We start from the raw sequence: 55,122 nt of genomic DNA, 5'->3' as shown, positions 1-55,122 counted from the left end.
CCGATGCGGGCCAGCCCGATCTGGGGCGGGGTGTCGATGAGCACGGTCAGGTGCGGTACGAGGCCGCCGGTCGCCCAGGCGTTGATCTTGGAGACGTCCTCGGGGTCGAGCGCCCGGCCGGCCCCCTGGTAGGCGAGCGAGGAGTCGACGTAGCGGTCGCACACCACGATGGCGCCCCGCTGGAGCGCGGGCCGGATCACCTTCTCGACGTGCTCGGCCCGGTCGGCGGCGTAGAGCAGCGCCTCGGACCGCGCCGACAGGCCGCGCTCGGCCGCGTCGAGCAGGATGGCGCGGAGCCGCATGCCGATCTTGGTGGCGCCGGGCTCGCGGGTCTGTACGACGTCGTACCCCTGGTCGCGCAGCCAGATGGCGAGCATCCTGGCCTGGGTGGTCTTGCCGGAGCCCTCGCCGCCCTCGAACGCCACGAACAGCCCCGGCATCGGCTCGGGGGGCTCGCTCCGGTAGCTCTCGCCGCGCACGGCCGCGATCAGGTCGGACAGGATCGGCACGCCCTCGCGGTCGTCCATGTGGCGCAGGCCGAGCACCCCGACGACGGCCGCCAGCACGCCGCCGAGCAGCAGCACCAGGTTGGTGCCGTTGAACTGGTAGCTCAGCGTGCCCAGCTCGACGCCGCGCTGGCCGAACAGCGCCGCGATCGGGTTGGCCGCCGAGACCACCAGCAGCAGCGTCACCCGGGCGGTGGACTGCAGGAACGAGAACGTCCGCCCGCGCAGGCCGTCTTCGACCTCCAGGCCGATGAGCGTGTAGCCGATGATCCAGGCGATGCCGGCGCACGCCCCGAGCGCCACGGTCAGGATGACCACGATCACCAGGTTGTGGACCAGGGCGATGGCGGTCAGCACGGCCCCGGCCACGACCAGCGACAGCCCGAACAGCCGCCGCCGCGACAGGCCGCTGAGCAGCCGCAGCCCGAAGAACATGCCCAGCGCCATGCCGACGAAGACCGCGCCGAACACCACGCCGTAGGCGGCGTCGCCCCCGCCCAGTTCCTCCACGTAGAGCTTGGCCACGCCGATGACCGCGCCGCCCGCCGCGAACGCGCCGAGCATGCCGATGATCAGCCCGCGGACCAGGCGGTTGCCGCCGACGAACCGCCACCCGTCGACGATCTGCTTCAGCACCGACGGCGTGGAGATCGCCCCGTCGCGCTTGGGGATGTCACGGAGCGTGAAGATCAGGGAAGCGGAGACGAGGTACGCGCCCGCGTTGACGATCAGCGGCAGGGCCGTCGGGTCCAGCCCGGACAGCAGCGGCGTCACGCTCCGGCCGACGTCGGCCACCACCGACAGCATCGCGAACACGGCCGCCGCGATCGGCGCGCTCCCGTACGTGACGAGCAGGTTGAGCTGGTTGGCCGACTCGAGCTGCTGCTTGGGCACCAGGTTGGGGACGGTGGCGTCCTTGGCCGGCACCCAGAACAGGTTGACGCACTCCACCAGGACCGTCGCGATGATCACCCACTGGTAGCTGTTGACCAGCGGGATCGACAGCACCACGGCGAACCGGGCCACGTCGGAGAGCACCATCGTCAGCCGCCGGTCGAAGCGGTCGGCGAACGCCCCCGCCAGCGGCCCGAGCAGCACGGCGGGGAGCATCTTGGCGACGAACACGCCGCCGATGGCGAGCGACTGCGTGGTGAAGTCACCCTGGGTGAGGTTGCCCGCCAGCGCGGTGAGCGCGAGGAGGTTGAGCCAGTCGCCCAGGCTGCAGACAGACATGGCCGCCCACAACCGGCGGAAGGGGGCGTTAGCCAGCACGTGAGCCTGACGGCTTCGGCCAAGGGCGGTCATGATGTCAGCGTATCCAGGTGCTCAGCGGGACTGGGAGATCAGCGACGAGTCTGGAAATACCGGACCGGTCGTCGCTGAGGGTAGTACGTCAAGGGCCCGGTACGCATGGCACACCAGGCGAATGGGCCCCACGAAGAACATCGCCGGGGGCCCGCCGCCGTTTCACACGCGCGCCCTGGCCCGCTCGACGACCGGGGCCCAGCGCGACCGCACCCCCGCGGGCAGGTCGAGCTCGTCCCACAGGTCGGCCAGCAGCACCTCGTCGACATGCGCGAGCAACTGCTCGGAGTCGCCCTCGCGGAGCAGCTCCGAATAGGCCTGGCGGCGCTGCTCGCGCACCGACAGGTCGTAGACCCGCTCGCGCACCCGCACCCGGCCGAGCGCCTGACCGGCCGGCAGCCGCGGCAGCCGGTTGGGGACGCCGCCCGAGAACTCCACCTTCGGCTCCAGCGCCAGCCGGAACCCGGCCGCGTCGAGGATGCGCCCCGCGGTCTCCAGCGTGGGCGACTTGCGGGCGTGCTCGTAGGCCGAGAGCGTGGTGCGGGACGTGCCGCACACCCCCGCCAGCTGCTGCTGGCGCATGCTTGCCTCATGACGCGCCTGTTTCAGCAGCAGCGCGCCGCGCGCGGCCCAGAAATTGACGTCGGGCAGCCCTCCACCGGGGGAAGACATGAGTGACCACCTCCGAAGTATCCGCCGGGATACTACAGCATGTAGCCACTCCATCGCAGCTAGTTAGCGAATCTCCAGCAGCGTGATCTCGGGCGGCGCCCCCACCCGCACCGGCGGGCCCCAGAACCCGGCCCCGCGCGTCACGTACACCTGCGTCCCGTCCACGGCGCCCAGCCCCGACACCACCGGCTGCTGCAACGTCACGAACAGGTTGAACGGCGCCATCTGCCCGCCGTGCGTGTGACCGGAGAGCTGCAGGTCGACGCCGTACCGCGCGGCCTCGGCCGCCTGCACGGGCTGGTGCGCCAGCAGCACCACCGACCGGCTCTCGTCCCGGCCGCCCAGCGCCTTGGCGTAGTCGGGGCCGTCGCCGCCGCTCTCGCCGGTGAGGTCGTTCACCCCGGCCAGGTCCAGCACCGCACCCTGGTGGCGGATCTCCACCCGCTCGTTGCGGAGCGAGCGCAGCCCCAGGCCGTTCAGCTCCTCCACCCACTCGTCCGGCCCGTTCGCCGTGTAGTACTCGTGGTTGCCCGTCACGAAGTACGACCCGTACCGCGACTCCAGATGGCGCAGCGGCCTGGCCAGCGGGCCGAGGGCCTCGACCGTACCGTCCACCAGGTCGCCCACGATCGCCACCACGTCCGCTTCCAGCCCGTTGATCATGCGGACGATCCGCTCGGTGTGCGCCCGGCCCGTGAGCGGCCCCAGATGGATGTCACTCACCACCGCGAACCGCAGCCCGCTCAGCCGCGAGTCGAGCCCCGGCAGCGTCACCGGAACCCGCTCGATCACCGGGTCCCCGAGCGCCTGCGTCGCCCCGTACCCGACCGTGCCCAGCGCCCCCACCCCGGCCGCCAGCGCGGTCGCCCGCCCGATGAACAGCCGCCTCCCCGGATCCTCAGGCAGGTCGGGCGCCGCCACCGGCTCCCTGGCCCGCATCACGACCCCCGCCACCGCCCGCGGCACCTCCAGCGCCAGCAGGATCCAGAACAGGTAGAACATGATCGCGACCCAGAAGAACCCCGGCCACGCCAGCCACGACACCCCCGGCGTCCGCTGCCCCAGGAACGTGACCACCACGAGCACGAACAGCCCGGCCACCCCGGCCGTCAGCCGCCGCCGCACCGCCCCCGCCCGCGTCGTCCCCCGCACCAGCCGGTACCACAAATAGAGATGCACCAAGGCAAGCACACCGAAGACCACGAACAGGAACGCCACGCCGTCATGCTACGAGCGCCCACGACCCCCGTGCCCGCCCCTGAGACCCCTCTCAGGAACCCGGACAGCCACGTCGGCGCCCTGCCGTCCAGCGCGCGGCGAGAGGCCCGCCACGGCGGCGACCCTTGCCGGACACGCCCGCCCGGAGACGGCGCCGTCCCGGGTGCTCAGGACTTGGCGGCGGACTTCTTCGCGGCCGGCTTCTTCGCCGCCGTCTTCCTCGTGGCGGTCTTCTTCTTCGGGGCGGGCGCGCGGTCACGGCGCTCGGCCAGCAGCTCCGCCGCCCGCTCGATGGTGATGTCCTCCACCGTGTCGCCCTTGCGGAGCGAGGCGTTGGTCTCGCCATCGGTGACGTACGGCCCGAACCGGCCTTCCTTGACCACCACCGGCTTCTTCGAGTTCGGGTCCTCGCCCAGCTCACGCAGCGGCGGCGCGGCCGCCGCACGGCCCCGCCCGCGCTGCTTGGGCTGCGCGAACAGCTCCTTGGCCTGCTCGATCGTGACCGTCAGCAGCTCCTCCTCGGACCCGAGCGACCGCGAGTCGGAGCCCTTCTTCAGGTACGGGCCGAACTTGCCGTTGTGGGCCACCACCTGCTCCCCGTCGAGCTCGCCCACCACGCGCGGGATGGACAGCAGCTTGAGCGCGTCCTCCAGCGTGATCGTGTCGAGCGACATCGACTTGAACAGCGAGCTGGTGCGCGGCTTGGGCGCGTCGGCCTTCTTGGTGCGCTTCTTCTTCTCGCCCTCGGCGGGCGGCGCCTCCTCCGGCAGCACCTCCGTGACGTACGGCCCGAACCGCCCGTCCTTGGCCACGATCAGGTGACCGGTCTCCGGGTCGTGCCCCAGCTCGCGGTCGCCGGTCGGGCGCGAGATCAGCTCCTCGGCCTTCTCCGCCGTCAGCTCGTCGGGGGTCATGTCCTCGGGGACGTTCACGCGGGTGCCGTCGCGGTCGAGGTACGGGCCGTACCGGCCGACCCGCAGCACGATGTCCGTGCCCTTGATCGGGAAGGAGCTGATCTCCTTGGCGTCGATGTCGCCCAGGTCGGTGACCATCTCCTTGAGGCCCTCGTCGCCGTCGGACCCGTAGTAGAAGCGCTGCAGCTCAGGCACCCGCTCCGCCCGGTCGTTGGCGATGTCGTCGAGCACCTTCTCCATCTCGGCCGTGAAGTCGTAGTCGACCAGGTTGCCGAAGTGCTGCTCCAGCAGGTTGACCACCGCGAAGGCGAGGAACGACGGCACCAGCGCCGTGCCCTTCTTGAACACGTAGCCCCGGTCGAGGATCGTGCCGATGATCGACGCGTACGTCGACGGCCGGCCGATCTCGCGGTCCTCCAGCTCCTTGACCAGCGACGCCTCGGTGTAGCGGGCCGGCGGCTTGGTCGAGTGGGCGGCCACGTCCAGCCGCGAGACGGTGAGCGCGTCGCCCTCCGCCAGGTTGGGCAGCCGCTTCTCGGAGTCGTCGCGGGCGGTGGACGGGTCGTCGTGGCCCTCCACGTACGCCTTGAGGAACCCGTGGAAGGTGATCGTCCGGCCGGAGGCGCTGAACTCGACGTCCTCGCCCGCCGCCGACCGGCCGCCGACCTTGACCTGGATCGACTCGCCGACCGCGTCCTTCATCTGCGACGACACGGTCCGCTGCCAGATCAGCTCGTACAGCCGGTAGCGGTCGCCGGTCAGCCCGGTCTCGCCCGGCGTGCGGAACTCCTCGCCGGACGGCCGGATCGCCTCGTGCGCCTCCTGCGCGCTCTTGACCTTGCTGCTGTACAGCCGGGGCTTGTCGGGAACGTACTCCTTCCCGTACAGCTTGATCGCCTGTGAGCGCGCGGCCTGCACGGCCGTCTCCGACAGCGTGATGCTGTCGGTACGCATGTACGTGATGTAGCCCTCTTCGTAGAGGCGCTGCGCCACCTGCATCGTGTACTTGGCGGAGAAGCCCAGCTTCCGGCTGGCCTCCTGCTGCAGCGTGGTCGTCCGGAACGGCGCGTACGGCTTGCGGGTGTACGGCTTGCGCTCGACGGACTTGACCGCGAACGACGCGTCGGCGAGCCGGGCGGCCAGCTCACCGGCGGCCTGCTCCGACAGGTGGAGCACGTCGTTGTTCTTCAGCGTGCCGGTGCTCGTGAAGTCGCGGCCCTGCGCCACCCGCTTGCCGTCGACCCCGGTCAGCGTCGCGGTGAAGTCGCGCGGCCGCTCCTCGGGCTTGCCGCTGTCGAACAGCGCCTGAAGGTCCCAGTAGTGGGCGGCGGTGAACGCCATCCGCTCACGCTCGCGCTCCACGACCAGCCGCGTCGCCACCGACTGGACCCGGCCCGCCGACAGCCGCGGCTTGACCTTCTTCCACAGGACCGGGCTGACCTCGTAGCCGTAGAGGCGGTCGAGGATGCGGCGGGTCTCCTGGGCGTCGACCAGGCGCAGGTTGAGCGTGCGGGGGTTGGCGACGGCCTCGCGGATGGCCTGCGGGGTGATCTCGTGGAACACCATCCGGTGGACGGGCACCTTCGGCTTGAGCACCTCGCGCAGATGCCAGGCGATCGCCTCGCCCTCGCGGTCCTCGTCAGTCGCCAGGTAGAGCTCGTCGGCCTCCTTCAGCAGCTGTTTGAGCTTGCTGACCTGGGACTTCTTGTCGGGGTTGACCACGTACAGCGGCTCGAAGTCGTGCTCTACGTTCACGCCGAGACGGGCCCACGACTTCCCCTTGTACTTCTCGGGAATGTCGTCGGCCCTCTCCGGCAGATCCCGGATGTGGCCGATGCTCGACTCGACGATGTAGCCGGCGCCGAGGTACTTCTCGATCGTCTTCGCCTTGGCGGGCGACTCCACGATCACCAGACGTCTACCGCCGGCGCTGCCGTTGTTGGCTGGCACGCTGCTTCCTACCTCGCTGTTCGCTTGCAGTCCCCCTGCCGGACCTCCGGCATAGATCTGAAAGGTAACCCCTCGCTCGGAAATTTCCTTCCCCCGGGCTACCCACTAGCTTCCGGGTCCATCCACGAGCACGCAGAATAGGGCCCATCGAGCGGCATGGCGCCCTGACTCACCCTGGAGACTAATCGTTGTGCTCGACTACTCCTACATGGATATCTTCATCCCGCGCGACCTCTCACGAGAAGCCGCACGTCAGCTGCTGACCGAGCACGCAGAGTACGGCAAGTGGGAACTCGCCCGCGTACGCAAGCACGCGGACGGCAGCCGTCACGTACGCCTCCGACGAAAGATCGTACGGGTGCGCAGCACTTTGACGCGCCCGCCCGGCTGATTATTCCGGGCATGGCTTTGCCCGCCCCGGGCCGCGCCCCCGGAACGGGCAAAGCGTTCTGCGCACGCTGCCCCTGGAAGGGGTCCAGGGGCAGCGGCCGTCAGGCGGTCACCTACTTACCGCTGGGACGGAACCGGCGGGTGACGGAGAACACAGAGGCGGTCACCGCGAACAGCCCGCCCAGGACCAGGGCCAGCAGCGAGGCGTTGGACATCCCGGTGACGCCGGCGGGCTGGGCGGCGCTCATCAGCCCGATCGGCAGGCTGCTGGTGGCCGACTTCACCGCGCCGCCGAGCGGGGTGGTGGCGACCAGGTCGGCGGCCGGGTTCGCGGCGGCGGCGGTGTGCTTCTTGGCCGGCTTGGCGTGCTTGCCCTTGCTCGACTTGGCGGGCTTGGCAGGCTTGGCGGGCTTGCTGGGCTTGGCGGCGGTCGCCGGCAGGCCCGGCAGGCCGGGCACCTGCGCCAGCCCGAGCTGACCCGCGACGTCGCCGACGATCGGGAGGCCGCCGCTCATCTGGTGGGCGTCGCTGTGCCTGGGCCGCGGCGGGATCGTGCTGGAGCCGCTCGCGTGGGCCCTACGGGACTGGTGGGCGTGGCCGTAACCCTTCTTCGGGCCCGGCCGGCCCAGGTGAGCGCCGCCGAGGCACCCGCCCGCGGCGTCGCCCAGGGCGGCCGCGGCGTTGCCGCACGCGTTGACGGGAGCGGTGATCGGCGCGAACACCTGGTTGCCGCCGCCCACGCCGGAGTGACCGGAGGTCCGGTTGCCGCCCGGGGCCTGGCCGCGGTTCTTCACCGAGAGCCCACCGGCGCACCCGGCGAACGCCCTGCCCGCCGCGCCGATCGTGTTGCCGCACACGTTGACCGGCGCGGTGATCGGCGCGAGCACCTGGTTGCCGCCCGCCACGCTGGACCGCCCGGACGTCCGGTTGCCGCCGGCGTCGGAGCCGCCCTTGGTGTGCGCGCTCGAACCGCCCTTGCACCCGGCCGTGGCGTTGCCGACCGCGTTGCCGCAGAGGTTGACCGGGGCGACGATCGGGGCCACGACCTGGTTGCCGCTGCCCGCGCCGAACCGGCCGTCGGTGTCGTGACCGGTCGAGCCGCGGTGGAGGCTGCGGCTCTTGCGCGGCCCGCTGTCACGGGTGGCCTTCGCGCCGCCCGCGCATCCGGAGAACGCGTCGCCGAGCAGCGCCACCGAGTTGCCGCAGATGTTGGCCGGAGCGGTGATCGGCGCGTCGGCCTGGGTGCCGCCCAGCACCGAGCCGCGGCCCGACGTGGTCTTGCCGCCGCCGCCGCGGGAGCCGGTGCTCCGCGCCTCGGTGCCGCCCTTGCAGCCCGCGGTCGCGTCTCCGAACACCGAGATCGCGTTGCCGCAGGCGTTGATCGGCGCCGAGATCGGCGCGTCGGCCTGCGTGCCGCCGAGGATGCTCCGGCTGCCCGACGTCCGCTTGTCCCCGCCTGAACCGTCCCTGGTGCGCGCGGTCGCGCCGCCGTTGCACCCGCTGTCGGAGTTGCCGAACACCGAGATCGCGTTGCCGCAGGCGTTGATCGGGGCGGTGATCGGCGCGTCGGCCTGCGTGCCGCCCAGGACGCTCGACCTGCCGGACGTCCGGTTGCCGTTGCCGTTGCCGCCACGGCCCTGGTCGGCGACGGACGAGCCGCCCTTCGAGGACGCGCTGGAGTCGCCGACCACGCCGACGGCGTTGCCGCTGATGTCGATCGGCAGGGTGATCGGCAGGTCGGCCTGGTTGCCGCCGCCGATGGAGTGCTCGCCGTCCGTGTCGGCCAGAGCCGTGCCGCCGAACGACATGACCGCCACCGCGAGGAGAGCGGCCGGAGTGGAAGCCTTCGCCCATGTACGCATGAGAATGCTCCTGCTGATTTCTTGGGGGGAATTACCTGACAAGCCCGCGGCCCGGCCAGAGCCATGCGTGAGCACAGCGGAGGCCCCGGGGGCGCGAACGCGTTGCTGAATTGATCGACGTGTCACCCGCTGGCGGAGGGGAACTCGGCCACGCTCCGCCGCCGGCCAAGAAAGGGCCGGAAACCAGTGGCGGGGATTAGTCAGGTGAGAAAGAAGGGTCGTCCGCCGCTGCGCGGACGACCGGGGACTGCACGTAGGCGGGAGTGACGAGCCTCACGTCGATACGCGGGTCGAACCCGTACCGTGCGACATCCCCCATGCCAGGCCCGAACGGGCCGTTCGCACCACCGGTGGGCACCAGACCGTCGGTGTCGAGAATCTGGCCGGTGGGGCCCGGCGAAGGCAGGCCGTGATCGGACCGGCTCGTGAGCCCGTCGACCGTCAGCCCTGCCATGGCCTCGGCGTTGTCGGACGCCGTAGCCGAGAGAGGGGCGCCGGCTCCTGTCGCCGCGGTGGAATCCGCGGCCGCCGGAGCAGCGGTGAACATCTGGAAAACCACGGCGAGCAGACAGCCGGCGGCCAGAAGACCGCCGACCGTAACCGCTCGCACCAGGACCCGACGGGCGACGGCCGCGAACCGCGCCATCCGGTCAGCCCGGCGGGCGCCGGTGGGCACGCTCCGCACAGCGAGGGACCGCTCCCTCTGCCGCTGCGCGGTCATGCGTGCCACGTGACCTCCCTGAAATCGCGGCCGGCGCGTTGAGCGCCGGCCGCACGCAACCCCTCAACGGTCCGTAACCGTACCAGCACTCAAGGTTGTCGCAAGCACTTTTCACCGGAGATCCAGCAACCGGTCAAGCCCGCCCGCCCGAATCACCCCAAACCACCCCTGCACCCCATGTTTTCTTCACCGATCACCCACCCGCGCCCCACGCCCGGCCTCTCCCCGGCTCACTGGTATGACGCACCCCGAAAGGTTTGCTAACCTTACGGAGCCGACGCGAGATGACGGTCCCGCGTGCAGGCACCACGTCCGGGTGGCGGAATAGGCAGACGCGCTAGCTTGAGGTGCTAGTGCCCTTTGCGGGGCATGGGGGTTCAAGTCCCCCCTCGGACACAGAGATTCATACATGATCGCCCAGGCTGAGCTTGGGCGATCACTGCGTTATGGGCCACTTCATAGGTCAAGCACAGGCCTATCGGGCTGTACACCTCAGCCTTGTCCTGCGGATTCGCGCTCTCAAGTGCTCTGCGCATATCTCCGATCGCGACGACCTCCTCCTCGGTGAGTCGACCAGGCAATCCCACTGCAATGACGGTTCCTGGCCCGGTCGCAGGCGGAGGGACACAGGATGCCGTCGCGAGTCAGCCCTTCCGCGATGGCCAGGAGCCCTATGGCTGACTACGCCGATGTGCAGCAAGGGATCATGGTGGGCAATCTGGTGATCACGACTTCGGTCAAGGTGGCCTACGCAAACCCGCTGCCGACCTTCGATGGCCACGGAGCCTGCGATGCCGACGAATGGATCAATGCGATCGTCGGCCACGACCGGGTACGCCATCGCCGTGCAGAACACGCTGAAAACCATCGGGCACAAGGGCTCATAGAGGTAACGTCCGGCCTATGGAGGACCCTCGGACACAGATTGCTACTGCGTCACGCGAGCCAGCCTGGGGTCGTCCCCAGTCTGGCAGGCGCTGACGGCTAGGACTACGGCGGCGGGTAAGCCGAAGTGCGGAGACGCGGGATAGTGGACGTGCGGAAAACGGTGCTAGACCACGTCGAACTCGTTTCCCTCGGGATCCATCAGTGCCACCGCATAGTGATCAATCCCAGGCTGCGACAGCACTCGCACAACGGACGCCCCCGCCTGGACAAGCCGCTCCACCTCGGCATCCACCCGCGCTTTCCGGGTTTCGAGCGGGACGTCCTCCCGCTTGCCGCCCACCTTCACGTCCAGGTGGAACCGGTTCTTGACCACCTTGTCCTCAGGCACCTGCTGAAACCAGATCCTCGGCCCGTGCCCCTCGGGATCGACGATGCTGTCGCTGCAGTCCCCCTCGCCCAGCTCGTCCTCCGGCACTCCGATACTGCGCCAGTAATCCCGCCACGTGTCGAATCCACCTGGCGGCGGCTCCACCGTGTATCGCAGCGCGCCCGCCCAGAACCGGGCCATCCGCTCGGGTGCCGCACAGTCGATGACCAGCTGATAGGAAACCATGGCAGCCATCCTGCCGGGCCCATCCGACATTTCGTCGGCTCTCGGTCGGGACGGGTCACGGCGGACGGCTCCTGGGCCGCCGGCGCGGGTTAGTCCAGCACCCGTCCGAGGAAGCCGCGCATGTAGCCCGCGACCACGTCCAGGTGGCTCTCCAGCAGGAAGTGGCCGCCGTTGATCAAGTGCACCTCCGCGTCCGTGGCGTCGCGGGCGAAGGCCTGCGCGCCCGCTGGGCCGAAGATCTCGTCGTTGCGGCCCCACACGGCGAGCACCGGAACCTCACTGTTGCGCAGGAATTCGTGCAGCAGCGGGTAGAGCGGGCGGTTGTTCTGGTAGTCGCGGAACAGCGCGAGCTGGATCTGATCGTTGCCCTGGCGGGAGATGAGGGCGTGGTCGTGTTCCCAGGTGTCCGGGCTGACCAGGCTCGGGTCGGGCACGCCGTGCACGTACTGCCAGCGGATGGCGTCGGCGCTCAGCGCGGCGCGGACGGCGGGTTCGGTGTCGGGGCCGGGGTTGGCGCCGTAGGCCCACAGGCCGGCCCAGAACGACTCGACGAAGCCGTCCTCGTAGCCGTTGCCGTTCTGGGTGACGAGGGCGGAGATCCGTTCGGGGTGCTTGAGTGCGAGGCGCCAGCCGATGGGGGCGCCGTAGTCGTGGACGTAGAGGGCGTAGCGGTCCAGGCCCAGGTGGTCGAGGAGGCCGGAGGTGAGGTCGGTGAGGGCGTCGAAGGTGTACGTGAACTCGTCCGCGGAGGGGGCGGCGGAGCGGCCGAAGCCGAGGTGGTCCGGGGCGATGACGTGGTAGCGGTCGGCCAGCAGCGGGATGAGGTGGCGGAACATGAACGAGCTGGTCGGGTAGCCGTGCAGCAGGACGATCGCGGGCGCGTCGGCGGGGCCGGCCTCCCGGTAGAAGATCTCGTGGCCGTCGACTGTGGTGGTCCGGTGGTGCACCGAGCTCATATCTAACCCCTTTGAGGCTTTGATACGGTTAGTTATCTGGCATGGAACCACGGGCGTACCTAACCTGTCAAGCGATTCAATCTGGTTAGAAGAGGGTGGCACTCGATGGACGCGCTGCTTGACCTGCTCAACAGCAGGCCACTGGTCAACGGTGAAGAACAGGACGCGCTCGGCGACCCGGACGAAGGCAGGCGCTGGGCGCAGGAGCACGGCGGCGAAGGCAGCCTCGAGGAACTGGCGCTGCTGCGCGAGGCGAGGGACATCCTGCAGGACATAGTGCGCGGAGAAAGGCCGCCCACCGCATTGAGCCCGCTGCTCGAAGGGGTCCACCAGATCCCCGAGATCACTTCGGATGGTCTCAAGTGGACGGTCAGGACTCCTCCGCACGCCCGGCTGGCCGTCGAGATGGTTCTCGCCTGGGCCGACACCGAGAGACAACTGCCCGGCCGGCTACGCCCCTGCGCCAACGAGGAGTGCCGGCTTTTCCTGCTCGACCGCAGCCGCGCCAACCGCGCCCGCTGGTGCTCGATGGCGGTCTGCGGCAACCGGGAGAAAGCGCGCCGTCACTACAGACGCACCCGCTGACCCATCCCACGGGTCCGTCCAGCGATCGTGGTCATTACGGGTGCCGCCGAAATACGGGTCCCGGGCTTGATGATGGGATCTCGCAGGTACCAGTCGCGCAGTTCATTGCCGATCATCGTGATTCTCCCGTGTTCCGAGCGGCCTCGCGGCAGCGAGGTTGGCCGCCAGCTGGTCGCGGGTCTGGTGGGCGTGAGCGTTCCAGGCGGGCTGGCCGGGGCCGCTGCGCCAGGATGCGCTCAGCGGGCTGTTGTCGACCGTGTCGAACCCGAGCTGGTCGTAGAGCCGGGTGACCAGCTCGACGGCTTCGGGGAAGTCGCTGGAGACCGAGAGCGCGTGGCGGCCGGGCGTGCCGGCCGGGCTCGCGGAGAGGAAGAGGCGCGGCGCCTGGATGTGCGTGAAGGCTTTGGCCACCTTCGACGCCGGCAGTTGCTCCTGACGGATCTCGTGGACCGTCTTCTCTCCCGAGTCCACGACCTCGTAGTGTCCGTCGCGCCAGGGCATGTAGTTGTTGGTGTCGAGCACGATCTTTCCCGCGAGCTGCGGGGTGGGCATGTCGTTGTCGAGCTTGAGCGGAACCGCGATGATGACGAAGTCGCCCGCCGCCGCGGCGTCGGCAGCGGTCGCGGCGCGCGCTGCGGGGCCCAGTTCGGCGACGAGACGCGTCAGGGTCTCGGGTCCCCGTGAATTGGCGATGACGACCTGATAGCCGTTCCTGATGACCGCGCGCGCCAGCTGGCCGCCGACCTCTCCGGCGCCGATGATGCCGATCGTCGTCACCACGGCAGCGGTCCGTAGCGGTCGATGACGCGGCCGGTTCCCGCGCTCGCGTCCTCTGTCGCGAGCGTGACGATCGCGTCGGTGCCTTCGGTCACGGTCTGGGGGCCGGTGTGTCCGTTGAGGTCGGTCGCGGTGTAGCCCGGGTCGACGGCGTTGAAGCGCATGTCGGTCAGCGCCTTGGCGTACTGCGTCGTCAGCATGGTGACCGCGGCTTTCGACGCGGCATACAGCGGGGCGATCAACTGTGACTCGGCGCGGGTCTCGTCGTGGGTGAGGGCGGCGGACCCCACACCGCTGGTGACGTTCACGACGACGGGCGCGTCGCCTCTGCGCAGCAGCGGCAGGAACGCGGAGGTGACCCGGACGATGCTGATCGTGTTCGTGTTGAACACCAGGGTGGCGTCCTCACCGGTCAGCTCGTCGGCCGCAGCCATGGTGCCGGCGATGCCGGCGTTGTTGATCAGGACATCGATGTGGCCCTCATGTGCGGCGACGTCGGCCGCCGCGTTCGCGGTCGACTCGTCGTCTGCGACGTCGATGGGCACGAAGCGCGCCCGGAGTCTCGCGGCGGCCGCCAAGCCCTGGTCACGGTCGCGGGCGCCGACCAGCACGGTGTGGCCGAGGTCGGTCAGGCGGCGGGCGCTCTCGAATCCGAGGCCTCGGTTGGCTCCGGTGATGAAGATGGTCTTCGACATGCCTTCGAGTCTGCGGAGGTGCTCACCGACCGGCCAGGGAGGGCTTTTCGTAGGACCAGCAGTACCACCGCGCGAACTGCGGCATCGGGCACAATGGCAGTGTGCCTGTCTTCGCCAACCACCTCGGGATGACGTTGCGTGCCTGGCGGGACCGGCTCTCACCCGAAGCGGCCGGGCTGCCGGAGCGTGGGCGGCGGCGCTCCTCGGGCCTGCGGCGCGAGGACGTGGCGGAACTCGCCGGTATTTCGGTCGACTACGTGGTCAGGCTGGAGCAAGGCCGCGCGACCACGCCTTCCGAGCAAGTGGTGCGGGCACTGGCCTGTGCTCTGCGGCTGAGCGCCGAGGAGCGCGACCACCTGTACCGGCTCGCGGGGCTGCAGGCGCCGCAGCACAGCCTGGTCATCGATCAGATCCCGGCGGGAACACGACGGCTGCTGACCAGGCTGGCCGATATTCCGGTCGCCGTCTTCGCCGCCGACTGGAGCCTGGTGTGGTGGAACCAGCACTGGGCCGCGCTCTTCGGCGATCCTTCCCGGGTCGCGCCCGAGGCACGCAACCTGGTCCGGCTGAGGTTCCCGGTGGCGGAGGATCGTGGCAAGCTGACGAGCTGGCCGGTCATACCCACCAACGCCGAGGCGGCCGACCGCGCGCTCGTCGCGGATCTGCGCCGAGCCTCCGCACGCTACCCCGACGACCCACGACTGGCGGCGCTGGTCGCCCGTACACTCGCCGGCAACGCCCGCTTCGCTCAGTTCTGGGCCGATGGCACGGTCGGCCGCCACAACGGGAACCAGAAGACGATCCGGCATCCCGAGCTCGGCGACATCGTCGTCGACTGCGACGTCCTCACCGATGCCGACACCGAGCTCAAGCTGCTCGCCTACACCGCCGCCCCCGGCAGCGACGACGAGACCAAGCTCAAGCAAGCCGGCACCGCCGCCATGACCTGACGACGTCGTCCACCTGTGCGAAGCCGAGATCCTCGGCAAGGTCGACGAGTGGCGTGCGATCGCGGGGAACGCTTTTTCGACTGAGCAGCCGTACGAATCGTTCAAAGCGGAGAGTGTGGCTCTAGGCGGACGCTCCCAGGAGGATGCCGCGCAGGGTCCGGGTCAGATGGCGGACGAGGCGTTCGGCGCTCATGTCGGCCAGGGGACCGACGCCGATGACGTAGCGGCTGAAGGTGACGCCGATGAGGTGGGCGCCGAGGAGGGCGATGCGTTCGTCGGCGTCCGGCCCGGTCACGACCGTCCGGTAGGACTCGATGCTGCGCTGCTGCATCGCGGCGTAGAGGCGGGTCGCGGTCTGTTCGTCGGAGGCGGCGCTGCGGATGAGCGCGATGAACGGGTCGTTGCCGTCGGCGCTCTCCATGCGGTCGACGTAGGCCTGGGCGATGCGTTCGGGGAGGGCGTCGGGCGTGCCCGGCATCAGGTCGTCGAGGTCGCTCGCGCCGGGCATCGCGGCGATGAACAGCTGTTCTTTGGACGGGAAGTGCCGCATGACCAGCCCGTGGGTGACGCCGGCGCGCTGGGCGATCTCCCGGATGGTCGCGCGGGCGTAGCCGCGTTCGGCGAACGCGCTGCGGGCGGCCTGGAGGATGGCGGCCTTGCTGGCCTCGGGGTCTCGTCTGCGCCTGCCGGTTCGCGGGGTGGTGCTCACACGCTAAGTGTACGCGTGGTCATTAGTGGTGCTACGGTCTTAATGACCATATGTTCATTAGCGCTTGGGAGAGACCATGACGCCCGACCCCCTGACCCCGGAGAACACCACGATCGTGCTGGTGGACCACGCCGTCGGGTTCGCCAACGTACTGCGCTCGCACGACACCGCCCAGCACCTCAACAACGTGGTGGGGCTGGCGAAGACGGCCCTGTTATACGGCAGCGGCCTGGTGGTGACCAACGGCCTGCCCGACAAGCCGTCCGGCCCGCTCTACCCCCAGCTGCTGGAGGTGCTCGGCGACCACCCGGTGATCGAACGGGGCGGCAACTTCAACAGTTTCCTCGATGAGAACTTCGCGCGCGCCGTGCGCGAGACCGGACGCCGCAAGCTCGCGATCGCAGGCGTGTCCACCGAGGGCTGCGTGCTGCAGACCGTGCTCGGCGCGCTGCGGGAGGACTACGAGGTCCACCTGGTGGTGGACGCCTCCGCCAGTGTGACGGCCGAGACTCACGCCACCGCGGTCCAGCGCATGGTGCAGGCGGGCGCCGTCCCGGTCACCTGGTTCTCCCTGGCCGGGGAGTTCACCGTCGACCACCGTTCCGCGACCGCGCCGCATTTCCAGCGGCTGATGCGCGAGCACGTCCCCACCATGGCCGCGGGCGTCCAGCACTACCTGGCCGCCGTCCAGCCCTAGCGATCCCGGCGGGCCCGGCGGAGGCGCATCAGTTCGACGGGCCCCACGCGGCCGCCATGCTGGTGCACGCCCCACCCATCGGCAGCACCGTACGCATCGAAACCTATTCCTGGTGGCGCTCCTGAAGCGATCCGCTTGTCCCGGTCGTTCCGTCGGGTACCCGAGTGTCAGATCCGCCACATCCAGCAGAGCCTCGCCCTCTCTCACATTGACGACCCAGGGGTAGCGGGGATCGGCGAGGAGCCCCGTACGGCGCTCTCTGGCCAGGGAATGCCCGGTCGATGGCGGTTGCGATGCGGGTCGTGCAGCGACAGGCCGGCGACGCCGTGGCAGTCAGTCCTTCGCCGAGACTTGGCATTCGCCACATGAACATGGTTGCGATAATCATTTTCAATATGCCAACGTATGGGCATATGACGAAGGAAGCATCCGCTGCCGATCACGCTGTGCCGGCGGCGCACGACGTACCGGCCCCGCGCGGCCCCGGCCACGCCGCCACGGGCTACCTCCCCGTGTGGTCGCCCCGTCCCCGGTCCCGCCGGAAAGCCGTCATCACGCTGGTGGTGACCGTCGGCGGGCTGGTCGTGCTGTTGGTGGTAGCGAGCAGTGCGGCGGTCGCGCTCGGGCCGGTCTCGATTCCGGCGGGCGACGTCGTGGCGATCCTCGCTGAGCGTCTCGGGCTCCCCATGGGAGAGCCGGCGGCACGCCAGGAGCTGGTGGTCGGGGAGATTCGGCTGCCGCGGGTGCTGGTGGCGGTGCTGGTCGGGGCGGCGCTCGGGACGGCGGGGGCGGTGATGCAGGCGCTGTTCGGCAATCCGCTGGCAGAACCGGGGGTGACCGGGGTGTCGGCCGGGGCGGCGGTCGGTGCGGTGCTGGCCATCACGGCCGGGGCGGGCGGCACGCTTGTCCTGCCCGCGGCCTCGTTCGCCGGGGCCCTGCTCACGGTGGGGGCGGTCTGCGGCATCGCCGCGGCGAGTCGCGGGCGCGGCATGGCCACGGTGCTGCTGGTGGGCATCGCGCTCAACGCGTTGCTCGGGGCGGTGGTTTCGGCGCTCGTGGCCAACGCGCCCGACGAGCAGTCACTGCGCGGCATCGTGTTCTGGCTGCAGGGCGACCTGGACGCCCGTACCTGGGAGCACGTGCGTCTGACCGTGGTGCCGGTGCTCGCCGGCGTCGCGGCCGCCATGGTGTTCTCCCGGGATTTGAACGTCATGATGCTCGGCGACGACGCCGCTCGGACCAGCGGGGTGGATGTCGCCCGTACGCGCAACGTACTGCTGGCGCTGGCCTCGCTGCTGACGGGAATGGCAGTGGCGGTGAGCGGGGTGATCGGCTTCGTGGGGCTGGTGGCTCCGCATGTGGTCCGGCTGATCACGGGCCCCGACCATCGGCTGCTGCTGCCGGCGAGCGCGCTGCTGGGGGCGGTGTTCCTGGTGTCGGCCGACACCGCGGCGCGGCTGTTGCCGGCGTCGGTGACGTTGCAGACCGGGGTGGTCACGGCGGTGGTCGGCGCGCCGGTTTTCCTGCTGTTGGTGTTGTGGTCCCGCCGGAGGATCTCGTGATCGTGGTGGACGGTTTGCGGGTGGCGGCCGGTGGGTCGGTGATCCTCGACGGGGTCGGCCTGACGGTGCCGCCCGGGCGGATGCTCGGCCTGGTCGGGCCGAACGGCGCCGGGAAGACGACCCTGCTGCGCACGATCGCCGGGCTGAACCGGCCGAGCCGTGGCCGTGTGGTGCTGGAGGGGAGGCCCGTGCATGACCTGCGGCCCCGAGTGCTGGCCCGCCGGATCGCCTACCTGCCGCAGGAAACCGCGTTGGCGTTCCCCTTCACCGCCTACCAGGTGACGCTCATGGGTCGGCATCCGCATCTGGGGCGGTTCGCGGTGGAAGGGGAGGCCGACCATACGGCGGCCGAACGGGCCATGGTCGCGACCGGCACCACCCATCTGGCCGACCGCGGCATGGCCACCCTCTCCGGAGGGGAGCGCCAGCTCGTGCTGCTAGCCAAGGCACTCGCCCAGGACGCCCCGGTGCTCCTCGCCGACGAGCCGGTCTCCGCCCTTGACCTGCGCCACCAGCTCGCCGTACTGCGGCTGCTGCGAGCCTGCGCCGACGCCGGCCGGACGGTGCTGGTGGTGTTGCACGACCTCAACCTCGCGGCGCGCTACTGCACCGAGCTGGCCCTGCTCGCCGGTGGCCGGGTGCTCGCCACCGGTGCGCCGGCGCACGTGCTCACCCCGGAGTATCTCGGTGAGGCCTATGCCGTACGAGCGGCGGTCCGCCGGGACGACGTGACCGATTCCCTCATCGTCACCGCATTGGAGACCATGTGAAGCGTTTTCTCGCCGGGCTGAGCGCCGTCGCGCTCGGCCTGTCTCTGCTGGCCGGCTGTGCCTCGGACACCGCCGACCGCGCATCCGCCGGTACGGCGGAGCAGACCTCCTACCCACGTACCGTCGAAGTGCCCGGCGACCCGCCGCGACAGGTGACCCTGCCGACCCGGCCGATGCGGATCGCCGCGCTCTCGGCGGACGTGGCCGAAGCCGCCGTGGAACTGGTCGGCGCCGAGCGCCTCACCGCGGTCCCGGTCTCGGCCACCAACCCGTCGCTGTCGAGCCACGCCGAGCAGATGGCGACCGTCCCGACCAAGCTGCCGCCGGGCAACGACCCCGATCCCGAGCAGATCATCGCCCTGAACCCTGACCTGATCCTGATCACCGCCCGGCACGGCGGCGAGCGGGACGCCCAAGCGGTGCTCGCCCCGGCCGGCATCCCGATGATCGCCATCACCACCGGCTGGGGCACCCTGGAGGAGGTCAAACAGAACCTGACCCTGCTCGGGCGGGCGCTCGACGCCGAGGCGAAGGCTCGTGAGCTCACCGCCGAACTCGACCGCCGGGCGGACGCCGTGGCGGAGCAGGCCGGCGGGACCACCGACCGGCCGAGCGTGGCGATCCTGTCTAACCAGGCGGGGCGGCCGTTCATCAACGCGGCCGACGTGCTCACCTCCGACCTGGTCAGACGCGCGGGCGGGGCCTTGGTCGCCGACCGCATCGGCCTGCGCAGCACCGGACCGGTCAGCGCCGAGCAGCTCATTGCGGCGGAGCCGGACGCGATCCTGCTGATCGACGTGACCGGCAAGGGCCGCGACTCCTTCCGCTCGCTCCTGGACAACCCCGCCGTCGCCGATCTGGCGGCCGTCCGGGAGGGTCGCGTCAAACTGCTGCCCGCACGGACCTCCTACGGCATCGGCGGCGTACGCCTCGCCGACGGCCTGGAAGAGATCGCCCGCTGGCTCCACCCGGAGACATTCCCTTGACCTCCTCCCTCTCGTGCATGCGGGGGATTACCGCTCTCGCGAGCCGGGCCTTCCTGCTTCACACGACAGCCCCCACCACCCCTCAAGGAGCGACAGTGACCGGTCTTTCGTGGCCTCCACAGGCTTCACCGGCGGCAGACCTTCCACGCTCGGTGATCGCTTGGAAGGCAAGAGCAAGAACAGCATGGACGCGGCACGTGCTGCGTCCGATCGCCACCAGGGCGATCGGACGGTCCTTGCCATGCTCCGCAGGGGGTCCGACTCCTCCCTCGCCTGAAACCGAAGGTCTCCTCGACGGAGATATGCGATGAGCGGCCCGACGTCACCCCTGCCGACGCTGGAGTTGCCGGTACGTGGTCACGTCCTCGCGGCGTTGGCGTGCGGCTGGCTGTCCGCGGCGGGCCTGTGCCTGTTCTACCTGGGCGTCGGCCGCCTCATCGACCGGATAGTGGAAGGCGGTGCGATCGGCTGGCATACGCCGGTGCTGATAGGGGCCGGGATCGCCCTCGCGGTCGCGGGAGTGCTCGGCCAGGGCCGCGCGAGCGGACGGGGTGAGGCCGTCGCCGAGATCGACGTCCGCGCGCGGATCCACCGTTCCATCCTCGCCGGCGGCCCGGACGGTCAAGCCGAGGCGACCGGCGGCCCTGTCAGGGGCTCGCTCGCCTCGCTGGCCACAGACGGGGCGGCCAAGGTCGCGGCGTGGCGGGGCGGCTTCCTCGGCGAGCTCATCGCGTCGGCCACCACCCCACTGATCGTGGTGGTGGTCGTCGCGGTGGTCGTCGATGTGGCCTCGGCGTCCGCGCTGCTGGCGGTCGTGGTCGCCGTGCCGGTGGTGATCGGCGGGTTCCAGCGGATGTTCCGCGCATCCACCGCCGCGTACCAGCGGCAATCTCGGCGGCTGGCGGCGCACTTCCTGGAGTCGATCCAAGGGCTCCGGCTGCTCACCCTGCTCGGCGCGGCCGAGCGGCGGTCGCGGCTGCTGGCGGAGGAGAGCGAGCGGCAGCGGCGCGCGACCATGCGGCTGCTGGCCGGCAACCAGTTCGTCCTGCTCATCACGGATGTGGTGTTCTACGGAGCGCTGATCGGAGCCGGCACCGCAGTGGCGCTCGTACGGCACACCTCGGGCGCGATCTCCCTGGGCACCGCGCTGGCGCTCGTGCTGATCTCGTTGCTGTTGACGGAGCCCATCAGCGCCGCCGGCGGGTTCTTCTACATCGCCATGGCGGGCCGGGCGGCGGAACGCCAGGTCGTGCAGGCCCTCGCCGACTTGGGGCGGCGTCCGCCCGTTCCCCCGCCCGCGACCGGCGACGGAGGCGCCGCGGTGGAGCTGGCCGAGGTCACCGCAGGGTACGACGACGGCCCCGCCGTACTGGAAGGCGTCGATCTTCGGGTGACGCACGGCGAGATGGTGGCCCTGGTGGGCCCGTCGGGATCAGGCAAGTCCACGCTGTTGTCGGTGCTCGGCGGCGAACTCGCGCCACGTGCGGGCACGATCCGGCTCTCAGCCCCCGACGGCGGACCGGCGCGGGCCGTCCTCGTACCGCAGCGCGCGTGGCTGTTCACCGGCACCGTCGCCGGCAACCTGCTGCTCGCCGACCAGGCGGCCGGCGAGCAGCAGCTGTGGTCGGTCCTGCGGCAGGCGCACCTGGCGGCGGAGGTGGAGGCGATGCCAGGCGGGCTCGACGCACGCGTAGGCGAAGAGGGACTCACCCTCTCCGGTGGCCAGGCGCAACGGCTGGCGCTCGCCCGCGCCCTGCTCGCCGACCCCGAAATTCTGCTGCTCGACGAGCCGACCAGCCACATCGACGCCCGCTCCGAGCGGCTCATCATCGACTCCCTGCTGCTGCTGCGCGGCACCCGGACCGTCCTCGTCGCCACCCATTCGGCGGCGCTGATTGATGCCGCGGACCGCGTCGTCGAGATCACCGAGACCCGGGCGGTGGCCCGATGATCCGCCGGCTGGCCGTGTTCGCCCGGCCCTACGCGGCCCCGCTCGCGCTCTCCACGGCGCTGCGCGTCGTCCAGCTCGCCCTGGGAATCGCGGTCTTGGCGGTCGCGGTCCACGCGGTCGGGCTCGTCGACTCCGGGGAGGGCCCGCCGGACGTCACCGGCGTCCTCGGGCTGATCGCTCTGCTCGCCCTCGCCAAGGGCGCCGCCCACTACGGGGAGCAGTATCTCGGGCACTGGGTGGCCTTCTCCGTGCTGGCCCGGCTGCGGACCGTCTTCTTCGACGCCCTCGCCCTGCAGTCGCCGGGCGTGCTGTACCGGCACCGCTCCGGCGACCTCACAGCCCGGGCCACCGACGACGTCAACCGGGTCGAGGTGTTCTACGCCCACACGATCGCGCCGGCCATCGCCGCCGTCGTCGTCTCGCTCGGAGCGGCCGGCTTTCTCGCCACGGCCGCTCACCCGGCGCTCGCGGCGATCCTTCTCGCCGGGGCGGCGCTCTCCGGCCTCGCCGTACCGCGGCTCTGGCGGCGCCGGCTCCAGCGCACCGCGCGGCACCGGCAGCACATCCGCGGGCAGGTCGCCGCGCACGTCACCGACACCATCGGCGGACTGCGGGAGCTGACCCAACTGCGCGCCCTCGGCCACTGGCGGCGGCAGCTCGACATGCTGGACGCCGGCGCCGGCGCCCGTACCCGTTCGCTGGCATCCCGCACCGCGGCCCGCCGCGCCGCCAACACCGCCGTGTGCGCGATCACGGTCGTCGCCGTGGCGCTCACCGGGGCGTACCTGTGGCAGGACGGGCGGCTCGACCGCCAGGCCTGGTGGCTCGCAGTCGCGGTCGCCGTCGCCATCACGCCCACGCTCACGGCCGTGGAGGCGTTTGCCAGCGAGTTCGGCACCACCCTCGCCGCCGCGCAGCGGCTCTTCGCCGTCATCGACGCCGTCCCGCGCCGCCCCACCCCGGCGCCGGCGGCCCGCACCGACCGGCACGCAGCGGGAGCGGAGGTACAGCTGCGCGGGATCCGGTTCGCGTATCCGGGGCCGGCCGGTGCGACCGTACCGGTCCTCGACCACATCGACCTCGACCTCCCCGCCGGGTCGACGACGGCAATCCTCGGGGTGACCGGCAGCGGCAAGTCCTCCCTGGCGTACCTGCTGGCCGGCTGCCTGTCTCCCATGGCCGGCACGATCATCCTGGACGACACCGACCTCCGCGACATCCCGGAGGACGAACTTCGGCGCCAGGTGGCGCTCGTCGATCAGCGGCCGTTCCTCTTCTCAGGCACCATCGCCGACAACCTCCGGCTCGCCCATCCCGACGCCGACGAGGCCGAACTGTGGCGCGTCATCGACGCCGTGGACCTGGGTGACACCGTCCGGGCACTGCCCGACCGGTTGCACACAAACCTCACCGAGCGCGGCGCCAACCTGTCCGGCGGCCAGTCACAGCGGCTCTCGCTCGCCCAAGCGCTGCTGCGGCGGCCCGCTCTGCTCATCTGCGACGAGGTCACCAGCCACCTGGACGCTGCCACGGAGGCGCGCCTGCTCGCCGGACTCCGCCGAGAACTGGCCGCAGGCACCATCGTGTGGATCACCCACCGCCCGGCGACCGTCCGCCTCGCCGACCGGGTCGTGGTGCTCGAAGGCGGCCGCGTCACCGAAACCCGGTGAGGCGACGGCAGCGCCAGGAAGAACGAGCACTGCGGAGGCCGTAAGTGGATGTGAAGTATGCGCAGGGCCGCAACCCCTGGGATCACTACGTCCAAGGACGATGCCGCGACAACCGCCACAACCTCGAATGAGACGGTAGACCCCGGCCGGGCGTGCATCGTGCGGCCCCGCAGAGCAGAGGTTGCGATTCCTCCATGGTGATGAGCGTCGACCCGCTGTGCGAAGCCTGGTGGGACCTGATCGCCTTGGCCGAGCCACCCCACATCACTGATTCCCGCATGTGCTTCCAGACCCTGCTGTTCAACGCAATCGGGACGACAGGGAGACGAAGCACGTGCGACGCCCGTACAGGACGCTGACCCGCGCCGGTCCGGCGCGGCGCTGGTGGTCCGGCCGGACGGCCTGCCGCTGATCGCCTACCGGGACCGCGTCGACCGGGCGGTCAAGCTGCTCGACTGCCGCACCCGCGACTGTTCGCGAGCCGACACGATCACGGTGTCCGACTCCGGCCCCGGCGGGAGACCGGCGATGGTGCTGGACCGGCACGGGCGGGCACTGGATCTGATGATGACCAGGCTTCTCACCGTGCGGTAGACGGTGAAACGCTTGGGCGTATGGCAGAGGGTGAGAGGCGGTCGCGGCCCGGTGGGCGGACGGCTCGGGTGAGTGAGCAGGTGCTCGCCGCGACGGTGGAGCTGATCGCGCGGCATGGTGTCGCCGCCGTCACCTACGACGCGGTGGCGAAGCTGGCGGGGACGAGCCGGGCGACCGTCTATCGCAAGTGGCCTGAGCGTGACGGTCTGTTGAGGGACGCGCTGATGCGGTTCGCCGAGGAGTCCGTGGCCGTGCCCGAGAGCGGTGACCTGCGTGCGGACATCGTGGAGTTTCTCTGCGCGATCAGTGACACGCTGATCACGCCGACCGGGCGGGCGATCATCAACGCGTCGATCGTGTCGGATGCGGACGATCCCATCCGGCAGCTGGGGCGGGAGGTGCTGGAGGCTCGGCTCGGGGTGTTGCAGCAGCGGATCGACGCCGCCGTGAGGTCGGGTGAGCTGCCGCCGGTGGATGCGCCGTTCTTGAACACGATGCTGGCCGCTCCGGTGTACCTGCTGGTCATGCGGGATCGGCGCCCGATTACGCGGGAGCTCGCCCGACGCATCACCGAGACGGTGCTGGACGGGTTGACCAGCCCCACCCTTAATGAGACGGTTATGTCTCATTAAGCGACGCGCCCACCGGTGCGCCGTCCTCCGACGGACGGGAGACCCTTCATGCCGAGCGACCAGTGGGCCGGACAGGTGCCGCCCGCGCCCTTCGAGGAGTACTCCGAGAAATACGCCGACTTCTTCAGGATGCGCCGCGCGAACGGCATCATCGAGCTGCGGCTGCACACCGACGACGGCCCCTACGTCCACAACTGGGCCGCGCACAACGCGTGGAACCGCGTCTGGCAGGACGTCGGGAACGATCCCGGCAACCAGGTCCTCATCATCACCGGTACGGGCGACACCTGGTTCCAGGGCGACCCCGAGAGAACGTGGGGGAAGCCGATCGCCGAGGAGGAGCCCGACTACATCTTCCAGCAGACCTACGACGGCTGGAAACTCGTCGAGAGCTTCGTCGGCAACCTCGACATCCCGACGATCGCGGCGGTCAACGGGCCCGGCATCCACACCGAGTTCGCCCTGATGTGCGACGTCACGCTGGCCGTGGAGAGCGCCGACTTCATGGACCCGCACTTCCTCGCGGGCAGCCCTCCCGGCGACGGCCAGGCCCTCGCGCTGCAGGCGCTCATGGGGCCCAAGCGCGCCGCCTACTACATCTACGGGGGCAAGTCGATCCCCGCGAAGACCGCGCTCGAACTCGGCATCATCAGCGACGTCCTCCCCCGCGAGCAGCTTCTCGACCGTGCCTGGGAGCTGGCCGAGTTCATCATGAAGCGGCCTCGGTTCACCCGCTGGGCGACCCACAACATCCTGTCCCGGCCGTGGAAGAAGCTCGTGGCCGAGGACTTCGGCTTCCACATGTCGCAGCAGGTGCTGGGGGCCGTCGCGTCCCAGGAGCTGATCCCCATCCGGAGCCTGATCGAGGACGCCGCCGGCCGCAGGATCTGGTGACGTCAGGAGCAGGCGATGGCGATCTTGCCGATGGCGCCCTTGCCGAAAGCGGCGAACGCCTCGTGGACCTGCTCCAGCGGGTAGACGGTGGTGACCGGGACCCGCAGCTTTCCGCGGGCGGCCAGTTCGGCGAGCGTGGTGAGGGTTTCGGCGCTGGGGTCGGCCAGGACCGGGTGGATGGTGGTGCCCTCGACGGCGTCGGCGGGGAGGCCGAGGGTGGAGGCGAGCCGCCCGTCCCCGCCCAGCAGGCCCGCGAGCCGGGTCACGTCGCCTGCCAGGTGCAGCACCGCGTCCACTCCGTCGGGGGCTATCTTGCGTACTCCGGCTTCCAGATCGCCCGCGTAGTCGACGACCTGGACAGGAGCGAGCCCGGTGACGAAGTCGGCCTCCGCGCCGGGGCGTGCGGTGGCGATCACCCGGGCGCCTCGGGCGGCGGCCAGTTGCACGGCGTACGCGCCCACGCCGCCGGTGGCTCCGGCGACCAGGACGGTGTCGCCCTCGCCGACCCCGGCGGCGTCCAGGCTGTTGAGGGCGGCGGTGCCGGCCAGCCCGAGCGCTCCGGCGTCCTTGACCGACAGGCCCTCGGGGATGCGGGCGAGGCCGTAGCCGGCGGGCACGGCGGCGTACTGCGCCAGCGTCCCTGCCTGCAGGACCGGCGTCATGACCACGCCGAACACCTGGTCGCCGGCGGCGAACCCGGTCACCCCCTCGCCCACCTCGGCGACCGTCCCGGCGAAGTCCTTGCCGAGGACGAGGGGGAAGCGGTGCTCCATCGTCTCCCGTACATAACCCGCGGCGACCGCCACGTCGAACCCGTTGACCGACGCCGAGGCCACCCGCACCAGCACCTCCCCGGCGGCGGGGCGAGGGGCGTCGATCTCGGTGACGGCGGGGGTCGCGGGGACGGAATCCAGTGCTACGGCACGCATGAGCAGACCTTTCGAAGTAAGTGGAACGACCTTCCCGCTTTACTCTGCCATAAATGGGCCGGGCGTTCCACATCGGTAGAGTGGAGGCATGGCCCCACCACCCGAACCCGGACTGCGTGCCGACGCCGAACGCAACCGCGAACGCATCCTGGCCGCCGCCCGGCGCCTGTTCGCCAGCGACGGGCTGGACGTCTCCATGGCCTGCGTCGCCCGCGAGGCCGGCGTCGGCAAGGCCACCCTGTCGCGCCGCTTCCCCAGCCGGGAGGACCTGATCAACGCGGTGTTCGCCGACCGGATGGACGCCTACGTCGCCGCCGTCGCCCAGGCCCTCGCCGACCCCGACCCCTGGCACGGCTTCATCCGCTTCGTCCACGACGTCTGCGCCATGCAGGCCGCCGACCGCGGCTTCGCCGAGGTGCTGGCCATGACCTTCCCCGCCGCCAAGGCCCTGGAAGCCCGCCGCGCCGAGGCCTACCACGGGCTGCTCGAACTCATCCGCCGCGCCAAGGCCACCGGCCGCCTGCGCGACGACTTCACCCACCAGGACCTGGTCATCCTGCTCATGGCCAACGCGGGCGTCGTCGCGGCCACCCACACGGCCGCCCCGGACACCTGGCACCGTCTGGTCGGCCACCTGCTGCGCGGCTTCGCCACCCCCGGCACCGACCTGCCCGCGCTGGCGGACGCCCCCAGCACGACAGCCCTCTACCGCGCCATGCTCCGCGCCGCCAAGCCGGCTGACGGACGAGAATGACCCCATTCCAGCGAGGGCACCTGAGCCCGCCCGAACAGCAGGAACTCCTCCGCCGGATCGGCACGACGATCTTCGGAGCGGTCCCGGACGACTGGAAGCGGGTCACCTACGCCATCCAGTCCGTCATCGACCACTCCAGCGCGGAGGTCGTCGTCGAGTGGGCGGACGGGACGAGCCGCAGGGAGCCCATCCCGTCCGAAGTGTTCTCCCTTACGGACGAGCTCCGGGCGGGGATGTACCAGGAGGGCAAGGGCACCTGGTTCACCATGCGGTACGTGATCGACCGGCCCGGCAGGTTCAACGTCGACTTCACGTACGACGAGGACCCGGGCATCACTTTTCCCACCGCGCAGGGCTTCACGACGGACCTGCGGTACTTCCCGCGCGACGAGGCGCACATCCCCGGCCGGCTCCGGGAGAGGCTGCGGGAGGAGGCCGAGGGCCTGACCTGGTGATCGGCTCATCGGAAGGCGGGGATGACTTCGTAGCGCGCCGGATCACAATGACGGCTATGGATCTGCGTGAGAGCTCACACTGGTGACGACTTCACCACTATGTGCCAGAGCGACTTGATCGTCTTGCGGTGCCGCCGGACGATGGCGGCGACATGGTTCAGCGTCTGGAACGACAAATCGACGGCAGCACGGTAAAACAGCATCTGGAGCCCCTGGTTGCGACGGCTCAATGTCGGCGCATAAGCACTAATGGGGGAATTTTCGAAGATGCTGTGCGGCAGATCACCGCTGAGCGAGCCGCCGCCCCCTGAGGAACAAGATGGTGCCGACCGGCGTGAACACCAGGCCCAGTCCGCCGGTGATCAGCGGGGCGAGGAACGCCGACCAGAACGAGGCGATCCGTGCGTCAGAGGGGTTGTCCGGGTCGTAGGCGACAGGTACGGCTTCGCCCTTCGTATAGGCCGGCGGGTTGCTGCCGGTGGAGCTATGGAACGAGTACTGCCTGCCGTCGACCGTGAACTCCACGGTCGGGAACCACGTGGTGCTGCGGCGGGTGTAGCCGTCTTGAGTCCGCGTCGTGCTGGTGCGCGCGGTCAGCTCGACCACGGTCCCGTCCGTTCGCTGGGCCGAGGCCAGGAAACTCGCCGTAGAGACGGCCAGCGCGATGGTGACCCCGAGCAGGACCAGACCGATCAGGCCGAAGATTCCGCCGACGAGGGTGAAGAGCCGTCCGTTGTGCATGGGAGGAGTTTGCCAATACCGGTGCAGATGTTGCAGGGCTTCCAGGAAGCGGGTGAGAGTCGTCAGATCTGCGCTGGGAGCGCGCCGTACGGACGTCCGAGGAGGCCGGGCACTTCTGTCTGCTTTCCGGCCTGCCCAAGCCGAGCGACCCTGCTCGACTGCATGCCGATCCTCTCGAAGATGCTGAACGGCAAGACCGAGTACGACCGCCTCCTATCGCAGGAGCTGCGCGCCGGCTCAGCCTGTCACGAGGCCGAGCTGAACTTCACCACCCGGCAGACGACCGGGGACTACGAGATCAGGCTCCGCGAGGAGGAGAGCCGCCTGAAAGCCGAACGCGGCCGGATCGACCGGACCCAGCGCGTGGACGAGGCGTCCAGGGATGACGAGATCGACCGGCTCGCCCGTACGTTCATGACCGCGATGCCCGAGCGGCGCTGACGTCAGGGGCCGGTTCTCGGGGTGGTGGCCAGGAGGGCGTGGGTGGCCGGGTGACGGGGGGTGGCGAAGACGTCGGCGGTGGGGCCGGTTTCGGCGGTGCGGCCGCTTTCGAGGACGGTGACGGTGTCGGTCCGGTCGGCGATCAGGGGGAGGTCGTGGCTGATGAGGACGAGTGCCAGGCCGTGCTGCTTACGCAGGCGGGTGAGGAGGTTCATGATCGACTCTCCGGTGGTGGCGTCCAGCGCGGAGGTGATCTCGTCGCAGATGAGGACGTCCGGGTCGGCGGCGAGGGCCCGCGCGATGGCGACCCGCTGGCGCTGGCCGCCGGAGAGTTCGTGCGGGTAGCGGTCGGCGAACGCGGGTGGGAGGCCCACCTGTTCGAGCAGGCCGGAGACCCGGTCGCGGAGGTCGCCGGGTGGGCGGCGGCGGTGCAGGCGCATGGGTCTGCCGATGGTGGCGCCGATCGTGCGGCTGGGGTTCAGGGCGCCGAGCGGGTTCTGGGTGACGAGTTGGATTCTGCGGCGCTGTTCCCGGGTGCGGCCGGTCAGGTGGGTGCTGAGTACGGTCCCGGCCAGGCTGATCGTGCCGGAGGTGGCGGGGTGCAGGCCGACGACGGCTCTGACCAGCGTCGTCTTGCCGGAGCCGGAGGCGCCGACGATGCCTGCCGCCGACCCGGGGGCGACGTGGAAGCCGACGCCGTCGAGGGCGGGGGTGTTCCGGTTGAAGGAGACGCGGAGGTCCCGTACGTCGAGGAGCGGGGTGCCGGGGGTGGCACAGGTCCGCGCGGCGGTTTCCTCGAGGAGCGGAGTGCCGGGGCCGGTCCGCGTGGCGGCTTTCTCTAGGAGCGGGGTTCGCGTGGCGGTTTGCTCTCTCGTACGGGCGAGCAGGCGGTCTAGTTCGACTGTTTCGTCCGCGTACTGGCTGACCACCTCGGGGTCGTGGCAGGAGAAGGCGACGGCGAGGCGGTGGTCGTGTGCGAGGCGGCGCAGCAGTGCGGCGATCTCGTCGCGGAGTTCGGGGTGGAGTCCGGCGGTGGGCTCGTCCAGGAGGAGGATTCGCGGGCGGCGGGCCAGGGCCCTGGCTAGGGCGACTCGGCGCTGCTGCCCGCCGGAGAGCGCGCCGGGGCGGCGCAGGGAGAGGCGGCCCTCGTCCGGGAGGCGAACCTCGGCGAGGAGGGCGGCGACCGCGCCGGGCGTGCGGTCGGCGGCGAGTTCGCGGATGAGGGTGCGGACGCGCATCCGTGGGTTGAGCGCGGAGCCGGGGTCCTGGGCGACGTAGGCGAGCAGCGTGGCGCGCAGGGTGCGCAGTTCCCGGTCGGGGAGGGTGAACACGTCGTGGCCGAGGACGTTCACCTGGCCTGCGGTGCGGGTGGTGCCGGGTGGGAGGAAACCCGCGATGGCTCGCAGCAGCGTGGTCTTCCCGGCGCCGGACGGGCCTGTCAGGGCGACGAGGTGGCCGGGGCGCAGGGTGAGGGAGGCGTCCCGGATCAGGAGCCGGCCGCCGGGGGCGGCGACGGTGAGGCCGGTGACGCGGACGGTGTCGGTATCGGGGGTCATCTGACGCTCACCGCCCGGCGGACGGCCGCTGGGGCAGGGGTCATCTGACGGTCACCGCGTGGCGGACGGCCTGTGTGGCGGGAGGTCATCGGAGGGTCACCGCCTGGCGGCCTGACTGTGGGGCGAGGGCGGCGCTGGCGAGGTTGACGCTGAGAGCGAGCATGCCGATCACCAGGCTGGGGGCGACCACGGCCCAGGGGTTGAGGAGGATGCCGGGCGAGTTCTCGCGGATCATCAGCGCCCAGTCGGCGGCCGGGGGTTGCGGTCCGACCTGGAGGAATGCCGCCGTCGAGACCACGTACACCGCCTCCACGAATCGGAGCCCGAACAGTGCGAGCAGCGTGGCCCGCAGGTTGGGCAGGACCTCCCGTACCACCAGGACCCGGAGCCGTTCACCGCCCGCCGCGGCTGCCTCGACGTAGCCGGAGGCGGCGACCAGGGAGGCGGCGCTGGAGACGAGGCGGACCGCGTACGGCAGGCTGAGGACGATCGCGGCGAGGACGACCGCCAGCCTGCCGCCGCCCGGCCAGGACAGTCCGACGAGCAGGATGCCGAGGACGGCGGGCAGCAGGATGACCACGTCGGCGGCGCGTTCCACGACCCGGCCGACCGCCGGGCGCAGTGCCCCGACCGCGCCGATGAGGGCCGCCGTGGCGGTGACGACTGCCGCGATCAGCAGGGCGGACAGGACGAGCTCCCGGCCGCCCGCCAGCAGCCGGCTGAGCACGTCCCGGCCCAGCTGGTCCCCGCCGAGCGGGGCTCCGGCGCCGGGCTCGGCGAACGGCGCGGTGACCGGTGCGTCCACGGCGTGGGGGGCCAGCCAGGGGCCGGCGATGGCAAGGCAGACGAGCAGGCAGGCCGGGAGGGCGCGGAGGAGCGGGCCGGCGCGGTGACAGACGACCCGGCGATCCCTTGCGGACGACATCACCGGCCGCCTTTCGTGGTCCTCGACTGCCAACGGCCGCTTTCTCGTCATCGGACGCCTCCCGTCACCAGGCCCCGCACCAGGTCCGCCGCCAGCAGCGCGCAGGTGATGACGGCACCCGCGAGTGCGGTCACCCCGGCCACCACCGGGGTGTCGCGGTCGACGACGGCGGAGGCCAGGACGGCTCCGACGCCGGGGTAGTTGAAGATGGTCTCGACGACGACGGCGCCGCCCAGCAGGACCCCGGAGGAGGTGGCGAGGCCGGTCGCGATCGTGGGCAGGGCGCCCGGCAGGACGTGGTGGGTGAGGACGCGGCGGGGCGGGAGGCCGTCGAGGACGGCGGTTTCGACGTGCGGGGCGCGGGCCTCGTCGGCGAGGGCGGCCCGGACGACGGTGGTGTTCCAGCCGGTCTGCGGGATGGTGAGGGCGAGGGCGGGCAGGATCAGCATGGTCCAGGAGGCGGGGGCGCCGCCCGCGTCGGTGAGGGTGACGGCGGGCAGCCAGCCGGTCCAGAGGGACAGTACGAGGACGAGCGCGACGGCGACGACGAACTCGGGGATCGCGAAGGCGGCCGTCGAGGCTCCGGACACGACCCGGTCGAGCCGGCCGTCCGGGCGCAGCGCGGCCCAGCAGCCCAGGGTGAGTGACAGGACGGTGGTGAGCAGCAGGGCGAGGCCGCCGAGCAGCAGGGTGTTGGGGAACGCGGCGGAGACGAGGTCGGTGACCTGCTCGCCGCGCGCCGAGGTGCCGAGGTCGCCGAGGGGCAGGCCGGAGATCCAGTCCCAGAAGCGTTCCGGGAGCGGTCTGTCGAGGCCGAGCAGTTCGCGCCGGCGGGCCAGGTCGGCGGCGGTCTCGCCGCGTTCGGCGATGCTGTGCGCGGCGTCGCCGGGCAGGATCTCGACGCCGAGGAAGACCACGGCGAGCAGCACGCAGAGCAGCGCCGACCGTTTGAGCAGGACGAGTCCGGCCCGGGCGAGCAGGGCCACCGGCCGCGCGGTCAAGTCGCCAGCCACGCCTTCTCTAGCTGGACCCGGCCGTAGCCGGGCAGGGTGGGCAGTCCTTGGACGGCGGAGCGGGCGAGGTCGATGCCGTCGGCCATGCCCCACAGCAGGTAGCCGGATCGTTCGTACTCGATCTTCTGCAGCTCGCGGAGCAGTTCGGCGCGCCCGGCCGGGTCGGCGGTGCCGATGGCTTTCTGGTAGGCGGCGTCGAACTCGGGGTCCTTCCAGCCGGTCTCGTTCTGGCCGCTGCCGGAGACCATGGTCTTGCTGGCGAAGAAGACCACGGAGTCGTTGGTGCCCCAGTAGGTCGTGTAGAGGTCGCCGTGGAGCCAGGTCTTGTCCCAGAAGGTCGCCGATTCCTGCTTGACGACCTTGATGTCGACGCCGGCCTCGCGGGCCTGGGTGGCGAAGAGGGTGGCGGATTCGGCGAGGCCGGAGATGTCCTCGGTGGTGAGGAGTTCGTACGTCTTGGACGTGTCGAAGCCGGCCTCCTGGAGCAGCCGCCGGGCCTTGTCCAGGTCGCGGGTGCGTTGCGGGAGGGAGCGGTCGTAGGCGGGGTCGCCGGTGCCGAGGACGTCGTTGGCGACGCTGCCGTACCCGGACAGGACCTGCCGGACCATCGCCTCGCGGTCGACGGCCAGGCGGAGCGCCTCGCGGACCCGGGGGTCGGCGAAGGGGCCGTCGGCGGTGCGCATGACGATCGGCATGGCCATGTCGTTGGGGCGGCGGACGGTCTGGATGTCGGCGCGGCCCGCGGCGGTGCGGGCGGCGACGGCGCCGACGTTGGAGGCGAGGTCGAGCTGGCCGGCGAGCAGGGCGTTGGCGAGCGCCTGAGGGCTTTCGAAGATCTTGACTTCGATGGCGTCGAGGTGGATCTCGCCGCCGTACCAGTCGTCGTTGCGGACCAGGCGGGCGTTGCCGTCGCGGTACCAGTCGAGTTTGAACGGGCCGGTGCCGGGGGCCTTGGCGATGTCCTGGTCGGTGGTGCCGTCGGGGACGACGAAGGTGGTGAGCCGGGTGAGCAGCGGCAGTTCGGCGTTGGCGTAGTCGGAGACGAGGACGACCGTGCGGTCGCCGTCGGCGGTGATGTTGCGGGCTTCGATGCCGGGCAGGCGGGAGGCGCCCGCGGGGGTTTCGCGGAGGCGGCGGAGTGAGAAGACGGCGTCCTGGGCGGTGACGGGTGAGCCGTCGTGGAAGGTCGCGCCTTCGGCGAGTTCGAAGCGCCAGGTCTTCAGGTCGTCGGAGTGGGTCCAGCTCGCGGCGAGTCTGGGCGCGGTGTTGGGCTTGAGCGCGGGGATGGTGAGGGTGTCGTAGAGGAGGCTGAGGATCAGGTAGTCGCTCTCGTTGGACTGGGTGCCGTGCGGGTCGCGGGTGATCGCGCCGGTCCGGCCGAGTGCGCCGACGCGTAAGGTGCCGCCGCCGGTGGTGGTGCTGGGCTGGACGCCGGGGCTGCCTCCTCCGCAGGCGGTGAGCAGCGCGGCGACGCCCAGCACGCCTCCGGCCTGGAGTATTCGACGCCTTGTCAGGTCCACGTGGTCGCCTCTTCTCGGGGTGGTCCGTCATCACAGTAAACGGATTACTTAGGATTGCCTACCCTGACTTTACGGGCGGCCGGAACATCATACTTAGGTAAGCCTTGCCTAAGTCAGGATGCTCGGTTACGTTTCCCTCGGTTACCGGACCCGCCTCCACAGGAACGGACGGTTCTTCATGCCGACGGGAGTCATATCCGTACGCCCGCTCACCCCTGACAGCGTCTCCGCCCTGCTCACGGCGGCCCGCTCCCTGCTCGACGCCTTCGGTTCGGCCACCCACCCCGGCCTGCTCGCCCGGGTCCCGGACGTGGCCGCCGCCCTGGACGACGATCTCCGGCACGCGTGCCGGCCCGCCGACCTGTTCGTGCTGCGCGGCCTGCCCGTGGACGACGCCGCGCTCGGCCCGACGCCGCTCCACTGGTCGCGCGCCGGTGACGCGGGGAGCCTGTACGACGTCGTACTGCTGCTGATCTCCACCGTGATGGGCACCCCCATCGCCTGGCCGGGGCAGCAGGACGGCCGGTTCGTGCACAACATCGTGCCCTCGCCCGGACACGAGGAGGAGCAGACCGGCGCGGGCAGCAGCGTGCTGCTCAGCCCGCACACCGAGGACGCCTTCCACCCCGGCCGCGCGCAGCTGCTGGTCCTGGGCTGCCTGCGCAACCACGACGCGATCGCCACCACGGCCGCCAGCATCCGGCGCGCCCGGCTCGACCCCGCCGACGTGGAGACGCTCAGCCGCCCGGTGCTGCCCATCCTCCCCGACGACGCCTACGCGGAGGCCCAGGCGTACGGCGGGGCCCCGCCGCCGGTGCCGACCTTATGGCCGGCGCCGGACGGGCCCGCCCTCCGCTTCGACCCCGCCTACACCCCGCTGGAGGAGGCCCCCGAGGAGCATCGCGCGGCCTACCGGCGGCTGGAGGACGAGCTCTCCCGCGTCTCCGTCTCGGTGAGCCTGGCCCCCGGCGAGGTCCTGGTCATCGACAACGACCTCGTCGTGCACGGCCGCGTCCCCTTCCGGGCCCGCTACGACGGCACCGACCGCTGGCTCAAGCGCGCCTCGGTCCGGGCCGGGCACCGCGCCCGGCCGCCGGCCGAACGGTCGGAGCACGGCTACGGCCAGGCCGTCGTCGAGGCGTTCGCGTGACCGGCGACGGGACGCTGCGCGTCCTGAGCACCAGCGACCTGGCCGGCATCGAGATCAGCCCGCCCGACGTGGTGTCGGTCGTGGAGCAGGCCTGCCGCGCCCTCGCCGCGGGCCACTCCGACAACCCGCGCAAGCTCACCGTCAAGCCGGACGACGGTCACTCCGTCGCCTACGCCATGCTCGGCCGCGACGGAGTGCGCCAAGTCGTCGCGGTCAAGACCTCGTACAAGCACGGGCTGCGCGAGGAACGCGACCGGCAGCACTACTACACCACCCTGACCCTCTACGACGACCGGACCGGCCTGCCCGTCGCGATGATGGACTGCGGGCGGATCGGCGCGCTGCGCACGCCCGCCGTCTCCGCGCTGCTCGCCCGCGAGCTCGCCGCCCCGGGCAGCCGCACCGCCCTGGTCGTCGGTACGGGGACGCAGGGGAGGCTGGCTCTGCCGTTCCTGCTGACCACCCTGCCGGGCCTGGAGCGGCTGATGGTGTTCGGCACCCATCCGGACGGCATCCGGGCGGTGTGCGAGCGGGTCGGCGCGGAGGTCGTCACCGACCTGCGGAAGGCGGCCGGGGAGGCCGACATCGTGATCGCCGCGGCCGGGCCCGGCACGCCCGCCGCGGTCGAGGACTCGTGGCTGAAGCCCGGCGCGCTGACGGTGCTGGTCGGGTACGGTGTCGCTCCTTCGACCCTGCACCGGGCGGATCGGGTGGTGGCCACCAGCGCCGCCCAGATGCGGGTCACCGGCACCGACCTGGCCGACCCGGACGGGCGGCTGCGCGACGTGGACGCCGAGCTTCCGGCGGTGCTCGCGGGCCGGGCCGCCGGGCGCACGGATCCCGGGCAGCGGATCTTCGCCTACAACAGCGGGCTGGTGGTCACCGACATCGCGCTCGGCCACCGGTTCGCCCAGCTCGCGCTCGCCCAGGGGCTGGGCACGGCGGTGCCGCTGTGGCGGTGACGCTTCCCGCGCTGCTGGGCGAGGAGCAGCGCGCCCTGCTCGCACCCGAGGGCGCGGCGCTGCTGCACGAGCTGCGCCACGGGCTCGGCGGGCCGTTCCACGTGCTGTTCCCGGAGCGGTTCGACGCCAACGCGGCCGACTTCCTCAAGGTGTTCGCCGGCAGCGCCGTCGACGGGCGGGTTTTCTACGCCAAGAAGGCCAACAAGGCGGCCGTCTTCGCAGAGCGGGCCGCGCTGGGCGGTCTCGGCGTGGACGTGGCCAGCCGGGGCGAGCTGGGCGCGGCGCTGGCCGCCGGAGTGCGCGGCACCGGCCTGGTGGTGACCGGGCCGGCCAAGGACGACGACCTGCTGCGCGCCGCCGTGCTGCACGACGCGCTGATCACCGTGGACGCCCTCGACGAGCTGGACCGCCTGGTCCGCCTCGCCGCCGGGCTCGGCCGTACCGCCCGCATACTGCTAAGACGGTTACCGCCCACACAGAGCGGCCTTGATCACGCGGCGCCAGACGCCGCACAGGCGCAGAGCCGGTTCGGTCTGGACGACGGGGAGCTGGAGGCCGCGCTGCGGAGGTGCGGCGATCCCGCCGTGGAGCTGGAGGGGTTCAGCTTCCATCTGTCCGGCTACGACGTGCGTCAGCGTGCCGACCAGGCGGCGGGGCTGATCCGTCTGTGTCTGCGGGCGCGCGGGCTGGGGCTGCGGGCGGACCGGATCAGCATCGGCGGCGGGTTCGCCGTCGACTACGTGACCGCGCGGGACTGGCGGCGGTTCCACGAGAGCGCCCGGCCCGGACATTTCCACGCGGGCAAGACCTTCTCCGGCTACTACCCGTACCACTCGCCGGTCGCCGGGGCCGACGCGCTGCGCGCGGTCCTGGAGACCACGCCGGTCGGCGAGAGCGTCCCGCTGGAGAGGCTGCTGCGCCGTCACAACATCTCACTGCTGGTGGAGCCCGGACGGGCCCTGCTCGACCAGGCAGGATGCAGCGTCTTCCGCGTCCAGGGCGTCAAGGACCGCGACGGCTACGGGATCCTCACCGTCGACGGCACCAGCCTGAGCCTGTCGGAGCAGTGGTTCGGCAGCGAGTTCCTGCCGGACCCGGTGCTCGTGCCCGGGGCGCGGGAGCCGGTCCCGGGGCCCTACCCGGCCTGTGTGGGCGGCGCCAGCTGCCTGGAGACGGACCTGCTGACCTGGCGCAAGATCCCGTTCCCGGTCCGGCCGGCCGCCGGCGATCTGCTCGTGTACGTGAACACCGCGGGCTACCAGATGGACTCCAACGAGTCGCCCTTCCACGAGCTGCCGCTGCCGCCCAAGGTCGTCGTCGACCGCCTTGACCATGCGCGCCCCCGCTGGCGCCTCGACCGCTGAGGAGGCCTCCCGATGGCCGATCCCCTGCACCGGCCGCCGATCGTCCGCCGCGTCTCCGAGCTGATCGGCGCGACCCCGCTCTTCGAGCTCGCGCGGACCGAGGGCGGTGCGCGGCTGCTGCTCAAGCTGGAGCAGTTCAACCCGACCGGCACCGCGAAGATCCGCATGGCCCGGCAGATGATCCTCGACGCCGAGGAGCGCGGCCTGCTCCGCCCCGGCGGCCGGGTCGTCGAGTCCACGTCCGGCAACACCGGGCTCGGGCTCGCCGTCATCGCGGCCGAACGCGGCTACGCCTTCACGGCCGTGGTCGACCGCCACGCCGCCGCCGACAAGCTGCGCGCCATGACGGCCCTCGGCGCGGAGCTGGTCCACGTCACCCAGGAGGGCGACGAGGAGCTGGCCACCGCCGCCCGCGAGGAGTACGCCGCCAAGCTGGCCGCCGATTCCGACAACGCGTACTTCACCGAGCAGCACAACAACCCGGCGAACGGGCTCGGCTACCACCCGGTCGCCCACGAGCTCGACGCCGCGCTGGACGGCCGGATCGACGTGCTGATCGGCGCCGTCGGCACCGGCGGCGGGCTCTTCGGCACCGGCCGCGAACTGCGCCGCACCGTGCCGGACGTGCGGATCGTCGGCGTCGAGCCCAAGGGCTCCATCGCCTTCGGCCCGCCCGCCCACGACTACTACCAGTCCGGCACCGGCACCCCCGAGGGCGCGGCGATCGGCCTGCTGGTCGACTACGACCTGCTGGACGAGGGGGTCAAGGTCGGCGACGTGGAGGCGTTCGGCACCGCCAGGGCCGTCGCCCGCCGGACCGGGCTGCTGATCGGCGGCTCGGCGGGCGGCGTCGTCTTCGAGGCGCTGCGCCGCTTGCCTCACGCGCCGCCGGGGAGCACTATCGTGGCGCTGGTCAACGACGGCGGGGAGAAGTACCTGGACACCGTCTTCGACGACGCCTGGATGGCCGCCCGTGACCTGCTCGACCTCCACCTGGAAGGAGAGATCGACGAGGTGCTGACCAGGCTCCGCCCGCTGGAGGACCGGCGGGTGCACCACTGATGCCCCGCGCCCTGCCCCGCCTGCTCACCGACGGCCGCGCCCTGGCCACCCTCGCCGTGCCGCTGGCGCTCACCCAGCTCGCGCAGGTCGCCGTGACCACCACCGACACCGTCATGATGGGCCTGCTCGGCACCGAGGCCCTGGCGGCGGGCGGCCTCGCGATGGTGATCTTCAACCAGCTCCGCACCATGGGCGTCGGCCTGGTCACCGCCGTGGGCAACCAGGTCGCCGCCGCGGACGCCCGCGGCGACTCCGGGGAGCTGCGTGATCTCGTACGGGCGAGCCTGCTGCTGGCGACGCTGGCCGGGGCGGCGGGGGCGGTGCTCATGGTCGGCATCGGGCACGCCGTGGCCTGGCTCGGGCAGGATCCGGGCGTGGTCGAGGCGGCGAAGCCGGTGATCTACGCGATGGCGCCGGGGCTGCTGCCCTGCCTCTGGTTCCAGGCGATCCGGCAGTTCACCGTCGGGATGAACCGGCCGCAGGCCCTGCTCCGCATCACGCTGGCCTCGATCGTGGTGAACATCGGGCTCAACTGGGCCTTCATCCACGGCGTCTGGATCTTCCCGGAGCTGGGGCTGCCGGGCATCGGCCTGGCCACCTCGGTGGTCTACACGCTGACGTTCCTGGCGCTGTACGCCTCGGCGCGGCGCGACCCCGGCCTCGCTCCCCTGCTGTCGCTGGCCGTATGGAAGACCCGGCCCGCCACCCTGCGCCGCCTGACCGCGCTCGGCGGGCCGATCGCCGCCACCTACGGCTCCGAAGCCGGGTTCTTCTCGGTCGTCGCGCTCCTCGCCGGCAGTTTCGGCACCGCGGCGCTGGCCGCGCACACCGCCGTCAACCAGCTCGTCTACATCGTCTTCCAGATCGCCGTCGGGCTCTCCCACGCCGCCAGCCTCGGCGTCAGCCGCCAGCTGGCCGTCGGCGACACCCCCGGGGCGCTGCGGCTGCGGAACACGGCGCTGGCCTGGGCCGCCGCGGTGATGGCGGTCGTGGCCGTCGTCTACCTGACCGTGCCCCGGCTCGTGCTCGCCCCGTTCCTGGACGCGGGCGACGGCGACGCCACCGGCATCGCCGTCCATCTGCTGCTCGTCGCCGCCGTCCTGCAGTTCTTCGACTGCACCCAGAACATCGGCGTCGGGCTGCTGCGGGGGCTGGACGACACCAAGGGCGGCTTCCGGCTGACCCTCGTCGGCTACTGGCTGGTCGGCCTGCCCGCCGCCGCGCTGCTCGGCCTCACCGCCGGCCTGGGCACCACCGGCATCTGGCTCGGCCTGCTGATCGGGCTCGCCACCACGGCGGTGCTGCTGATGCGCCGCTTCACCAGGAAGGTGGCCGCGACGGCGGTCGCGGCCCCCGCCTGCTAGCCGCGCGGGCGCTTGCCCAGCTCGTCGGTCCAGCCGGACTCCTCGAAGGTGACCCGCGAGACGTCCTCGCCCTGCTCGGACACCGTGTACTCCAGCAGTTCGGCCGTGTCCTCCGCGACGACCAGCCGGAACCGGTACCCGTCGTCGCTCTTGACCGCCAGGCCGACCCCGGTACGCCCGGCCGCGTCCTCGACCTCGCCCTCGGAGACGATGCCGGGCTGGTCGGCGAGGACCCGGAAAACGGCCGCGCGGGTGCCGGGGGTGGTGGGCGCGGTCATCAGGTCGACCGTGGTCTGCCAGAGGTAGAGGTCGAACTCCTTGTCCGGGTCGGGCAGCTCGGCGAACCGCTTGCGCAGCCGGGCCTCCAGCGCCTTCTTCGACGTGGGCAGGTCGCCGACGTTCCGCATGGTGATGTCCATGTTGGGGATGGACAGCGGGCGCGGCAGGTCGTCGTCCACGCTGCCGGCCTTCTTCTCCACCAGCTTCGGCGAGCCGTGCTCCTTCCAGGTGGCCTCGTCCTGCGGCGTGGGGAACCTGACCTCGCGGTCCCGGGTCTTCACCCGGTGGGTGCCGCCCTGCCGCTTCGGCCGCCAGCGCTCCTCGGTCTCGACCACGTACGCGCGGTACGGCGGCCCGTCCGGGTAGATGCTCTCGCGCAGGTCCGCCAGCTTCTTGTTGTACTTCTCGTTGATCGCCACCAGCTCGTCGTCCTCGGCGCCGGTACGGTCGATCTCCGCCTGCTCCTGCCGCTGGAGCTTCCGCACCCCGGCCCAGAACTCCTCCGGCCAGTGGAAGGTGGGCATGGTCGTACGCTGTCGCACGTACCAGTAGTCGCCCGTGGCGGCGGGTTCGCGCAGGGCGGTCTCCGCGGCGGCGAGCAGGAACGTCCGGGCGTCGATCCGCGCGGCCGGCGACGCCCCCGTGCCGCCGGTCGTGCTCCGCGGAGCGCTCGACGTCTCCGCCGCGACCGGCGGGGCGGTCCCAGTGGGCGTGCCGGACAGCACGCCGGTGGCGACGACCACCGCTCCGGCGGCCGCCGCGGCGACGGCGCCGGTGGCCAGCAGGAACAGGGGACGCCTCGGCGCGGGCCGCCGGGCCCGGGTGCTGCCGAAGGCTCGGGCCAGGTCCTGGCTGCGGCGCCGCCGGTAGCTCGCGTCGGCGAGTTCGTCCAGCTCATCGGGCCTGAGCCGGGCGAACATGCGGTCGGTCATGTCTTCCCCCATGGGTGTCAGCTCTCCTCGGCGAACCGCGTCCGGCGCACCGGCCGTCGCGCGGTCGCCGCTTCGTGGCGCAGCCTGCTGTCGAGGCGCTTGCGCGCCCGGTGCAGCCGGACGTTGAACGTGCGTGCCGAGCAGCCCATGACGGTCGCGGCCTGATCTGGCGTCAGGCCGTACCAGGTGACCAGGATCATCGCCTCCACGTCCTTCTCAGGAAGGGCGCGCAGGGCGGAGATGGCCTGCTCCCGGTCCACCACGTGCTCGGCGACATCCCAGGCGACGTGCTCCCGCTCGCCGGTCAGCGCGGAGATCCGCTCGGCCAGGCTCTGCCGCCGGGCCCGGACCTCACGATGCTTGGCCAGCTTGTTGCGGGCGACGCCGAGCAGCCACGGCAGGACCTGCTCGGGCAGCTCGTCGAGTCGCCGCCAGGCCACCAGGAACGTCTCACTGCACACGTCCTCGGCCACCGCCTGCTCGGCGCGGAGCAGCACGTAGCCCAGCACGTTCCGGTAGTACCGGTCGTACAGCAGGGTGAATCGCTCTTCGGGATCGTCCACACCCAGTAGTCCCGCCTGCCACCTCCGGATTACCGCCGGAGCCGAACTTTCCTGTCTAGCTTGACGGCATCCAGCGCAGGGCGGTGGCGGCCCAGGTGTATCCGGTGCCGGCGGCGAGGAGGAGGACGACGTCGTCGGAGGAGAGCCTGCCCAGGCGGGCGGCGCGGTCGAGGGCGAGGAGCGGGTCCACGCCGCTCATGTGGCCGGTGTCCTCCAGGTAGAGCGCGCGGTCGGCGGGCACGCCCAGCGCGGCGAGCAGCCCTTCGTGCATCGAGCGTTTCATGTGCAGGACACAGAGCTGCGCGACGTCGCCGAGCCCGAACCCGGACCGGCGGAGCGCCCCTTCGGCGACCCGGACGAAATTCGGCAGCGAGACCCGGTCCAGTCCCTCCTTCATCGACACCGGGTCGAACACGTCGAGCAGGTGCCGGCCGTTCTTGACGGTCTCCTCGCTGGCCGGTTCGGCGCTGCCTCCGGCGGGGACCCGGACCTGGTGGGCGAAGGAGCCGTCGGTGACCATCTCGCTCCCCAGCACCTCGGCGACGCCGCCGTCACGGGTGAACAGCGCGGCGGCGGCGCCGTCGCCGAAGTTGAAGGCGAACCGGGAGCGGCTGTTGGTGTAGTCGAGCAGGTACGACTCGCGGCTGGCCGCGACGGCGAGCACCCGCTTCAGGTGCGGCTCGGCCACCATCAGGTCGCGGCAGACCCGGAAGGCCACCGGGGTGCCGCAGGAGACGTAGTCGAGCTCCAGGGCGAACGCCCGGCGGGCGCCGAGCAGGTGGGTGATCCGCGGCGCGGCGTGCCACACCGCGTGGTCCTTCCAGGTCGAGCCGAAGTAGACCACCGCGTCCAGGTCGGCGGGGTCGGTCCCGGTCTCGGCCAGCACCTGCTTGCCCGCCTGCGCCGCCATGTCGGTGACGTGTTCGCCGGGCAGCGCGATGTGCTTGCCGCTCAGCCCGAACCGCTCGACGATCACGTCCTCCGGGATGCCGCTCAGGGCCGAGATCTCGGAGGCGGTCATCTGGCGGCGTGGCAGGTAACTCGCCGTTCCGGCGATCCGCACGGTCACGCTTCTCCTCGGGGTTCGGTACGGCGGATCAGGGAGACGATGCCGCCGGGCAGGAAGATGATCAGAACGACGAAGAGCACGCCGAGCACGAACATCGGCTCGCTGAGCGGCCCGCTGACGGTGGAGCCCAGGTCGCCGAGCCGGTGGCTCAGGTACGTGTAGACGAGGCCGCCGATGACCGCGCCCCACAGCCGGCCGGAGCCGCCGAGCACGACCATGACCAGCAGCCCGAGCGTGAAGGTCGAGTTGGTCACCTCCGCGTGGGCGCCGCCGACGATCAGCGCGTAGACCAGCCCGGCCAGCGTCGCCAGGAACGACGACAGGGTGAAGGCCATCAGTTTGAACGCGTACGAGCGCAGCCCCAGCACGGTGACCCGGGTCTCGTTGTCGCGGATGGCCCGCCACACCCGGCCCGGCCGGGAGGCCAGCGCCCAGCGCACCACCACGACGGTCAGCACCAGCAGCGCCAGCGCCAGCCAGTACCGGTACCGGGCGTTGACCACGCCGACCAGCAGTTCGGGCAGTTGCTCGTACGGCAGAGCCAGGCCGAGCTCGCCGCCGGTCACCCGGAACGGGTCGCGCACCACGAAGATGGCCCCGGCCTGGGCGAAGGCCAGCGTCGCCATCGTGAAGGCGATGCCGCCCACCCGCAGTACGACGGCGCCGAGCAGCAGCGGCACGGCCACCCCGGCCAGCACCACGTAGCCGAGCGCGCCGCCGAGGCCGAGGCCGGTGGTGGTCAGCACCACCGCGGTCGTGTACATGCCGATCGCCACGTACAGCCCGTGCCCGAAGGAGAGCAGGCCGGTGAAGCCGAACAGCAGGTCGTAGGTGACCGCGATGGCCGCCATCACGCACATCAGGGACAGCAGGTGCAGCACGCCCGGGCTGGAGAGCGGCCCGTCGAAGAGCAGCGGGAGCTGCACGTCGAGGAAGGGCAGCGCGGCCACCAGCAGGAGCAGGGCCAGCGTGACCGGCCTGACCCACGGGCGCGGGCCGCCCAGGATGCGCGCCGTGGTCACCGTCCTGGGGCGGGTCATCTGGTCCGTCATGTCGCGACCCTTCCGAGCAGGCCCTGGGGGCGGATGAGGAGGATGGCGGCGAGCATGAGCACCACGATCAGGTCACCGGCGCCCACCAGCCCGTAGAAGTTGGCGTACTGCTGGAGCAGGCCGACCAGGATGGCGGCCAGCGCGGAGCCCCGGAACGAGCCGAGACCGCCGATGATCACCACGATGAACGCGTAGATCAGCAGGTTGATGCCCTGCTCCGGCGAGACCGCGTTGTTGATCGCCCCGGTGAGCGCGCCGGCGAGGGCGGCCAGCGCGCCGCCGATGGCGAAGACCAGGGTGAAGGCCCGCCGCACGTCGATGCCGAGCGCCGTCACCATCGCCCGGTTCTCCACCCCGGCCCGGATGATCAGCCCGTACCGGGTCCTGGCCAGGAAGGCCGACATGGCCAGGTACACGGCCACGGCCACCAGGATCAGCAGGAACCGGTTGTTGGGGATGGGGGCGCCGAGGATCTCGGTCGTCTCGTTCATCCAGGCGGGGGTCGTGAGCGGGTGGGCGTCGGAGCCGTAGATCGACCGGATCAGCGCGGTGATCGCCAGCAGCAGCCCGACGGTCAGCAGCACCTGCGGCACGTGCGACCCGTACAGCCTGCGCAGCAGCGTCGTCTCCATCAGCGCCGCCAGCAGCGTGCAGATGACGAGCGCGGCCAGCACGCCGAGGGTGAAGCTGCCGGTGGCGTCCCCGATGAGCCAGGCCGCGTAGCCGCCCATGGTGAGGAACGCGCCGTGCGCGAAGTTGAGCACGTCCATGAGCCCGTAGATCAGCGACAGGCCGGACGCGACGAGGAAGTAGAGCGCCGCCAGGCCGAGCCCGGTGATCGTCAACAGGATGAAGGTGCTCATGCCGCCGCCTCGCTGCGGCTCAGGTATCGGCGGCCGGTCATCGTGCCACCCCCACTCCGAGGTAGTCGCGTGTTCGCTCGTCGTCGTTGAGCAGCCCGCCCACGTCGCCGGTCCAGACGACGCGGCCCTGGTCCAGGACGACCGCGTCCCGGGCCAGGCGGCGGACCAGGTTGAGGTTCTGCTCGACCAGCACGACGGTGACCAGGGACGCGACCCGCGCGAGCGCGTCGGCGAGCTGGGTCACCAGGTGCGGGGCCAGGCCCTGGCTGGGTTCGTCGATCAGCAGGAGGCGGTTGTCGTTGAGCAGCGCGCGGGCCAGGGCCAGCATCTGCTGCTCGCCGCCGGACATCGTCCCGGCCCGCTGGCGCAGGCGTTCGCGGAGCCGGGGGAAGAGCTCGTACACCAGGTCGTAGTGGTGCGGGCCGCCGGGCCGCTCGGCCAGGCGCAGGTTCTCCTGCACGGTGAGGCCGGCGAAGACGTCCCGGTTCTCCGGCACGTAGCCGACGCCCAGCCGGACCACCTCGTGGGTGTGCAGGCGGGAGATGTCCCTGCCTTCCAGCAGGATCTCGCCCTTCCGCGGGACCAGGCCGAGCAGGCCGCGCAGGGTGGTCGTCTTGCCGACGCCGTTACGGCCGAGCAGCGCGGTGACGCCGCCCGAGCGGACCTCGAACGACACGCCCTGCAGTACGTGCGACTCGCCGAGGTGGACGTCGAGGCTGGAGACCGAGAGGACCGTTTCCGGCGTGCTCACAGGGCCTCCCCGAGGTAGGCGGACTGCACGACCGGGTCGGCCATCACGTTGCCGGGCGTGTCGCAGGCGAGCAGGGTGCCGTGGTGCATGACGGCCATCCGGTCCGCGAGCGCGATGGCGACGTCCATCCGGTGTTCGACCAGCACGATCGTGGTGCCGTGGGCGTCGCGTACCTGCCTGATCACCTCGGTCAGCTCCGGCACGTCCTCGGCGCTCATCCCGGCGGTGGGCTCGTCCAGGATCAGCACGGCGGGCTTGCCGACGATGGCGAGGGCCACCTCCAGCTTGCGTTTGCCGCCGTGGGACAGGGACGCGGCGAGGTCGTCGGCGTGGGCCTCGATGCCGACCGTGCGCAGGGCCTCGCGCGCCTGCTCCACGGCGGGGTCGGTGCGGCGGACGCGCCGCCACAGGGCGAGGCTGCCGCCGAGGTGGGCCTGGGCGGCCAGCCGCACGTTCTCCAGCACGGTGAGCGACGGGAACAGGCTGGTGATCTGGAAGCTCCTGGCCAGGCCGAGCCGGGCGCGGCGGAAGACGGGCTCGCCGGTGATGTCCACGCCTTGCAGGTGGATGCTGCCGCTGGTCGGCCGGCGCAGGCCGGTGAGCATGTTGAACAGGGTCGTCTTGCCGGCGCCGTTGGGGCCCAGCACGGCCAGGATCTCGCCGCGCCGGACCGACAGGGAGACGTCGCTGAGGATCTGGACGCCGCCGATCGCGACGCCGAGCCCCCGGGTTTCGAGGATGGGCCGCCCCTCGGGGGGCGCGGTCCCGGGCCGCGCTCCCCCTGCGGTGTCGGTTCTCATCGCTTGATCGGGTTGGCCGGCGGGGCGACCTGGTCGGGCTGGAGCGTTCCGGTGAGCTGCGGCACGTCGCCGCTGAGTGTGGCCTGGAACATCGGCTGGAGCAGGGCGTGGTCCTCGGCGCGGACGGTCATCTCGCCCTTGGGGCCGACGAACGTCCAGCCTTCGAGCCCGCTGATCATCTTCTCCACGTCGTCGCCCTGCTCGATGGCGTGGACCAGCATCTGGGCGGCGGTGAAGCCGTCGGTGTGGAAGATGTCCGGCTTCTTGCCGAGCGCGTCCGCCAGGGCCTTGGCCGGCTCGTTGTCGGTGGCCTCGGCGAAGTAGTGCGCCAGGAAGTTGATCTTGTCTCCGGCGGGGCCGAACGAGCTGAACGTGGCCCGGTCCGCCAGGCCGGTCACCACCTTGGTGTGCGCGAAGACGTCCTGCTGGGCGAGGGTCTGCCACATGTTGGCGGCGGTGTCGCCCGCCCAGGCGACGAAGAGCAGGTCGGGCGCGGCGTCCACGATCTGCCGGGCGAACGGGGTGAAGTCGGTGGTGTTCAGCGGCACCAGCACCGGGGTGACGGCCGCGCCGCCCGCCTCACCCAGGACCGCCTGCACGGCGGCCACGTTGGCCTGGCCGAACGCGTAGTCCTGGGCGAAGACGACGACCTTCTTGCCCTGCACGCCGTCCACCACCGCCTCGGCCACCCGCACGTCCTGCCAGGTCTGGCGGCCGGAGCGGAAGGTGTAGGGGTTGACGCCGGTGATGTCGTCGGCCGCGGCGGCGCCGTTGATGTAGAGGACCTTGTTCTGCGCGGCCAGCGGGGCGAGCTGCATGGCCACGCCGGAGGAGACCGTCCCCGCCAGGATCTTGTAGCCCTTGCCGATCAGGTCGGTGGCCACGGCGGTGGCCTTGGCCGGGTCGCTGGCGTCGTCGTGGTAGGTCACCTCGACGGCGGTGTCGCCGACCTTGCCGGTGCCGTCGGTGGCGTAGTCGAGACCGGCCTTGAAACCCTCGGTGAACTGCTGGCCGTAGCCGGCGACCAGGCCGCTGGTCGAGGTCACCAGGCCGACCTTCACCGCGGCTCCCTCGGCTCCGCCTCCGGTCGCGCCGCCTCCGCAGGCGGCGAGGCCGAGGACCAGCATGGCGGCTATGGCGATGCCGGATCGCTTCATGGACATCTCCTCTTCAAAGGGGGGGTTAGAGGACGAACTGACGGGCCATGACGAGGGCCTCGCCTTCACACACCACGCGCGTCCCGATCGTCGCCACGGTGCGCAGGTCGACCAGTGCCTTCTCGGGGCGGACGGCGCTGATCGTCACTTCGGCTCGCAGGGCGTCGCCCGGCCTGACCTGGCCGTGGAAGCGCATCTCCTGCTTGAGGTACATGGTTCCGTTGCCCGGCAGATCGGTGCCGAGCAGCGTGGAGAACAGCCCCGCGATCAGGGGTTCGGGCACGGCGTCCCCGGTGGTGTCGCCGCTCAGGTCGCGGTATCCGGCCAGGTCCACCTCGGTGAAGGTCCGGTCGAGGTGCGCCCGGCGCCCGACCGCCCGGTCCCACCAGCTGCCCGGCCCGTCCCGGAACGTTCCCGCCTGCGCGGGCGGGGCCTCCGGCGCGTCCGGCCGCGTCCCGAGGGTGGTGACGGCCTCGCACACGGTGGTGCCGTCGCTCCTGGTCACCGTGATGTCCAGCTCGGTCGCCGACCCGCGCGCGGTGACCGTGACGCGTTCGCCCGCCGGGGTCGGCGCCGGGAACTTCAGGCTCTGGGCGGCCAGCTCCGCCCCGGGATGGTGGCGGCGGACGGCGGTGCGGATCAGGGTGAACAGCAGCATGCCGTGCGCGACCGTGCCGCCGAACCGGGTCGTCGCCGCGTACCCGGGGTCCACGTGGATGGGGTTGTCGTCGCCGCTCAGCGCGGCGAACCGGTCGAAGTCATGCTGGCGTACGGTGAACGTCTCGCTCCAGGTGACGGCCCGGAGCCGGTCCTTGAGCAGTTTCCCGGCGGCGTTGCGCGGCAGGGCCTCGACCACCTCGACGTGCTTGGGCACCTTGTAGCCGGCCAGCCGTTCGCGGCAGAACGCGCGCACCTGCCCGGGCTCGATCACCGCCCCCGGCCTGGGGACCAGGCAGGCCCGGCCCGCTTCGCCCCAGCGCTCGTCCGGCACGCCCACGACGGCGGCCTCCGCCACCGCCGGGTGCTCCAGCAGCACGCGCTCCACCTCGGCCGGGTAGACGTTCTCGCCGCCCGAGATGTACATGTCCTTGACCCGGTCGACGATCGTGTAATAGCCGTCCGCGTCCCGCCGGGCGACGTCGCCCGAGCGCAGCCAGCCGTCCTCGGTGAACGCGGCGGCGGTCAGCTCGGGCTGGTTCCAGTAGCCGGGGGTGATGCCCGGGCCGCGGATCAGCAGCTCGCCCTCGTCCGCGGGCTCGCCGTCCGGGCCTGCCAGCTTCACCTCGGCGAACAGCTGCGGCTTGCCCACCGAGCCCGCCTTGGACAGGGCGTGCGCCTCGTCGATGAGGAACAGGGTGGGCCCGGTCTCGGTCATGCCCATGCCCTGCCGTACCACGATGCCCCGGCCGGCGAGCTCGCGCAGCAGCGGCACCGGCAGGGACGCGCCCCCGGACGCCCAGGACCGCACGCCGGACAGGTCGGCGGCGGCGAAGTCCGGGTGGTCGCGCAGGAGCTGGTACATGGTGGGCACGCCGAAGAACGCGGTGACCCGCTCCGCCAGCAGCCGCAGCGTCAGCGCCGGGTCGAACTCGTGCTGCACGATCGCGGTGCCCCCGGCCAGCAGCGTGGGCAGCGTGTAGAGGTTGATGCCGCCGGTGTGGAAGGTGGGCAGCGCGTTCAGCGTCGTGTCGGCCGAGGTCAGGCCGATGGCGGTGCCGATGTTGAGATGGTTGGCCACGGCCATGCCGTACGTCTGGATGACGCCCTTGGGCCGGCCGGTGGTGCCGGAGGTGTAGAGCAGGTACCACGGATCGTGCTCGTCGTTCCAGTACCGCCCGGTGAGCGGGTCCGCCTCGTCGAGTGCTCGTTCGTACGACTCATCCAGCAGTACGGACTTGGCGTCGAGCCGCTCGGCGGCCTCGGCGCGGGCGGTGTCGGCGAGCAGCACGGCGGCGCCGCAGTCGGCCATGACGCCGGCCAGCTCCGGCACCGACAGCCGCCAGTTCAGCGGCACCAGCAGCGCGCCGATCCGGCCGCAGGCGATCAGCAGCTCGATCACCTCGACCCGGTTGCCGCTCAGCACGGCCACCCGGTCGCCGCGGCGGACGCCGAGCCCGTCGCGCAGGTAGTGAGCCGTCCGGCCGGCCCGATCGGAGGCCGTGGCGTAGTCGAACTCACGCCCGGTGAGGGTGTCGGCCAGCGCGGTCGCGCCGGGGCTCAGCTCGGCACGGGCGCCGAGCATGTCGGGCACTTTCACATCCGCTCCCTTGTGGATCCCATGGCTCGGCTCGCGGCGAGGAACGCGGTCATGCCCTCGCGGGCCTCCGGGGTGGTGATCTGCCGGACGAAGGCCGCGCGTTCGGCGTCGAGGCGGGCGGCGACCGCGTCCAGATCGCCGCGGAGCAGGCGCTTGGTCTCGCGCGTCGCCGACCGGCGCTGACCGGCGACGGTCCGGGCGGTGTCCTGGGCGGCCCGCCGGACGTCCGGGTCGATCCCGGTGGCCAGCCCCCAGGCGAGCGCGGTGGGCGCGTCGATCGCGGTGTTGGTGAACTGCACCGCGGCGGCGCGCGCCGTCCCGATCCGCTCCGGCAGCAGCGCCGTCCAGCCTCCGTCGGGGGTGAAGCCGACCGTGGTGTACCAGGGGGCGACGGTGGCCGCCGGGTGCATCAGCACGAGGTCGGAGGCGAGCAGCAGCCCGAGCGACCCGCCGGTCACCGTGCCCTGGACGGCGGCGACGACCGGGGCCGGCAGCCGCATGAGCGCGAGCATCGTCTCGTGGAGCAGGCCGACCAGCTCGTCCGCGTAGTCGCGGAGCTCGTCGCCGTCGCGTTCGGCGAAGGCGCGCACGTCGCCGCCGGTCGAGAACGAGCGGCCCGCGGCGGCCAGCACCACGGCCCGCGCCTGCGAGACGTCGGCGAGCGCCTCGAGCAGGGCGGTCAGCAGCTCGGGAACGAGGCTGTTGTGCCGCTCCGGACGATTCAGCACGAGCGTCGCGACGGAGCCGTCGTCCTCGATGACCACGGGCGGCGCCATCGCCACCTCCTCAACATGAGACGTGATTCACATACAAGCTAGAGTTGTCCCATGGATCGGGTCAAGGGGCTACATGAGAGATGATTCAGCTAATATGTTGAGACCATGACGGACACCGAGATCCTCACGAGCACGCGAGGCACGCCACTCTCCAAGCGAGGGGAGCGCACACGCAGAAAGCTGCTCGACGCGGCGGAGGAGGTCTTCGCCGCGCTCGGCTACTACGACGCCTCCATCGTGAAGATCACCGAGGCGGCGGGGGTGTCACAGGGCACCTTCTACATCTACTTCGAGGGCAAACAGCAGATCTTCGACGAACTGGTCGCCGACCTCAACCGCCGCGTCCGGCACGCCATGTCCGAAGAGTCCTCCAAAGGCCGCACCCGCGCCGAACGCGAACGGCTCGGCTTCGCCGGCTACTTCCGCTTCACCGCCGAACACCCCGCCCTCTACCGGATCATCCGCCAGGCCGAGTTCGTCTCCCCCGACGCCCTCCACCAGCACTACGCCAAGATCGCCGAAGGCTACGTGGAAGGCCTCCGCCACGCCATGGACACCGGCGAGGTCGTCCGCGCCGACCCCGAGGTGCTGGCCTGGGCCCTGATGGGCGTCGGCGAACTGATCGGCATGCGCTGGATCCTCTGGGACGGCCCGGAGCCCAAGCAGATCCCGGACGACGTCTTCGAGGAGATGTACGCCTTCATCACCCGCGGCCTCGGCACCCCCGCCTCGTAACGAAACCCGCGCAGACCAGATGGAGTGAGTGAACGATCACTCGGCGAATGCGCTGAGCACGCGCCTGTCTCCCTGGAGGCATCGTGGACATCATCGGTGCATGGTCTCGCCGTCTCGCCGAGCGCATCGTCCCCCATGAAGTGGATTTCGCCGCCGACGTCGGTCACGCCTACGCGGCCGGCGGAGAGCGCCGCCGCAACCTCTTCTCCTCGGGACGTCCGAGCGAGGCGGGAGGGTTCGCCCCGGGCGCCGGCATCGGAGAGCTCCCCGCCATCCTCGACGGCCTGCGCGCCATCACCGATGTACTCGCGAGCGGCCTGATCGGCAACGCCCTCGCTGTCTACGCCCTCATCCAGTCCCGCCGTGCGGCCCCCTCCTCCGGATCTCTGGGGCAGGACGAGGAACAACTGCTCGACCGCGCCCTCACCGCGCTGATCGAGCAGCTGAAAGGGCATGGCTACGGCGAGGAGAAGGCCGAGGAGCGGGCCTACCAGGTGCTGGAGGCGATCTTCGACCCCGGCAACTCCACGGAGAACATCCGGGAGTTGCTGTCCGCTCTGGCCGCCACCGCCCCCGCGCTCCCACCGCCTCGGCGACGGCCCTCACCGGGGACGATGCTGCCCCCGTGGCTGTGGTTCTACCTGATCGCGTACCTTCTCGTCGGAATGCCGGGACTGATCCACGACTGGATCCGGCAGGCGGACGCGTACGCGACCCTGATGGCGAACAGCCCCACCGGGGTCGCCCGCAATGCGGGGATCCTGCTCAGCGTCGCGACCATCGCCCAGATCTTCCCAGCCCTGGTCCTGCTCGCGGGCATCCTCAGCGTGCTGCAGCCCCGGCTCAACGGCAGGCGAGCGGAGCGACGGCACGCACTGGTGCCCAGTAAGAACCCGGTGATCCAGGAGATCGCCGCGTTCGTGGCCCAGCACGACCCGTCCATCACCGTGACTTTCAGCGAGCACGGCGACCGGCTGGCGCGCATCTACTCATACGGCTGGACCAAGGCACGCATCGCCGTCTTCCGCCCGCTGACGATCCTGTGGCGCTCCGACCATGAGGCCGCCGAGGCGGTCCTGCTGCACGAAATCGCGCACCGCCGCCAGGGCGACCACCTCATCGTCGGCTTGACCAGCCCTTTCGCCTGGATGATCCGCGTCTGGGGGCCGGTCTTCCTGGCGGTCGCCTTCGTACCGATCACCCTGTACGCGGCGTCGGGCGCGCCGGCCGGACCCGAGCTCACCGCGCAGCTTCTGGTCCATTCCACCGTCCCGCTGAGAGTGCTGATCCTGCCGGTGACGGCGCTGTGGCTGGCCGAACTCAGCGCGGACCGGCTAGCCATCCGGCTGCGCGGCGCGGAAGCACTGAAGCGGGCGCTGACGTGGCAGAGGCGGGAAGCCCCCGCCGGCGTGGTGCGCCGGGCCTCCGGGCTGCTCACTCACCCCCGACCGGCCTGCGCCGCGCCGTAGCAGCCGGGCGCTTCGGCTTGACCGGCCTGGCCTTGGCGTGGCCCGCCGCTCTGATCGCCCGGCTCATGCTGTCGTCGTTCGTCGGCCTGCCGGCGTTCATGCTCATCGGCGACAGCCTCGGTGAGGCCGCCGCCCGGGTCCTGCAGAGCATCGCCTGGGCGCTCGCCGACGACTGGCTCATCCTCACCGGGACGGCGGCGCTGCTGATCGCCTGGCCGTTGCTCATGCGCCGGCGCTCAGCCGACGGTCCCAAGCCCTACCTGATCGCGAGTCTGGTCCCCCTGGCTCTGTTGACCGTCGGCCTGCTCTTCGGCACGTCGACCTGAGCGTCAGACGCGTTCGAGCTTGGCGGCCTTGGCCAGGGTGCGGCCGGCCTCCTCGGCTGCGGCGAGGGCTTCGCGGTGCTGCTGGGCGGCGAGGTCGCGCAGGTTCTCCATGCCGGGGGTGCTGTCGGCGAGGGTGAGTTCGCGCTTGATGACGGTGAGGTCCGCCTGCCAGAGGTCGGCGAGGACGCGCCTGAGGTAGGGGGTGGAGTGGTCCCAGCCCTCGCGGGGCGCGCCGGGGCCGTAGCCGCCGCCGATGGTGGTGATCAGTACGGCGGGCTTCTCCTTGAGCAGCGGGGTGGCGGGGTCGGCGCCGGCGATGGCCAGGTCGACCCAGGTCTTGAAGTGCTGGGAGACGCCGTAGTTGTAGAGGGGGACGGCCACGATCGCGGCGTCGGCGTCGCGGAGTTCGCCTGCCAGTTCGGTGGCCAGGGCCAGGGCGTCGCGCTGCTCCTGCGTACGGTCGCCTTCGGGGGTGTGGCGGGCGGCGGTGGCGAGCGCCCAGGCGTCGGCGGGGAGCGGGTCGGTGCCCAGGTGGCGGCGGGTCACCTCGCCCGCCGGGTGGGCGGATCGCCACTCGGCCTCGACGCGGTCGGCGAGCTCGGCGCTCGCGGAGGTGTCCGGGAAAATGCTGGCGTCAAGCCGGAAAAGGCGCATGAGTCACTCACTTCGGTCGAAGGTAAGCGCTCCCGCAGACGGCGGGGCACGGTCGCGCGCGGGTGCTGCGGACCCCGCGTCTCTCACATGCTAAACGGACTTCACCCCGCTTAGATTCCCCGGGTAGATTGATCGCGTGAACTCGCCCGTCGTACCCCTCGGCAAGCCACGCGGCGAGCGCGCGGACGCGGCGCGCAACCGCGAGCACCTGCTGGCGACCGCCCGCGCCATGATCGCCGAGCACGGGACGCGGAAGGTGACGATGGACGCCCTGGCCGAGCGCGCCGGGCTGGGCAAGGGCACCGTCTTCCGCCGCTTCGGCACCCGGGCCGGCATCTTCCAGGCCCTGCTCGACGAGGAGGAGCACCGTTTCCAGGAGCGGGTGCTGTCGGGGCCGCCCCCGCTGGGCCCCGGCGCCGGCCCGGAGGAGCGCCTGATCGCCTACGGCCGCGCCCGCATCGCCTTCCTCGTGGAGCACCACGCCATCGCGCGGGCCGCGCTGGACCGCGCCCAGCCGATCCCGGTGGGCGAGGTCGCCATGACCCGGCCGCACATCCGCATGCTGATCGGGCAGGCCGGGCTGTCCCTGCCCCACCCGGACACGCTCGCCCTCCAGCTCACCGCCGCGCTGGAAGGGCCGCTGCTGCTCTATCTGTCGATGGACGAGGCCACCGCGCCGCCCGCCGAGGAAACCGGACATCCGCTGGCCGAAAGCTGGCAGGCGCTCGTCGAACGCGTCTTCCAGGCCGGCTGAAATTCACCCGGGGAATGGCGACACAGCGCCATTGACGTTGCCCGTGCTTTCGGCCGGGATATACGCTCGGCGGCGATCTCGAAACGGGGGCGGCAGTGCGCAGAAATCGGATTCGGCTCGCTTTGATCGTCATGATGACCGGGTTCGGCCTAATGTCAGCCGGTATTGCGGCGGCCGTACCGAGACCTCAGGAGCCTTCCGAACTCGCCCGGCTGCTGGGCGCGGACCTCGGCACGGTGATGAGCACGGTGCCGGGCGTCGTCTGCGGCAACCGGCTGGTCAACTACAACTCCCCGATGCCCGATTCGCCGACGAAGTGCGTCAACGGCGCGGAAAACAGCGGCAACTCCACGAACAGCGGGAATTACCACAGCGAAGGCGACCCCATCAACAGCGGTAACTTCTCGAACGTGAACGGTTCCACGGAGAGCAACAACGCGATCGACGGCAGCGGCAACATCGCCAACGGATCCCAGTCTCTGCGCCGGGGAAGGTGACATGCACATCGCCGCTCTCGCCCTGGCGCTGCTCGCGACGGCCACCCCGGCCACTCCGCACGAGCCCGTGACTTTCCACCACGCGGCAGGCCACCACAAGGGCAAGAAGAATTCCCGGAACCGGGGCAACTACTGGAATCAGGGAAAGTCCGTCAACAGCGGCAACTTTTCGAACGTGATCGATTCGTACAAGTCCAATAACGACTACAGCGGCAGCGGGAACAACGCCAACGGCCCGCAACGCCTCACCGTACGGACCAAGAATCGATAGTCGTCAGGGCCGCAGCAGCGCCGCCACGCCGTCGTCGCCCCGCTCGGTGAGGATGTCGGTCGCGCCGAACTCGCGGGCCAGCTCCTGCCGGGGCGCGTGGCGGCTCATCGCGACGATCCCAAGGCCGATGCGTTCTCGACTGGTGAGACGGCCCCACCCCTGGCCCGGGCAGGCGGAAGAGGGCACCCCGCTGGAGAGATGACAAACGCGACCC

55 protein-coding genes, 1 tRNA gene and 2 pseudogenes (1 of these 58 only partly in view) are annotated in these 55,122 nt (G+C 71.2%); 28 read left to right on the top strand and 30 right to left on the bottom strand.

Annotated elements, in window-relative coordinates; genetic code table 11:
* The 4 genes from tmk to topA form a co-directional block, all read right to left on the bottom strand.
* Nucleotides 1-1,811, bottom strand: the 5' portion of a protein-coding gene (gene tmk / locus AB0J42_RS28215; RefSeq protein ID WP_364299589.1) for a dTMP kinase. Its footprint begins 232 nt before the window's first position; 1,811 of the gene's 2,043 nt are visible here — the first part of the coding sequence; its start codon is at nucleotides 1,809-1,811; its stop codon lies off the left edge, out of view.
* Nucleotides 1,812-1,973: 162 nt separating this feature from the next.
* Complete coding sequence (locus tag AB0J42_RS28210) at nucleotides 1,974-2,483, bottom strand: helix-turn-helix domain-containing protein (RefSeq protein ID WP_364299587.1); 510 nt, start codon at nucleotides 2,481-2,483, stop codon at nucleotides 1,974-1,976.
* A 63-nt stretch (nucleotides 2,484-2,546) separates the two neighbouring features.
* Nucleotides 2,547-3,701 carry a metallophosphoesterase gene (locus AB0J42_RS28205; protein ID WP_364299585.1) on the bottom strand — a complete coding sequence of 385 codons (1,155 nt, stop codon included), beginning with the start codon at nucleotides 3,699-3,701 and terminating at the stop codon, nucleotides 2,547-2,549.
* 167 nt (nucleotides 3,702-3,868) lie between these two features.
* Nucleotides 3,869-6,565 (bottom strand): type I DNA topoisomerase, encoded by a 2,697-nt coding sequence (gene topA / locus AB0J42_RS28200; protein WP_364299583.1) that lies wholly within the window; start codon nucleotides 6,563-6,565, stop codon nucleotides 3,869-3,871.
* A 190-nt stretch (nucleotides 6,566-6,755) separates the two neighbouring features.
* Here topA and AB0J42_RS28195 point away from each other — a divergent pair, with 190 nt between their 5' ends.
* The gene (locus tag AB0J42_RS28195; protein ID WP_364299581.1) at nucleotides 6,756-6,956 is read left to right on the top strand and encodes a DUF5703 family protein; all 201 of its coding nucleotides are present in this window, start codon (nucleotides 6,756-6,758) and stop codon (nucleotides 6,954-6,956) included.
* A 112-nt stretch (nucleotides 6,957-7,068) separates the two neighbouring features.
* On the opposite strand, the gene AB0J42_RS28190 is transcribed toward AB0J42_RS28195, so the two are convergent.
* Both AB0J42_RS28190 and AB0J42_RS28185 read right to left on the bottom strand, forming a co-directional pair.
* Nucleotides 7,069-8,817, bottom strand: a complete 1,749-nt coding sequence (locus AB0J42_RS28190) for a chaplin family protein (RefSeq protein ID WP_364299579.1) — start codon at nucleotides 8,815-8,817, stop codon at nucleotides 7,069-7,071.
* A 196-nt stretch (nucleotides 8,818-9,013) separates the two neighbouring features.
* A complete protein-coding gene (locus AB0J42_RS28185) occupies nucleotides 9,014-9,538 on the bottom strand; it encodes a hypothetical protein (protein ID WP_364299630.1) in 525 nt (174 codons plus the stop codon).
* A 310-nt stretch (nucleotides 9,539-9,848) separates the two neighbouring features.
* Here AB0J42_RS28185 and AB0J42_RS28180 point away from each other — a divergent pair.
* Together AB0J42_RS28180 and AB0J42_RS28175 are read left to right on the top strand one after the other, a co-directional pair.
* Nucleotides 9,849-9,934: transfer RNA gene (locus AB0J42_RS28180), tRNA-Leu, on the top strand.
* Between the two features lie 277 nt (nucleotides 9,935-10,211).
* A complete protein-coding gene (locus tag AB0J42_RS28175) occupies nucleotides 10,212-10,526 on the top strand; it encodes a hypothetical protein (RefSeq protein WP_364299577.1) in 315 nt (104 codons plus the stop codon).
* Nucleotides 10,527-10,589: 63 nt separating this feature from the next.
* Here AB0J42_RS28175 and AB0J42_RS28170 read toward each other — a convergent pair whose 3' ends face one another.
* Both AB0J42_RS28170 and AB0J42_RS28165 read right to left on the bottom strand, forming a co-directional pair.
* Nucleotides 10,590-11,039, bottom strand: coding sequence for a VOC family protein (locus AB0J42_RS28170; RefSeq protein WP_364299575.1), 450 nt, complete (start codon nucleotides 11,037-11,039; stop codon nucleotides 10,590-10,592).
* 89 nt (nucleotides 11,040-11,128) lie between these two features.
* Entirely contained in the window at nucleotides 11,129-11,995 is an 867-nt protein-coding gene (locus tag AB0J42_RS28165) for an alpha/beta hydrolase (RefSeq protein WP_364299573.1), read from the bottom strand.
* A 105-nt stretch (nucleotides 11,996-12,100) separates the two neighbouring features.
* Between AB0J42_RS28165 and AB0J42_RS28160 the strand changes: the two genes are divergently transcribed.
* On the top strand, nucleotides 12,101-12,580 hold the full coding sequence (locus AB0J42_RS28160; protein ID WP_364299571.1) for a CGNR zinc finger domain-containing protein: 480 nt from the start codon (nucleotides 12,101-12,103) through the stop codon (nucleotides 12,578-12,580).
* Between the two features lie 102 nt (nucleotides 12,581-12,682).
* On the opposite strand, the gene AB0J42_RS28155 is transcribed toward AB0J42_RS28160, so the two are convergent.
* Both AB0J42_RS28155 and AB0J42_RS28150 read right to left on the bottom strand, forming a co-directional pair.
* Nucleotides 12,683-13,360, bottom strand: a complete 678-nt coding sequence (locus AB0J42_RS28155; RefSeq protein ID WP_364299569.1) for an NAD(P)-binding domain-containing protein — start codon at nucleotides 13,358-13,360, stop codon at nucleotides 12,683-12,685.
* Complete coding sequence (locus tag AB0J42_RS28150) at nucleotides 13,354-14,052, bottom strand: SDR family NAD(P)-dependent oxidoreductase (RefSeq protein ID WP_364299567.1); 699 nt, start codon at nucleotides 14,050-14,052, stop codon at nucleotides 13,354-13,356. Before AB0J42_RS28150 ends, AB0J42_RS28155 begins: the two co-directional genes overlap by 7 nt.
* 101 nt (nucleotides 14,053-14,153) lie before the next feature.
* On the opposite strand from AB0J42_RS28150, the gene AB0J42_RS28145 reads away from it, so the two are divergent.
* Nucleotides 14,154-15,002, top strand: a complete 849-nt coding sequence (locus AB0J42_RS28145; protein WP_364299565.1) for a helix-turn-helix transcriptional regulator — start codon at nucleotides 14,154-14,156, stop codon at nucleotides 15,000-15,002.
* A 121-nt stretch (nucleotides 15,003-15,123) separates the two neighbouring features.
* On the opposite strand, the gene AB0J42_RS28140 is transcribed toward AB0J42_RS28145, so the two are convergent.
* Nucleotides 15,124-15,711 carry a TetR family transcriptional regulator gene (locus tag AB0J42_RS28140; protein ID WP_364299563.1) on the bottom strand — a complete coding sequence of 196 codons (588 nt, stop codon included), beginning with the start codon at nucleotides 15,709-15,711 and terminating at the stop codon, nucleotides 15,124-15,126.
* 76 nt (nucleotides 15,712-15,787) lie between these two features.
* Here AB0J42_RS28140 and AB0J42_RS28135 point away from each other — a divergent pair, with 76 nt between their 5' ends.
* From AB0J42_RS28135 to AB0J42_RS28095, 9 genes are all read left to right on the top strand, one after another.
* Nucleotides 15,788-16,408, top strand: coding sequence for an isochorismatase family protein (locus tag AB0J42_RS28135; protein ID WP_364299561.1), 621 nt, complete (start codon nucleotides 15,788-15,790; stop codon nucleotides 16,406-16,408).
* 446 nt (nucleotides 16,409-16,854) lie between these two features.
* A complete protein-coding gene (locus tag AB0J42_RS28130; RefSeq protein ID WP_364299559.1) occupies nucleotides 16,855-17,970 on the top strand; it encodes an iron ABC transporter permease in 1,116 nt (371 codons plus the stop codon).
* Nucleotides 17,967-18,740: an ABC transporter ATP-binding protein gene (locus tag AB0J42_RS28125; RefSeq protein WP_364299557.1), complete on the top strand. Its 774-nt coding sequence runs from the start codon at nucleotides 17,967-17,969 to the stop codon at nucleotides 18,738-18,740. Before AB0J42_RS28130 ends, AB0J42_RS28125 begins: the two co-directional genes overlap by 4 nt.
* Nucleotides 18,737-19,726 (top strand): ABC transporter substrate-binding protein, encoded by a 990-nt coding sequence (locus tag AB0J42_RS28120; RefSeq protein WP_364299556.1) that lies wholly within the window; start codon nucleotides 18,737-18,739, stop codon nucleotides 19,724-19,726. The genes AB0J42_RS28125 and AB0J42_RS28120 overlap by 4 nt, the downstream gene beginning before the upstream one ends.
* A gap of 307 nt (nucleotides 19,727-20,033) precedes the next feature.
* Entirely contained in the window at nucleotides 20,034-21,677 is a 1,644-nt protein-coding gene (locus AB0J42_RS28115) for an ABC transporter ATP-binding protein (RefSeq protein WP_364299554.1), read from the top strand.
* The gene (locus AB0J42_RS28110; RefSeq protein ID WP_364299552.1) at nucleotides 21,674-23,347 is read left to right on the top strand and encodes an ABC transporter ATP-binding protein; all 1,674 of its coding nucleotides are present in this window, start codon (nucleotides 21,674-21,676) and stop codon (nucleotides 23,345-23,347) included. The genes AB0J42_RS28115 and AB0J42_RS28110 overlap by 4 nt, the downstream gene beginning before the upstream one ends.
* Before the next feature lie 384 nt (nucleotides 23,348-23,731).
* Entirely contained in the window at nucleotides 23,732-23,941 is a 210-nt protein-coding gene (locus tag AB0J42_RS28105; RefSeq protein WP_364299550.1) for a hypothetical protein, read from the top strand.
* Nucleotides 23,942-24,009: 68 nt separating this feature from the next.
* Complete coding sequence (locus AB0J42_RS28100) at nucleotides 24,010-24,573, top strand: TetR/AcrR family transcriptional regulator (protein ID WP_364299548.1); 564 nt, start codon at nucleotides 24,010-24,012, stop codon at nucleotides 24,571-24,573.
* A 48-nt stretch (nucleotides 24,574-24,621) separates the two neighbouring features.
* On the top strand, nucleotides 24,622-25,467 hold the full coding sequence (locus tag AB0J42_RS28095; RefSeq protein ID WP_364299546.1) for an enoyl-CoA hydratase/isomerase family protein: 846 nt from the start codon (nucleotides 24,622-24,624) through the stop codon (nucleotides 25,465-25,467).
* 2 nt (nucleotides 25,468-25,469) lie between these two features.
* Here AB0J42_RS28095 and AB0J42_RS28090 read toward each other — a convergent pair whose 3' ends face one another.
* Nucleotides 25,470-26,396, bottom strand: coding sequence for an NADP-dependent oxidoreductase (locus AB0J42_RS28090; RefSeq protein ID WP_364299544.1), 927 nt, complete (start codon nucleotides 26,394-26,396; stop codon nucleotides 25,470-25,472).
* 88 nt (nucleotides 26,397-26,484) lie between these two features.
* Here AB0J42_RS28090 and AB0J42_RS28085 point away from each other — a divergent pair, with 88 nt between their 5' ends.
* Nucleotides 26,485-27,150, top strand: a complete 666-nt coding sequence (locus AB0J42_RS28085) for a helix-turn-helix domain-containing protein (RefSeq protein ID WP_364299542.1) — start codon at nucleotides 26,485-26,487, stop codon at nucleotides 27,148-27,150.
* The gene (locus AB0J42_RS28080; protein ID WP_364299540.1) at nucleotides 27,147-27,605 is read left to right on the top strand and encodes a hypothetical protein; all 459 of its coding nucleotides are present in this window, start codon (nucleotides 27,147-27,149) and stop codon (nucleotides 27,603-27,605) included. The genes AB0J42_RS28085 and AB0J42_RS28080 overlap by 4 nt, the downstream gene beginning before the upstream one ends.
* Before the next feature lie 104 nt (nucleotides 27,606-27,709).
* On the opposite strand, the pseudogene AB0J42_RS28075 reads toward AB0J42_RS28080, so the two are convergent.
* Together AB0J42_RS28075 and AB0J42_RS28070 are read right to left on the bottom strand one after the other, a co-directional pair.
* Nucleotides 27,710-27,808 (bottom strand): annotated as a pseudogene (locus AB0J42_RS28075) (IS5/IS1182 family transposase); the annotation flags it as partial.
* 79 nt (nucleotides 27,809-27,887) lie between these two features.
* Nucleotides 27,888-28,346, bottom strand: coding sequence for a DUF3592 domain-containing protein (locus AB0J42_RS28070; RefSeq protein WP_364299538.1), 459 nt, complete (start codon nucleotides 28,344-28,346; stop codon nucleotides 27,888-27,890).
* Nucleotides 28,347-28,508: 162 nt separating this feature from the next.
* On the opposite strand from AB0J42_RS28070, the gene AB0J42_RS28065 reads away from it, so the two are divergent.
* The gene (locus tag AB0J42_RS28065) at nucleotides 28,509-28,787 is read left to right on the top strand and encodes a hypothetical protein (protein WP_364299536.1); all 279 of its coding nucleotides are present in this window, start codon (nucleotides 28,509-28,511) and stop codon (nucleotides 28,785-28,787) included.
* Between the two features lie 2 nt (nucleotides 28,788-28,789).
* Here AB0J42_RS28065 and AB0J42_RS28060 read toward each other — a convergent pair whose 3' ends face one another.
* The 4 genes from AB0J42_RS28060 to AB0J42_RS28045 form a co-directional block, all read right to left on the bottom strand.
* On the bottom strand, nucleotides 28,790-30,343 hold the full coding sequence (locus tag AB0J42_RS28060) for an ABC transporter ATP-binding protein (RefSeq protein WP_364299535.1): 1,554 nt from the start codon (nucleotides 30,341-30,343) through the stop codon (nucleotides 28,790-28,792).
* 85 nt (nucleotides 30,344-30,428) lie between these two features.
* A complete protein-coding gene (locus tag AB0J42_RS28055; RefSeq protein ID WP_364299533.1) occupies nucleotides 30,429-31,268 on the bottom strand; it encodes an ABC transporter permease subunit in 840 nt (279 codons plus the stop codon).
* A gap of 47 nt (nucleotides 31,269-31,315) precedes the next feature.
* A complete protein-coding gene (locus tag AB0J42_RS28050; protein WP_364299531.1) occupies nucleotides 31,316-32,281 on the bottom strand; it encodes an ABC transporter permease in 966 nt (321 codons plus the stop codon).
* Nucleotides 32,266-33,801 (bottom strand): ABC transporter substrate-binding protein, encoded by a 1,536-nt coding sequence (locus tag AB0J42_RS28045; protein ID WP_364299529.1) that lies wholly within the window; start codon nucleotides 33,799-33,801, stop codon nucleotides 32,266-32,268. The genes AB0J42_RS28050 and AB0J42_RS28045 overlap by 16 nt, the downstream gene beginning before the upstream one ends.
* A gap of 178 nt (nucleotides 33,802-33,979) precedes the next feature.
* On the opposite strand from AB0J42_RS28045, the gene AB0J42_RS28040 reads away from it, so the two are divergent.
* From AB0J42_RS28040 to AB0J42_RS28020, 5 genes are read left to right on the top strand one after another with little or no spacing between them, the layout of a single operon-like run.
* Nucleotides 33,980-34,951, top strand: a complete 972-nt coding sequence (locus AB0J42_RS28040; protein ID WP_364299527.1) for a TauD/TfdA family dioxygenase — start codon at nucleotides 33,980-33,982, stop codon at nucleotides 34,949-34,951.
* Nucleotides 34,948-35,913: an ornithine cyclodeaminase family protein gene (locus AB0J42_RS28035; RefSeq protein ID WP_364299525.1), complete on the top strand. Its 966-nt coding sequence runs from the start codon at nucleotides 34,948-34,950 to the stop codon at nucleotides 35,911-35,913. The genes AB0J42_RS28040 and AB0J42_RS28035 overlap by 4 nt, the downstream gene beginning before the upstream one ends.
* On the top strand, nucleotides 35,904-37,277 hold the full coding sequence (locus tag AB0J42_RS28030; RefSeq protein ID WP_364299523.1) for a Y4yA family PLP-dependent enzyme: 1,374 nt from the start codon (nucleotides 35,904-35,906) through the stop codon (nucleotides 37,275-37,277). The genes AB0J42_RS28035 and AB0J42_RS28030 overlap by 10 nt, the downstream gene beginning before the upstream one ends.
* Nucleotides 37,278-37,289: 12 nt before the next feature.
* Nucleotides 37,290-38,339: a cysteine synthase family protein gene (locus AB0J42_RS28025; protein ID WP_364299521.1), complete on the top strand. Its 1,050-nt coding sequence runs from the start codon at nucleotides 37,290-37,292 to the stop codon at nucleotides 38,337-38,339.
* Nucleotides 38,339-39,703 (top strand): MATE family efflux transporter, encoded by a 1,365-nt coding sequence (locus AB0J42_RS28020; protein WP_364299519.1) that lies wholly within the window; start codon nucleotides 38,339-38,341, stop codon nucleotides 39,701-39,703. Before AB0J42_RS28025 ends, AB0J42_RS28020 begins: the two co-directional genes overlap by 1 nt.
* Here AB0J42_RS28020 and AB0J42_RS28015 read toward each other — a convergent pair.
* Genes AB0J42_RS28015 through AB0J42_RS27970 form a run of 10 tightly spaced genes read right to left on the bottom strand, consistent with a single transcriptional unit; the run spans nucleotide 39,700 to nucleotide 50,202 of the window.
* Nucleotides 39,700-40,914 (bottom strand): hypothetical protein, encoded by a 1,215-nt coding sequence (locus AB0J42_RS28015; RefSeq protein WP_364299517.1) that lies wholly within the window; start codon nucleotides 40,912-40,914, stop codon nucleotides 39,700-39,702. The genes AB0J42_RS28020 and AB0J42_RS28015 overlap by 4 nt on opposite strands.
* Before the next feature lie 17 nt (nucleotides 40,915-40,931).
* Nucleotides 40,932-41,477, bottom strand: coding sequence for a sigma-70 family RNA polymerase sigma factor (locus tag AB0J42_RS28010; RefSeq protein ID WP_364299515.1), 546 nt, complete (start codon nucleotides 41,475-41,477; stop codon nucleotides 40,932-40,934).
* Nucleotides 41,478-41,532: 55 nt separating this feature from the next.
* Nucleotides 41,533-42,546 carry a 3-oxoacyl-ACP synthase gene (locus tag AB0J42_RS28005; protein ID WP_364299513.1) on the bottom strand — a complete coding sequence of 338 codons (1,014 nt, stop codon included), beginning with the start codon at nucleotides 42,544-42,546 and terminating at the stop codon, nucleotides 41,533-41,535.
* Nucleotides 42,543-43,598 (bottom strand): branched-chain amino acid ABC transporter permease, encoded by a 1,056-nt coding sequence (locus AB0J42_RS28000; RefSeq protein WP_364299511.1) that lies wholly within the window; start codon nucleotides 43,596-43,598, stop codon nucleotides 42,543-42,545. Before AB0J42_RS28000 ends, AB0J42_RS28005 begins: the two co-directional genes overlap by 4 nt.
* Entirely contained in the window at nucleotides 43,595-44,461 is an 867-nt protein-coding gene (locus tag AB0J42_RS27995; RefSeq protein WP_364299509.1) for a branched-chain amino acid ABC transporter permease, read from the bottom strand. The genes AB0J42_RS28000 and AB0J42_RS27995 overlap by 4 nt, the downstream gene beginning before the upstream one ends.
* Nucleotides 44,462-44,498: 37 nt before the next feature.
* Nucleotides 44,499-45,212 (bottom strand): ABC transporter ATP-binding protein, encoded by a 714-nt coding sequence (locus AB0J42_RS27990; protein WP_364299507.1) that lies wholly within the window; start codon nucleotides 45,210-45,212, stop codon nucleotides 44,499-44,501.
* Nucleotides 45,209-46,012 carry an ABC transporter ATP-binding protein gene (locus AB0J42_RS27985; RefSeq protein ID WP_364299505.1) on the bottom strand — a complete coding sequence of 268 codons (804 nt, stop codon included), beginning with the start codon at nucleotides 46,010-46,012 and terminating at the stop codon, nucleotides 45,209-45,211. Before AB0J42_RS27985 ends, AB0J42_RS27990 begins: the two co-directional genes overlap by 4 nt.
* Entirely contained in the window at nucleotides 46,009-47,169 is a 1,161-nt protein-coding gene (locus tag AB0J42_RS27980) for a substrate-binding domain-containing protein (protein WP_364299503.1), read from the bottom strand. The genes AB0J42_RS27985 and AB0J42_RS27980 overlap by 4 nt, the downstream gene beginning before the upstream one ends.
* Nucleotides 47,170-47,194: 25 nt before the next feature.
* Nucleotides 47,195-49,426 (bottom strand): AMP-binding protein, encoded by a 2,232-nt coding sequence (locus tag AB0J42_RS27975; RefSeq protein WP_364299501.1) that lies wholly within the window; start codon nucleotides 49,424-49,426, stop codon nucleotides 47,195-47,197.
* On the bottom strand, nucleotides 49,423-50,202 hold the full coding sequence (locus AB0J42_RS27970; protein WP_364299499.1) for an enoyl-CoA hydratase/isomerase family protein: 780 nt from the start codon (nucleotides 50,200-50,202) through the stop codon (nucleotides 49,423-49,425). Before AB0J42_RS27970 ends, AB0J42_RS27975 begins: the two co-directional genes overlap by 4 nt.
* Nucleotides 50,203-50,307: 105 nt before the next feature.
* Here AB0J42_RS27970 and AB0J42_RS27965 point away from each other — a divergent pair, with 105 nt between their 5' ends.
* From AB0J42_RS27965 to AB0J42_RS27955, 3 genes are all read left to right on the top strand, one after another.
* Entirely contained in the window at nucleotides 50,308-50,937 is a 630-nt protein-coding gene (locus AB0J42_RS27965; RefSeq protein WP_364299497.1) for a TetR/AcrR family transcriptional regulator, read from the top strand.
* An 83-nt stretch (nucleotides 50,938-51,020) separates the two neighbouring features.
* Complete coding sequence (locus AB0J42_RS27960) at nucleotides 51,021-52,406, top strand: M48 family metalloprotease (RefSeq protein ID WP_364299495.1); 1,386 nt, start codon at nucleotides 51,021-51,023, stop codon at nucleotides 52,404-52,406.
* Nucleotides 52,407-52,423: 17 nt separating this feature from the next.
* A complete protein-coding gene (locus AB0J42_RS27955) occupies nucleotides 52,424-52,732 on the top strand; it encodes a hypothetical protein (protein ID WP_364299493.1) in 309 nt (102 codons plus the stop codon).
* A gap of 3 nt (nucleotides 52,733-52,735) precedes the next feature.
* On the opposite strand, the gene AB0J42_RS27950 is transcribed toward AB0J42_RS27955, so the two are convergent.
* The gene (locus AB0J42_RS27950) at nucleotides 52,736-53,386 is read right to left on the bottom strand and encodes an NAD(P)H-dependent oxidoreductase (RefSeq protein WP_364299491.1); all 651 of its coding nucleotides are present in this window, start codon (nucleotides 53,384-53,386) and stop codon (nucleotides 52,736-52,738) included.
* Nucleotides 53,387-53,522: 136 nt separating this feature from the next.
* Here AB0J42_RS27950 and AB0J42_RS27945 point away from each other — a divergent pair, with 136 nt between their 5' ends.
* The 3 genes from AB0J42_RS27945 (at nucleotide 53,523) to AB0J42_RS27935 (ending at nucleotide 54,908) form a co-directional block, all read left to right on the top strand.
* Entirely contained in the window at nucleotides 53,523-54,140 is a 618-nt protein-coding gene (locus tag AB0J42_RS27945) for a helix-turn-helix domain-containing protein (protein WP_364299489.1), read from the top strand.
* Nucleotides 54,141-54,271: 131 nt separating this feature from the next.
* Nucleotides 54,272-54,637, top strand: a complete 366-nt coding sequence (locus AB0J42_RS27940) for a hypothetical protein (RefSeq protein WP_364299487.1) — start codon at nucleotides 54,272-54,274, stop codon at nucleotides 54,635-54,637.
* A gap of 1 nt (nucleotide 54,638) precedes the next feature.
* Nucleotides 54,639-54,908, top strand: a complete 270-nt coding sequence (locus AB0J42_RS27935) for a hypothetical protein (protein WP_364299485.1) — start codon at nucleotides 54,639-54,641, stop codon at nucleotides 54,906-54,908.
* A 15-nt stretch (nucleotides 54,909-54,923) separates the two neighbouring features.
* On the opposite strand, the pseudogene AB0J42_RS27930 reads toward AB0J42_RS27935, so the two are convergent.
* Nucleotides 54,924-55,025 (bottom strand): annotated as a pseudogene (locus AB0J42_RS27930) (IMP dehydrogenase); the annotation flags it as partial.
* Nucleotides 55,026-55,122: the final 97 nt, after the last annotated feature.

The organism is Nonomuraea sp. NPDC049649, from assembly GCF_040675175.1.
Classification (GTDB): Bacteria; Actinomycetota; Actinomycetes; order Streptosporangiales; family Streptosporangiaceae; genus Nonomuraea.
The sequence above is the reverse complement of the archived record's forward strand: the minus strand, read 5'-3'. Positions and strand labels throughout refer to the sequence as shown.

Excerpts from the sequence above, each read along its gene's own strand:
- AB0J42_RS27995 (WP_364299509.1), bottom strand. The coding sequence starts at position 44,461 with ATGAGCACCTTCATCCTGTTGACGATCACCGGGCTCGGCCTGGCGGCG.
- AB0J42_RS28060 (WP_364299535.1), bottom strand. The coding sequence starts at position 30,343 with ATGACCCCCGATACCGACACCGTCCGCGTCACCGGCCTCACCGTCGCC.
- AB0J42_RS28055 (WP_364299533.1), bottom strand. The coding sequence starts at position 31,268 with ATGTCGTCCGCAAGGGATCGCCGGGTCGTCTGTCACCGCGCCGGCCCG.
- AB0J42_RS28185 (WP_364299630.1), bottom strand. The coding sequence starts at position 9,538 with ATGACCGCGCAGCGGCAGAGGGAGCGGTCCCTCGCTGTGCGGAGCGTG.
- AB0J42_RS28015 (WP_364299517.1), bottom strand. The coding sequence starts at position 40,914 with ATGACCGACCGCATGTTCGCCCGGCTCAGGCCCGATGAGCTGGACGAA.
- AB0J42_RS28210 (WP_364299587.1), bottom strand. The coding sequence starts at position 2,483 with ATGTCTTCCCCCGGTGGAGGGCTGCCCGACGTCAATTTCTGGGCCGCG.
- AB0J42_RS28110 (WP_364299552.1), top strand. The coding sequence starts at position 21,674 with ATGATCCGCCGGCTGGCCGTGTTCGCCCGGCCCTACGCGGCCCCGCTC.
- AB0J42_RS27980 (WP_364299503.1), bottom strand. The coding sequence starts at position 47,169 with ATGAAGCGATCCGGCATCGCCATAGCCGCCATGCTGGTCCTCGGCCTC.
- AB0J42_RS28170 (WP_364299575.1), bottom strand. The coding sequence starts at position 11,039 with ATGGTTTCCTATCAGCTGGTCATCGACTGTGCGGCACCCGAGCGGATG.
- AB0J42_RS28135 (WP_364299561.1), top strand. The coding sequence starts at position 15,788 with ATGACGCCCGACCCCCTGACCCCGGAGAACACCACGATCGTGCTGGTG.
- AB0J42_RS28065 (WP_364299536.1), top strand. The coding sequence starts at position 28,509 with ATGCCGATCCTCTCGAAGATGCTGAACGGCAAGACCGAGTACGACCGC.
- AB0J42_RS28115 (WP_364299554.1), top strand. The coding sequence starts at position 20,034 with ATGAGCGGCCCGACGTCACCCCTGCCGACGCTGGAGTTGCCGGTACGT.
- AB0J42_RS28000 (WP_364299511.1), bottom strand. The coding sequence starts at position 43,598 with ATGACGGACCAGATGACCCGCCCCAGGACGGTGACCACGGCGCGCATC.
- AB0J42_RS28165 (WP_364299573.1), bottom strand. The coding sequence starts at position 11,995 with ATGAGCTCGGTGCACCACCGGACCACCACAGTCGACGGCCACGAGATC.
- AB0J42_RS27935 (WP_364299485.1), top strand. The coding sequence starts at position 54,639 with ATGCACATCGCCGCTCTCGCCCTGGCGCTGCTCGCGACGGCCACCCCG.
- AB0J42_RS28020 (WP_364299519.1), top strand. The coding sequence starts at position 38,339 with ATGCCCCGCGCCCTGCCCCGCCTGCTCACCGACGGCCGCGCCCTGGCC.
- AB0J42_RS28025 (WP_364299521.1), top strand. The coding sequence starts at position 37,290 with ATGGCCGATCCCCTGCACCGGCCGCCGATCGTCCGCCGCGTCTCCGAG.
- AB0J42_RS27950 (WP_364299491.1), bottom strand. The coding sequence starts at position 53,386 with ATGCGCCTTTTCCGGCTTGACGCCAGCATTTTCCCGGACACCTCCGCG.
- AB0J42_RS28095 (WP_364299546.1), top strand. The coding sequence starts at position 24,622 with ATGCCGAGCGACCAGTGGGCCGGACAGGTGCCGCCCGCGCCCTTCGAG.
- AB0J42_RS28160 (WP_364299571.1), top strand. The coding sequence starts at position 12,101 with ATGGACGCGCTGCTTGACCTGCTCAACAGCAGGCCACTGGTCAACGGT.
- AB0J42_RS28085 (WP_364299542.1), top strand. The coding sequence starts at position 26,485 with ATGGCCCCACCACCCGAACCCGGACTGCGTGCCGACGCCGAACGCAAC.
- AB0J42_RS28150 (WP_364299567.1), bottom strand. The coding sequence starts at position 14,052 with ATGTCGAAGACCATCTTCATCACCGGAGCCAACCGAGGCCTCGGATTC.
- AB0J42_RS28040 (WP_364299527.1), top strand. The coding sequence starts at position 33,980 with ATGCCGACGGGAGTCATATCCGTACGCCCGCTCACCCCTGACAGCGTC.
- AB0J42_RS28190 (WP_364299579.1), bottom strand. The coding sequence starts at position 8,817 with ATGCGTACATGGGCGAAGGCTTCCACTCCGGCCGCTCTCCTCGCGGTG.
- AB0J42_RS28070 (WP_364299538.1), bottom strand. The coding sequence starts at position 28,346 with ATGCACAACGGACGGCTCTTCACCCTCGTCGGCGGAATCTTCGGCCTG.
- AB0J42_RS28090 (WP_364299544.1), bottom strand. The coding sequence starts at position 26,396 with ATGCGTGCCGTAGCACTGGATTCCGTCCCCGCGACCCCCGCCGTCACC.
- AB0J42_RS27940 (WP_364299487.1), top strand. The coding sequence starts at position 54,272 with ATGATGACCGGGTTCGGCCTAATGTCAGCCGGTATTGCGGCGGCCGTA.
- AB0J42_RS28080 (WP_364299540.1), top strand. The coding sequence starts at position 27,147 with ATGACCCCATTCCAGCGAGGGCACCTGAGCCCGCCCGAACAGCAGGAA.
- AB0J42_RS27985 (WP_364299505.1), bottom strand. The coding sequence starts at position 46,012 with ATGAGAACCGACACCGCAGGGGGAGCGCGGCCCGGGACCGCGCCCCCC.
- AB0J42_RS27965 (WP_364299497.1), top strand. The coding sequence starts at position 50,308 with ATGACGGACACCGAGATCCTCACGAGCACGCGAGGCACGCCACTCTCC.
- AB0J42_RS27970 (WP_364299499.1), bottom strand. The coding sequence starts at position 50,202 with ATGGCGCCGCCCGTGGTCATCGAGGACGACGGCTCCGTCGCGACGCTC.
- AB0J42_RS28175 (WP_364299577.1), top strand. The coding sequence starts at position 10,212 with ATGGCTGACTACGCCGATGTGCAGCAAGGGATCATGGTGGGCAATCTG.